The organism is Micromonospora sp. C28ISP2-4, assembly GCF_030519385.1.
GTDB lineage: Bacteria > Actinomycetota > Actinomycetes > Mycobacteriales > Micromonosporaceae > Micromonospora > Micromonospora tulbaghiae.
This window is the reverse complement of record NZ_JAUMKG010000001.1, coordinates 56,971-114,641: the sequence shown is the minus strand read 5'-3', so window position 1 is coordinate 114,641 and position 57,671 is coordinate 56,971. Positions and strand designations below refer to the sequence as shown.

The window sequence follows — 57,671 nt, the reverse complement described above, 5'->3', positions numbered from 1 at the left end:
CCGGGTCGTCCGGCGCAGCATGGGACGGCCGCGCCGGGCGAGTCGTTGATGACCCCCGTGTCCCGGGCCGTCCGGTCGCTGGCGGTCCGTGGCGCGTGGGCAGGGTGAATTGTAACGCCGTCTGCGGCGATCATCCCGCGCCGCACGGCGGACCTGCGGTCCGGGACCGCAGATTCGGCGCAGATGTGGACTTTGTAAGGATGATACCCGCGCGCGCGACGGCCGGTCCCGATCGTGCGGGAAGGGGAGAAACATGATCACCTCGACGCCCACGGCGCGGGAGTTGCTCACGATCGCTGTCGACGTGGCCCGGGAGGCCGCCGCCACCGCGTACCGGATGCGGGTCGAGGGCGTCTCGGTGGCCGCGACCAAGAGCACTGTGACCGACGTGGTCACCGCCGCCGACCGGGCGGTGGAGCGGCAGGTGGTCGCCGCCCTGCGCGAGCGCCGGCCCGGCGACGCGGTGCTGGGCGAGGAGTACGGGGCGGGCGAGAGCGGCCCCGCCGACCCTGGCGGTGTGCGCTGGATCCTCGACCCGATCGACGGAACCGTGAACTACCTGTACGGGCTGCCGTACTGCGCCGTCTCGCTGGCCGCCGAGGTGGCCGGTGAGGTGGTCGCCGGCGTGGTCCGCAACGTCGTCACCGGCGAGGAGTGGACCGCGACGCTGGGCGGCGGCGCCTGGCGCGACGGGCAGCGGCTGCACGGCTCCACCGCCACCGACCTCGGGCAGGCGCTCGTCGCCACCGGGTTCGGCTACGACGCCGGCCGCCGGGCCCACCAGGCGCGGGTGGTGACCGAGCTGATCCCGCACATCCGGGACATCCGCCGGATGGGCGCCGCCGCGCTCGACCTCTGCCTGGCCGCCGAGGGGCGGGTGGACGCGTACTACGAGAAGGGTCTGGCCGACTGGGACCTGGCCGCCGGCGGGCTGGTCGCCCGCGAGGCCGGGCTGCTGGTGACCGGCCTGTCCGGCCGGCCGCCCGGCCCGGACCTGGTGCTCGCCGCGCCGCCGGCGCTGCACGGGCCGCTGCACGACCGGCTGGTCGACCTGGACGCCGCCGGCGGGCCGTGACGGCGCCGGCAACGCGACAGGGCGGCCTCCCCGGAGGAGACCGCCCTGTCGCGTCGTCGTTGCGCCCGCCGCCTACTTCTCGATCGGCATCGGGCAGGTGCCGGTCGGCGCCTGCGGCGCGCCCAGGTCACCGAGCGACTGGTTGACCTCGGTGGTGGTGGCGAGCTGCTGGAACTGGTTGCCCAGGACCACGTCGACCACGTCGTCCTTGCGGTTCGCGTCGAAGGCCTGATTGGCCTCGTTGAGGAAGTACGCGCGCAGCAGGTGCGCCGAGCCCACGGCCTTGGGCCCGAACCGCAACTGGGCCACGCCGTCGAACGCCTTCTTCTCGTTGCCGACCTTCTTGACCTGGAACTTGCGGTTGCGGAAGTCGTCGGCGACGCTGCCGGCCCGGCCGGCCTCGTCGGTGGCGTTGTAGACGTTGATCTTGACGTCCTTCTGCTCCCGCAGCCGCAGGTCGACCAGCGGCCAGCCGTCCGGGCAGGCGGCCGCCGTACCGGCTGTGCCCTGACTGTCCTTCAGCACGGCGACGACCACGAAGACCAGGGCGACGACCGCCAGCAGTCCGACGACAACGAGTGCCCGCACTCGCGCAAAACTCATCCTGGGCGCTCCCCGGACAGTGATTGGGTGGTGGCGGGCGACGCGGTCGGGCCGCGACCTGTCGGCCGTCCAGTACGCCGCTGAGGTTAACGCTTGTCCGGCTCAGGCGTGGAAACAGTCCGACATACCGGCGCGCCACGCGGTGAACCGGTAGGACTACCCCTATCTTCGTGTCGCCTGAGTCACATTGGGAACAACTTCGGGCGCAGAGGCGTACATCTCTCCCGCAAGGGCGGTATACATGCCTCGCCCACAGGGGGGGTAAGGTTCCGCGCTCACCGGGGGCATTTCGCACCGGCGGGCCCGGCCCACCGCTCGTCGGGTCGGGTGCCCGACAGAGATGGTGGCCGGTCAGGGGAACCGAAACGGCGTCGTCCGGCGTTACAACCGGCAGCGACAATATCGATATTGGAGAGTGAAACCGATGGCCACCGACTACGACGCCCCGCGTCGCGACGAGGTCGACCTCGGCGAGGACAGCCTGGAAGAGCTCAAGGCCCGGCGGGTCGACTCACAGTCGGGCGCCGTGGACGTCGACGAAGCCGAGGTGGCCGAGAGCTTCGAGCTGCCCGGCGCCGATCTGGCCGACGAGGAGCTCACGGTCAAGGTCCTCCCGATGCAGCAGGACGAGTTCCGGTGCGCCCGCTGCTTCCTGGTCCACCACCGCAGCCAGCTGGCGGTCGAGCGCAACGGCGACCTGATCTGCCGCGAGTGCGTCTGATCCCGGCCGGCGACACCAGCGGCGGCCTCCTCGACGGGGCCGCCGCTGTTCGAGCCGCCGCCGTGCGCGCGCGGCCGATAGCTGCTTGACTCGTTACGGGCGGCTGCCACGCCGCGCGGAGCGGGAGGGCGGACGGGTGAGCGAGCGCAGCGAGGGAACCGGCGCCGACCGGACCCCGGCTCCGGCGGCGAGGCCGGCGCCGACCGGCCCGGACGTGACAGCGGCAGGACCCGACACGGGACAGTCCGGCGCGGACGCGACACCCGACCCGACCGGCCCCGACGCGTCCGGCCCGGACGCCGACGAGCTGGGTGCCACCGTCGCCGCCCTGACCGCTGACGACATCGCGCCGGCCCGCCGGCGGCAACTGCTGACCCGGCTGGTCGGGCAGGCCCGCGCCCGTGGGATCACCGACCTGTTCAAGCCCCGTGCCGCGGTGCGCTGGATGACCGACACGGTCGCCGAGGTAGCCCCGCACGTGCCGATCCGCGACCTCGCCACGCTGCGGCGGCATTTCCCCGGCCTGGACGACGACGCGCTCGCCGACCGGCTGGTCCGCAACGCGTCCCGCGCCACCGCCGGGGTCGGCGCGGCCGGCGGCGGGGTGGCCGCTGTCGAGTGGGCGGTGACCCCCACCCTGCTCTCCGCCCCCGTGCTGCTGGCCGCCGAGACGGTCGCAGTGGTGGCGATCGAGCTGAAGCTGATCGGCGAGCTGCACGAGGTCCACCGGGTGCCGCTGCCGCCCGGCGGTACCGGCCGTGCCGTGGCGCTCGTACAGTCCTGGGCCACCCAGCGGGGGGTCAACCCGATGATGCCGGGCGTCGGCGTGAGCGCGGTGCTCGGCACCGCCGCCCGCCGCGAACTGCGGGACAGCCTGATGCGCCGCTTCGGGCGCAACCTCACCACACTCGGGCCGTTCCTGACCGGCGCCGCCGTGGCCGGCTACCTCAACCGCCGGGCCACCCGCGCGCTCGGCGAGCAACTGCGCGAGGACCTGCGGCGCACCGCGCGTGCCCTGCGGGACAAGCCGTCCTGACCGGCCGCGCCGGGACCGGGCCGGGGCCGGGCCACGCCCGGTGTGCGGGTCAGGCCGGGGCTGGGCCACGCCGGGTGCGGGGTCAGGCCGGGACCGGGGCCGGGCCGGGTGTGCGGTCAGGCCGCGTCGCGGGCGGCCAGCAGGGCCGTCGCCAGTTGGACCGGGTGCCGCGTGCTGACCACCCAGAACGGCGTCGGGTCGGCCGGATCGTCCAGCACCACCTGCACGGCGCCGCCGATCCACGGGCGCTGCACCACGAAGGCGAGCGGGTCGGAACCGACACCGAGCACCTCGCGCCGGCCGGCCGCGTCCAGCGGCACCACGTCCGCGACGTACCGCACCGGCAGGTGGGCGTCGTCCACCCGCAGCTCGCCGTCGCGCACCTCGACCCGGATCCGGCCCAGCCACCACAGGGCGGCCACCGCGGCGGGGATCAGCAGCACGAACGGCAGCCAGGCGCGTACCCCGGTCGCGCCCATCCACAGCTCGACCGCGAGCAAACCGGCCGCGGCCAGCCCGAGCGGCCAGGCCCACCAGGGCAGCCCGAGGCGCTCCGCGTACGGCGCGGCGGTGGCCGTCGGGGCGGCCGGAGATGACGACTGACGCACACAGACGAGGGTACGGCGCGTGAGCGGCCCGGCAACCGGCAGGATGGCAGGGGCACCCCGCAGGACCGGACGGAAGAGGATGACCGTGACAGACGTCGTACCCGTGCCCGTACGGCTGCTCGACCCGGAGCTGCCACTGCCGGCGTACGCCCATCCCGGCGACGCCGGGGCGGACCTGGTGGCCGCCGCGGACGTCGAGCTGCCCCCCGGCGGCCGGGCCCTGGTGCCCACCGGCGTGGCGGTGGCGCTGCCGGACGGCTACGTCGGGCTGGTGCACCCGCGATCCGGACTGGCGGCCAGACTCGGCGTGACGGTGCTCAACGCGCCCGGTACGGTCGACGCCGGCTACCGGGGTGAGATCCTGGTCAACCTGATCAACCACGATCGGGACACGCCAGCGAAGATCAGCCGGGGCGACCGCATCGCGCAGCTCGTGGTCCAGCGGGTCGCCCGGGCCGAGTTCCGGCCGGTGGCCGAGCTGCCCGGGTCCCGGCGCGGCACGGGCGGGCACGGCTCCACCGGCGGGCACGCCGGGCTGGTCCCGGCGCCGTCCGGCGGGCAGAGCGAAGAGGTGGCAGGGTGAGTGTGAACAGCGGAGGGTGGGCGCAGTGATCTTCTCCCGGAAGCGGGCCGACGAGGCGCGTGACAATGGGGTCCTCGACGCCGAGGAGACCCCGTCGGCGCCGGACCGCGGCCCGTACGACGTCAGCGAGGCCCCCGACGCGCCTCGCCTCGACCTGGGCAGCCTGCGGATCCCGGCGGTGCCGGACGTCGAGGTGCGGGTCCAGGCCGACCCGCAGGGCGTGATCCAGCAGGTGGTGCTGGTGCACGGGCAGAACGCGCTCCAGCTCGGCGTCTTCGCCGCGCCCCGTTCCGAGGGCATCTGGGACGAGGTGCGCGAGGAGATCCGCCAGTCGCTGGTCGGCGACGGTGCGACCGCCCAGGAGGTCGAGGGCGAGTACGGGCTCGAGTTGCGTGCGCGGGTGCGTACCCCGGACGGGCCGACCGACCTGCGGTTCGTCGGCATCGACGGCCCGCGCTGGATGGTGCGCGGCGTCTTCCAGGGCGCGGCCGCCACCGACCCGGCCGCCGCCGGCCCGCTCGCCGCCTGCCTGGACGGCCTGGTCGTCGACCGCGGCCAGGAGGCCAAGCCGGTGCGCGAGCCGCTGCCGCTGCGGCTGCCCCGCGAGGTCGCCGAGCAGCAGGCCGCGGACGCGCAGGAGGTCTGATCCACAACGTGCACGGGCCCGGCGCGAGACGGCGCCGGGCCCGCGGCGTGTCCGGTCCCGGCGGCGGTACGCGCCGCGCCGCTCCCGTCGGCGGCCCACTGCGCGTACGCTGGCGGGACGGTTCCGCCGCCCGCGGGGCCCCGCTGTGGAGAGGGTGACGCGGAGGTCATGACGACCGACGAGAGCCGGGGGTCGCTGCGGCGGCTCCTGCACCGGCTCACCGCGAGCGAGGCCGAGATCGAGGCGCAGGAGCTGCGCCGGGAGAGCGCCGAGTCCGGCGGCACGCCCGCCCACCAGTGCAATCGGGGTCAGGTGGTGTCGGTGGCCGGGCGGCTGCGTACCGTCGTCTACACGCCCCGCACGAACCTGCCCACGCTGGAGGCCGACCTCTACGACGGCAACGACGTGGTGACCCTGGTCTGGCTGGGCCGCCGGCACATCGCCGGGATCGAGCCGGGCCGGCACCTGACCGCGCGCGGCCGGGTGGCGGTGCGCGACGACCGCAAGGTGATCTACAACCCGTACTACGAGCTGGAGTCGCCGAAGTGACGACCGGACAGCAGCACACCCCGTCGGGCCTCGGCCCGCAGGACGAGGAGCGGCTGCCCAGCCTCGCCGAGCAGATGGCCGACCAGCTCGGCGGCTGGCGCGGGCTGGTCGAGTCGAGCATCCCGGTGGTGGTCTTCGTGGTCGCCAACGTGATCGGCGAGCTGCGCCCCGCCGTGTACGCCTCGGTGGCGGTGGCGCTGCTGATCGCCGGGCTGCGGCTGGCCCAGCGCAAGCCGGTGCGGCACGCGGTCAACGGGCTGTTCGGCGTCGGCATCGGCGCGCTGCTGGCGCTGCGCACCGGCGACGAGCGCGACTTCTACCTGCCGGGGATCCTCTACGGCATCGGGTACGGCCTGGCGCTGCTGCTGTCGGCCGCGATCCGGCAGCCGCTGGTCGGCTGGATCTGGTCGGTGCTGGTGGCCAAGGGCCGCTCCGAGTGGCGCGACGACCCCAAGCTGGTGCGCACCTTCACCCAGCTCACCGTGCTGTGGGGCGTGGTGTGGCTGGCCAAGGTCGGCGTACAGGCCGGGCTCTACCTGGCCCATCAGGACACCGCGCTCGGCGTGGCCCGGCTCGCCCTGGGCTACCCGCCGTACGCGCTGCTGCTGCTGATCACCGTCTGGGTGGTGCGCCGGGTCACCCGGGAGACCGCACCCACCCCGCTGCCCGGTTCCTGACGCCGCTCAGGAGCGGCCCCGGTGCCGGTCCGCGCTGGCCGGCCCGAGGATCACCGCGCGGACGTCGTCCTCGACCGCCGCGGTGCAGACGAACACCAGCTCGTCACCGGCCTCGATCGGGTCGTCCGGGGTGGGCACCAGCACCCGCTTGCCGCGCACGATCGCCACCAGCGCCGCGTCCCGGGGGATCGGCACCGCGTGGATGGGCTGGCCCACGTAGGGCGCGGTCGGCGGCAGCGTGATCTCGACCAGGTTCGCCTCGCCCTGCCGGAACGTCATCAGCCGGACCAGGTCGCCGACGGTGACCGCCTCCTCGACCAGCGCCGCCATGACGCGCGGCTTGCTCACCGCGACGTCCACGCCCCACTGCTCGGTGAACAGCCACTCGTTCTCCGCCCGGTTGACCCGGGCCACCACGCGGGGCACCGCGAACTCGGTCTTGGCCAGCAGCGACACCACCAGGTTGACCTTGTCGTCGCCGGTGGCGGCCACCACCACGTCGCACCCGGCCACGTTTGCCTCCTCCAGGCTGGCCAGCTCGCAGGCGTCCGCGAGCACCCAGTCCGCGGCCGGCACCCGGTCGGGGCGCAGCATCTTCGGCTGCCGCTCGATCAGCATCACCTGGTGGCCGTTGTCGATCAGCTCCTGGGCGATCGAGCGGCCCACGTTGCCGGCGCCGGCGATGGCGATCCGCATGGCTCAGTGCCCCCCTTCCGGCGGCGCCGCCGCCACCGACGTGACCGAGCCGTTGATGTCGTCGGTCACCAGCATGAAGACCTGGTCGCCCTCCTGCACCACGGTGGAGGCGGTGGGCAGGGTGCCGATGCCGAACCGGTTCAGGTAGGCCACCCGGGCGCCGGCGGCCTGCTCCAGCTGCCGCAGCGGCCGGCCGATCCAGTCCTTGTGCACCGGCACTTCCATGATCGACACGGTGCTGGTGGGGTCGCGGAAGATCTCCACGTTGCCCTCGGGGACCAGGTGGCGCAGCATCCGGTCGGCCGTCCACCGGACGGTCGCCACGGTGGGGATGCCCAGCCGCTCGTAGACCTGCGCCCGGCGCTGGTCGTAGATGCGGGCCGCGACCCGGGACACGCCGAACGTCTCCCGCGCCAGCCGGGCCGAGATGATGTTGGAGTTGTCGCCGCTGGACACCGCCGCGAACGCGTCGGCCCGCTCGATGCCGGCCTGGCGCAGCACCTCGCCGTCGAAGCCCGCGCCGGTGACCGTGATGCCGGCGAAGTCCGGCCCGAGACGGCGGAACGCGTCCGCGTCCTGGTCGATCACCGCCACCGAGTGGCCACGCGACTCCAGGCTGTGGGCCAGGGTCGACCCGACCCGGCCGCAGCCCATGATCACCACATGCACGGTGTCCGCTCCTCCCACGGCGCCGCCCGCCGACCCGTCGTCTGCGAGCCTGCCACGTCCCCTCACCGGACGGGGGACCGAACCGTACCGCGCGGGCGCGCACGCCGGAGATCGACCACCCCCGCGCCCGGCACCAGGTGGTCGTACGCTTGGCGGTTGTGGCCCGACCCACCTCGCTGCTGAAGCGACTCCTCCTCGGTCGACCGTTCCGGTCCGACCGCCTCCAGCACACGCTGCTGCCGAAGCGCATCGCGCTGCCGGTCTTCGCCTCGGATGCGCTCTCCAGCGTCGCGTACGCGCCGGACGAGATCCTCCTGACGCTGTCCATCGCCGGAGCCTCGGCGTTCATCTTCTCGCCGTGGGTCGCGCTCGCGGTCGTCGTGGTCATGCTGACGGTGGTGGCGAGCTACCGGCAGAACGTGCACGCCTACCCCTCCGGCGGCGGCGACTACGAGGTGGCGACTGTCAACCTCGGTCCCAAGGCCGGCCTCGCGGTGGCGAGCGCCCTGCTCGTCGACTACGTGCTCACCGTCGCCGTCTCGGTCTCCTCCGGCGTGGCCAACCTCGGCTCGGTGGTGCCGTTCGTCGCCACCCACAAGGTGCTCATCGCGGTCAGCGCGGTGGTGCTGCTCACCGCGATCAACCTGCGCGGCCTGCGCGAGTCCGGCACCGCCTTCGCCATCCCCACGTACGGCTTCGTGATCGTGATCGGCGGCATGCTGCTGACCGGGCTGGTCCGCGTCTTCGTGCTCGGCGACGACCTGCGTGCGCCGAGCGCCGGCCTGGAGATCCAGGCCGAGCACAGCGTCACCGGGTTCGCGCTGGTCTTCCTGCTGCTGCGCACGTTCTCCTCCGGCTGCGCCGCGCTCACCGGCGTGGAGGCGATCTCCAACGGCGTACCGGCGTTCAAGAGCCCGAAGTCGAAGAACGCGGCGACCACGCTGCTGTTGCTCGGCGGCATCGCGGTGGCGATGCTCGTGGGCATCATCTGGCTGGCCCGCCTCACCGGCCTGCAGTTCGTCGAGGACCCGCGCACGCAGATCATCTCCGGCCCGGACGGGTACGTGCAGAAGACGGTCACCACCCAGCTCGGCGAGACCGTGTTCGGCGGCGGCTCGGTGCTGCTCTACGTGGTCGCCGGGATGACCGCGCTGATCCTGTTCCTGGCCGCGAACACCGCCTTCAACGGCTTCCCGGTGCTCGGCTCGATCCTCGCGCAGGACCGCTACCTGCCGCGCCAGCTGCACACCCGCGGCGACCGGCTGGCGTTCTCCAACGGCATCCTCTTCCTGGCCGTCTTCGCGGTGGTGCTGATCATCGGCTTCCAGGCCGAGGTGACAAAGCTCATCCAGCTCTACATCGTCGGGGTGTTCGTCTCGTTCACGCTCTCCCAGGCCGGCATGATCCGGCACTGGAACCGGCACCTGCGCCGCGAGCGCGACCCGGAGGCGCGCCGCCGGATGATCCGCTCCCGGGCGATCAACACGTTCGGCATGGCCATGACCGGCGTCGTGCTGATCATCGTGCTGGCCACCAAGTTCCTGCTCGGCGCCTGGATCGCGATCGTCGCGATGGCCGTGATGTACGTGGTGATGCTCGGCATCCGCCGCCACTACGACCGCATCGCCGAGGAGCTGGAGCCGACCGAGCAGCGGGCCGTCCTGCCCGCCCGCAACCACGCCATCGTGCTGGTCAGCAAGCTGCACAAGCCGACGCTGCGGGCTGTCGCGTACGCCCGGGCCACCCGGCCGGACACCCTCACCGCGGTCACCGTGAACGTGGACGAGCAGGACACCCGCGACCTCCAGGCCGACTGGGAGCGCCGCGAGCTGCCGGTGCCGCTGACCGTGATCGACTCGCCGTACCGGGAGATCACCCGCCCGATCCTCAACTTCGTCGCGTCGGTGCGCCGGGAGTCGCCGCGCGACGTGGTCACCGTCTTCATTCCCGAGTACGTGGTGGGGCGCTGGTGGGAGAACCTGCTGCACAACCAGAGCGCGCTGCGGCTCAAGGGGCGGCTGCTGTTCGAGCCGGGCGTGATGGTGACCAGCGTGCCGTGGCAGCTCGCCTCCACCGCCAGCAAGAACCTGGACCGGCTGGACGCCACGCTCAGCCGCGGCCCGGCGCGCGGCCCCCGGGTGGCGCCGCAGAGCACGCTGCCGCCGCCGGTGGCGTCCACGCCGTCCGCCGAGCGGGAGGAGCGGCCGTGAGCGCGGTGGAGCGGCCTGGGCCTGGGCCTGCGTCGGCGGACCGGCCCGGGCTGGAGGAGGCCGAGCGGGTCGAGCTGACTGTCGACGCGGTCGCGCCGGGCGGGCACTGCGTGGCCCGGGTCGGCGGCCAGGTGGTCTTCGTGCGGCACGCGCTGCCCGGCGAGCGGGTGATCGCCGAGGTGACCGAGCTGCACCGGGGCTTCGCCCGCGCCGACGCGGTGGAGATCCTGGACGCCTCACCGGACCGGGTCACCCCGCCGTGCCCGTACGCCCGGCCGGGCCGGTGCGGCGGCTGCGACCTCCAGCACGTCGCCCCGGCCGCCCAGCTCGACTGGAAGCTGGCAGTGGTACGCGAGCAACTCACCCGGCTGGGCGGCCTCACCGCCGAGCAGATCGACGCGCTCGGCGTACGCATCGAGGCGCTGCCCGGCGGGCCGCTGGGCTGGCGTTCCCGGGTCCGCTACGCGGTCGACGCGGCCGGCCGGGCCGGGCTGCTCAAGCACCGCTCGCACGAGGTGGTGCCGATCGAGCGGTGCCTGATCGCGCACCCGGCGATCCAGGAGCTGCCGGTGCTCCCGCCCACCGGCGCCCGCTGGCCGGACGCCGACGCGGTGGAGACGGTCGCCAGCACCGGCGGGGACGTCGCCGTGGTCGCGTACACCGACGGGGTTCCGGCGGCGGTGAGCGGGCCGGAGCGGGTCCGGGAGACGGCGGCCGGGCGGTCCTTCACGCTGCCCGCCTCCGGGTTCTGGCAGGTGCACCCGGCGGCGGCGGACGCGCTGACCGGCGCGGTCCTCGACCTGCTCGGCCCGCGGTCGGGCGAGACGGCCTGGGACCTGTACGGCGGGGCCGGCCTGTTCGCCGCCGCGCTCGCCGAACGGGTCGGCGGCGCCCGGGTGACGCTCGTCGAGTCGGCGCCGGACGGGGTGGCCGCCGCCCGGGCGAACCTGGCCGACCTGGCCGGCGTCGAGGTGGTGGCCGCGCGGGTGGAGGCGGCGTTGTCGCGGCGGCGGATCACCGGCCCGGTCGACCTGGTGGTGCTCGACCCGCCGCGTTCCGGCGCGGGCGCCCCGGTGGTCCGTGCGGTGGCGGCCGCCGGGCCGCGTGCGGTCGCGTACGTGGCGTGCGATCCGGCCGCGTTCGCGCGGGACGTGCGCACGTTCGCCGAGGCGGGGTGGCGGCTGGCCGCGCTGCGCGGCTTCGACCTGTTCCCGATGACCCAGCACGTGGAGCTGGTGGGCCTGTTCCTGCCCCCGCCGCGTTGATCTTGTCCCCGGCTCCGCGCGTGGATCGCGTCGATCGCGTCGATCGCGTTGATCGCGTTAGTAAGGGGCCCTTTTACTACCGGATCCGTTAAGAAGGGGCCCTTCCTTGCGCATCGTCGGGCTGATGTCGGGCACGTCGTACGACGGGGTGGACGTGGTCGCGGCCGAGTTCACCGCCGACGCCGACACGCTGCGGCTGAGGCCGCTCGGGCACCGCGAGCTGGCGTACCCGGACGACCTCCGGGCCGAGATCGGCGCGCTGCTGCCCCCGGCGGCCACCACCATCGAGGCGGTCTGCCGGCTGGACAACCGCCTCGGCGAGGTGTTCGCCGAGGCGGCGGCCGTCGGCGTCGAGCTGGCCGGAGGAGCGGCCGACGCGGTCGTGTCGCCCGGCCAGACGGTCTTCCACTGGGTCGAGGACGGCCGGGTGCGCGGCACGCTCCAGCTCGGCGCGCCGGCCCGGGTGGCCGCCCGGGTGGGCGTACCGGTGCTGCACGACCTGCGCTCGGCGGACGTGGCGGCCGGCGGTCAGGGCGCGCCGCTGGTTCCGGCGTTCGACGCGCTGCTGCTCGACCCGGCCGCCGGTCCACGGGGGGCGTTGAACCTCGGGGGGATCGCGAACCTCACCGTGGTCGCGCCCGGCGCGCCCGTCCTCGGGTACGACGTGGGCCCGGCCAACGCGCTGCTGGACGCCGCCGCCCGGCGCCTCCTGGACCGGCCCTGCGACGTCGACGGCGCGCGCGCCGCGGCCGGCCGGGTGCACGAGGCGCTGCTTGCCCGGCTGCTCGCCGAGCCGTACTACACCGCGCCGCCGCCCAAGTCGACCGGCAAGGAGCTGTTCCACGGCGGCTACCTGGACGCCGCGCTGGCCGCGCTCGGCGAGCCGGTGGACGCCGACGACGTGCTGGCCACGCTCACCGAGCTGACCGCCCGCACGGTGGCCGACGCCTGCGACCGGCACGGGGTCACCGAGGTGGTGGCCGCCGGCGGGGGAGTGCGCAATCCCACACTCCGGGCGCGGCTGGCGGCGCTCGGCGAGGGACGCTGGCGGCTGCGCACCACCGACGAGCTGGGCGTGCCGGCGCAGGCCAAGGAGGCGTACGCGTTCGCGCTGCTGGGCTGGCTGTCCTGGCACGGGCTGCCGGGCGCGGTGCCGTCGGTGACCGGGGCGTCCCGGGCCGCCGTGCTCGGCTCCTGGACCCCGGCCGGACCGTCCGCCGCCGCGCCGCGCCCACCCGCGCCCCGCCGGCTGGTGGTGGACGCCTGACCTGGGTCGATGCACGGCCGGGCTGCGGACTGTTCCGCGGCCGATAGACTCTCCGGTCATGAGTGTTGAAGAGGGCACGGCCAACCACGGTCGGCTGCTGGGCACCGTCCGCGGCCCGCAGGACGTGAAGCGGATGACCGCCGAGCAGCTGGACATCCTCGCCGCCGAGATCCGTGACTTCCTGATCGCCAAGGTCTCCCGCACCGGCGGCCACGTCGGCCCCAACCTCGGTGTGGTCGAGCTGACCCTGGCGATGCACCGGGTCTTCGACTCCCCGCGTGACCGGCTCCTCTTCGACACCGGCCACCAGGCGTACGTGCACAAGATCCTCACCGGCCGGCAGGAGGGCTTCGACAAGCTCCGCCAGCGCGGTGGCCTCTCCGGCTACCCGAGCCAGGCGGAGAGCGAGCACGACCTGATCGAGAACTCGCACGCCTCCACCGCCCTGTCGTACGCCGACGGCCTGGCCAAGGCGTACGCGCTGCGCGGCGAGAAGCGCTCGGTGGTCGCCGTGGTCGGCGACGGCGCGCTCACCGGCGGCATGTGCTGGGAGGCGCTGAACAACATCGCCACCGCCGGCAACCCGCTGGTGATCGTCGTAAACGACAACGGCCGGTCCTACTCGCCCACCATCGGCGGCCTCGCCGACCACCTGTCGTCGCTGCGGCTCAACCCCGGCTACGAGAAGGTGCTCGACACGGTCAAGGACGCGCTCGGCAACACCCCGTTCGTCGGCAAGCCGATGTACGAGGTGCTGCACGCGGTCAAGAAGGGCATCAAGGACGCGGTCGCCCCGCAGGCCATGTTCGAGGACCTGGGCATCAAGTACGTCGGCCCGGTCGACGGCCACGACGTGCCGGCGGTCGAGGCGGCGCTGCGCGCCGCGAAGAACTTCGGCGGCCCGGTGATCGTGCACGCGGTCACCCGCAAGGGCTACGGCTACCGTCCCGCCGAGGACGACGAGGCCGACTGCCTGCACGGCCCCGGCGCGTTCGACGCCGAGACCGGCAAGCTGCTCGCCGTGCCGTCGGTGAAGTGGACGAACGTCTTCGCCGACGAGCTGGTCGCGATCGCCGACGAGCGCCCCGACGTGGTCGGCATCACCGCCGCCATGGCCGAGCCCACCGGCATCGCCACGCTCGCCCGCAAGTACCCGGAGCGGGTCTACGACGTGGGCATCGCCGAGCAGCACGCCGCCACCTCGGCGGCCGGCCTCGCCATGGGTGGCCTGCACCCGGTCGTCGCGGTCTACGCCACGTTCCTCAACCGCGCGTTCGACCAGGTGCTGCTGGACGTGGCCATGCACAAGCTGCCCGTCACGTTCGTGCTCGACCGGGCCGGCATCACCGGCCCGGACGGGCCCAGCCACTACGGCATCTGGGACATGTCCGTCTTCGGCGTCGTGCCCGGCCTGCGGATCGCCGCGCCCCGCGACTCGGCCACGCTGCGCGAGGAACTGCGCGAGGCGGTCGCCGTCGACGACGGCCCGACCATCCTGCGCTTCCCGACCGGCACCGTCGCCGCAGACCTGCCGGCCGTACGCCGGGTCGGCCCGGTCGACGTGCTGGCCGAGTCGGCGCGTACCGACGTGCTGCTGGTCGCGGTCGGCTCGTTCGCCGGCCTCGGTGTCGAGGTCGCCGCCCGGGTCGCCGAGCAGGGGTACGGCGTCACAGTGGTCGACCCGCGCTGGGTGCGCCCGGTGCCGGCCGAACTGGTCGAGCTGGCCGCCGGGCACCGGCTCGTGGTCACGGTCGAGGACGGCGTGCGCATCGGCGGCGTCGGCTCGGCGCTGGCCCAGGCGATGCGCGACGCCGACGTCCGGGTGCCGGTCAAGGACATGGGCGTACCGGCGGACTGGCACCCGCACGGCACCCGCGCGCAGATCCTGGCCGACCTGCGGCTGACCGCGCAGGACGTGGCGCGCGACGTCACCGGCTGGCTCTCCGGCCTGGACGCCGCCCCGGTCGACCCGGCGACGAACGGAGCCCGGGCCCAGAGCTGACCCTTTCCCCGCCGGCCCCCTCGGGGTTCCCGCGTCGATCTTGCACTTGCGGCCCTCCTGATGTCGGCTTCGCCCGATCAGGGAGGGCCGCAACCGCAAGATCGCCGGATGTGAGATGCCGAGGGCGGGGTCGTGGAGGTGCGGGAGGCGGGGCTCGGGGATCTTTCGGGGATCGTCGCGCTGCACAGCCGGGCGCGGGTCGCCTACTACGGGGCCGGTGGACTGCCGGTCGGGGAGATCCTCACTCCGGAGCTGGCCCGGGAGCAGCGAGAGGGCTGGGCCGGGGCGATCACCTCGGCGCACAAGCAGGTGCGCTGCGCGATCGTGGACGGCGCCCTGGCCGGGGTGCTGGCCATGGGGCCGCCCGGTCCCCGGCCGCGCGGCCTGGTTCGCGCCCACACCCGCCCCGATCCCGTCGATCTTGCACTTCCGGCCCCCGGATTGCCGGTTCTGCCCCGATCACCGGGGCACCAACTGCAAGATCGCCGAGCCCTCACCAGCCCTGGCCTGGCCCCCTGTTGACTCCTTGATCAGCGAGCAGGTCGGGTGATCATGAGGTTGGCGGTGCTGGTTTGTCGCCGTCAGGTTCATGATCGACGGGGCAGGCCACCGCGCGAGGCAGGCCACCATGCGGGGAGGGGAGAGGACTTGCGGGTCAGGGGGTGGGGAGGGAGCGGTACCAGGTCTTCTCCGTGCCGGCCAGGCTGAACGTCTGCCTCTGGTCGGTGTGCTCGACCACCACCAGGCCGGGACGGTCGACCAGGCGGGTCGTGCCGGGCGGGGCGGAGAACGAGGCGTCCCGGGTACGCCAGGACAGCACGGCCAGCGGCCGGCCCGGCATCGGCAGGTGGTACGCCTGAAGCGTGGTGGACCGGTCGGCGGGGGAGACCACCGGCGTGCCGCCGTCGGCCGGCCGGTAGACCACAGCCGTCATCGTCCCGGCCGGCGTCTCCCAGCTGAGCTGCTCCAACTCGCCCGGTTCGCCCTCACCGAGGGCCACCGAACCGAGCGAACGCGTCGCGATCTTCGCCATCGGCCAGGACTCCGGCGCGGAGCGGGGCGCCTCACGGTCGCCGATGCGGCGCGGCACGCTGCCGAACGGGCCCCGCTCACCGCCGAGCACGCAGGTGTCCAGTCCGGTCAGTGCGCGCTTGCCGGCGCCCGTCTCGTCGCGTACCAGGGGGTAGCGGGGCGCTTCGGTGGCCGTACCCAGGTCGAGGACGCGGTCCGCGGCCCGGCCGCGCGGCAGCGACGGCGTGGACCGCAGCGTCGCGGTCAGTTCGACGGCCCGGCAGGCCGGTACGGCGACCGGGTCGGTGACGCCGTCGGTGTTGCCGAGCACCTTGCCGTCGGGCCCGGTCAGCCGCTCGACGCGGGCCGAGGTCAGGTAGCGGCGGCCGGTCGGCTCACGCACCGGCAGCACGTCGGAGTAGACCAGGTAACCGGGGTCGGTGTACTCGGTGGCGTGGACGACCCGCCAGCGCTGCCCGTCCCGGTCGAGTTGCAGCAGCCAGGACGCGGCCTCACCGGGCACGTCGGCGGCGACGAGTGCGAGCGCCGACCCGGCGACCTGGCCGGAGAAGAGGATGCCGGAGGTGGGCACGTGCACCCGGTCGTCCACCGGGGAGCGCCAGTCGCGTACGGCCGTGGTGATCGCGGCGGTCACCGCGTCGTCGCCGGCCAGGCTGCCGCGCGGCGGCCACACCGCGAGGGTGCCGTCCAGACTGTCGTAGCCGACCCGCAGGTCCGCCGGCTGCCGTTCGGCGACCGGTCCGCAACCGACCGTGACCAGCAGCAGAGCTGCCAGCGCGGTGCCCGTCGTAGCGCCTCGGCGGGCTGAAAGCACCCTGATCCCCTCGCCGGTCGTCGGTCGGAAGCCCACATGGTACGAGACGACCGGTCACCCGGCCGCGCCCGGCTCACCCTTTCGGCCGATCGGCCACTGCGGAACGTGACGGGCGATTCGGGTACCAATATCCGGCTCCGGTAGACTCCGCCGACTGTGACGCCTGCCGAGACCCGCGGCGCCTCGACGCCGGACGCCGCCGCCCCGACGGGCCACCGCGCCGTCACCCTGGACCCACCGCCGGCCACCGTCGCCGGCGAACCGGAGCGGGCGACCACGACCACGCCGGAAGCGCCGACCGAGCCGGGCGCGCGGCGCGCGCGCCGGTGGCGGTGGACGCGCCGCCGGATCGACCTCACCGTGTACGGCGGATTCCTGCTCGCCGCGATCTGGGTCACCAGCGGCATCTGGGTCGACCCGGCCGGGCGGGTCGCCGCGCTCTACAGCAGCGACCCGGCGCAGGTGCAGTTCTTCCTGGCCCACTCGGTGCGGGTGGTGCTGCACGGCGAGTTCCCGTTCTTCACCGAGCAGTTCAACTACCCCGACGGCGTCAACCTGATGGCGAACACCGCCATCCTGGCGCTGGGCATCCCGATGGTGCCGGTGACCCTCCTGTTCGGACCGGCGGTCTCCTTCGTCACGCTCGTCACGCTCGGCTTGGCCGGCACCGCCGCCGCCTGGTACCGGGTGCTGTCCCGGCACCTGATCCGGCACCGCCCGGCCGCCGCCGTCGCGGCCTGGTTCTGCGGGTTCTCACCGGCCATGCTGTCGCACGCCAACTGGCACCCGAACATCATCAGCCAGTTCCTGCTGCCGTTCATCGTGTGGCGGGTGCTGGTGCTGACCCGGTCGGCCCGGCCGGTCCGCGACGGCGTGCTGCTGGCGCTGCTGGTCACCGCGCAGGCGTTCATCAACGAGGAGATCCTCCTCTTCACCGCGCTGGCGCTGGGCGTGTTCCTGATCGCCGTGGTGGTGCAGCAGCGCGAGCGGTGGACGACCGCCTGGCGGCCGCTCGGCGCCGGGCTGGCAGTCTGCGCCGCGCTGGCCGGGGCGCTGCTGGCGTACCCGCTGTGGGTGCAGTTCGCCGGGCCGATGGCGTACCACGGGCTCAGCGACGCGGTGCGCGACTACGGCAACGACATCGCCGCGTTCTTCGCCCCCGGCTCGCCCACGTTCGGCGGGAACGAACGCGCCAACGTCAACCTCGCGCCGAACTACTCGGAGGAGAACGCGTTCTTCGGCTGGAGCCTGTCGCTGCTGGTCGTGGGCATCGTGGTGTGGCTGCGCCGCGACGTGATCGTCCGCGCGCTCGCCGCCACCGGGCTGTTCTTCGCCGTGCTCTCCCTCGGCGAGCGGATCTCCTGGTGGGACCGGGAGATCGCCACCGGCCCGTGGGAGCTGCTGGTGCGGCTGCCGCTGCTCGACGCCGTGGTGCCGACCCGCTTCGGCATGATCACCGGCGTGACGGTGGCGATCCTGCTCGCGTACGCGGTCCGGCGCGCCTGGGCGCTGCGCGGCGTGGACCGGCGTACCGCCCGCAGGCTCACCGCCGCGGGCCTGGTCCTCGCGCTGCTGCCGATCGCGCCGATGCCGCTGCGGGTCACCACGCGGGAGCCGGTGCCGGAGTTCATCACCGCCGACCGCTGGCGCAAGTACGTCGGGCCGGACCAGACGCTCGTCTCCGTGCCGGTGCCCGCGATGGGCAACACCGACCCGATGCGCTGGGCGGCCAGCACCAACCTCGACTTCAAGATCCCCGGCGGCTACTTCCTCGCGCCGCGCAACGGCGTCACCGGCGACCCCGGGCGCTTCGGCGGCCGGCCCAGCGGCATCGGCGAGATGTTGCGGGAGGTATCGTCCACCGGCCGCACGCCGAAGCTGGACGACCGGCAGCGCCGCCGCTACCTGGACGAGCTGCGGCACTGGAACGCGGCGGTGGTGGTGCTGCCGCGCGACGAGCAGAACGCCGAGCCGCTGCGCCGCACCGTGGAGCAGCTGGTCGGCCCCGGACGGCAGGAGCTGAACGTGTGGCTGTGGGACGTGCGGAAACTGACCAGCCGGTCCGCCTGACCGAACCGGCGGTCCCCGCCCCCGCGCCCCGCCGCCGGCCCCGCCCGGTCGACGTGCTGGTGGTGGCCGGCTACCTCGGTCTCGCCGTGCTGCTCACCACCGGCCAGTGGCGCCGGCCGGAACGGCTGTTCCACCAGGCCGGCGACCAGATGTTGTTCGAGTGGATGCTGGCCCGGGCCGCCCGTGCGGTCACCGGCGGCGAGAACCCGCTGTACAGCGGCGCGCTGAACGCCCCGGACGGGGTGAACCTGATGGCGAACACCTCGGTGCTCGGGCTGGGCGTGCCGCTCACCCCGGTCACAGTCGTCTTCGGCTCCCAGGCGGCCTTCCTCGTCGCCGTGACACTCAGCCTCGCCGGCACCGCCACCGCGTGGTACGCGCTGCTCGCCCGCCGGCTGGTCCGCTCCCGGGCCGCCGCCGCGGTGGGCGGCCTGTTCTGCGGCTTCGCCCCGGGCATGGTCGCGCAGGCCGGGGCGCACCTGCACATGGCCGCCCAGTTCCTCGTGCCGGTGATCCTCGCGCTGGTGTTCCGCCCGGCCACCGACCGGGTCCGGCGCGACGGCGTGCTGCTCGGGCTGGCCGTCGCGTACCAGGTGTTCCTCGGCGAGGAGGTGCTGGTCTTCCTGGCGCTGGCCGCCGGGGTGCTGGCCGGGGCGTACGCGCTCGCCGACCGGGCCGCCGCGCGTCGCCTGGCGCCCGTGGTGGCCCGCCGGCTCGGCATCGGCGCGCTGGTCGCGGGCGTGCTGCTGGCGTACCCGCTGTGGTTCCAGTTCGCCGGGCCGGGCCACTACCGCGGGATGCCGTTCCACACCGAGGGCTACCGGCTGGACGTGGTCTCGTTCGTCGCCATGGCCCGGCAGAGCGTCACCGGGGACGCCCACCGGGCCGGGCTGCTGTCACCGAACCCGACCGAGCAGAACTCCTTCTTCGGGCCGTTCCTGCCGCTGCTGGCCGTACTCGTGGTGGTGTGGCTGTGGCGGCGGCCGCTGGTGCGCGCGCTCGCCGCCTGCGGTCTGCTGTTCGCGTTGCTGTCGCTCGGTTCCCCGATGGTGGTGAACCGGGACGACACCGGGCTGCCCGGCCCGTACCGCCTGCTCGCCGGGGTGCCGCTGCTGGACCTGGTGGTGCCGGCGCGGTTCGCGCTGGTCTGCGTACCGGTGCTCGGGGTGCTGCTGGCGCTGGCAGTGGACCGGGTCCGGCGCGGCGGCGCGCGCACCTGGGCGCCGTGGGCCGGCGCGGTCGCCGCCGCGCTGCTGCCGCTGGCGCCGACGCCGATCCGCACGGTGCCGGTCCCGCCGGTCCCGGCCGTGGTGTCCGGCGGCGGCTGGCGGGAGTACGTGCCGGCGGGCCGGACACTGGTGCCGGTGCCGCCGGTGACCGGAGCGGCGGTCAGCCCCGCCATGTTCTGGTCGGCGCGCACCGGGCTGGCGTTCGACGCGCCGGGCGGCTACTTCATCGGTCCGCGCTCGGCGGACGACCCGGCCGCCCGCTGGGGCGCGCCGGACCGGCCCACGTCGCTGCTGCTGCGCCGGGCCGCCGAGACCGGCCGGGTGCCGCCGGTCGGCGAGACGGAACGCCGGCAGGCGGTCGACGACCTGCGGCACTGGCGGGCCGCGGCACTGGTGCAGGCCGACTCGTCACCCGGCGACCCGGTCCGCGCCACTGTGGACGCGCTGGTCGGCCCCGGCCGGGACGTGCCCGGCGGATACCTGTGGGACGTCCGACCGCTCGTCGGCTGACCGGCGGGCGTCACACCCGGTCGCGCACGTCCCAGATCCACACGTCGTCCACCCGCTGCGGCGGGCCCAGCAGCTCGGCCATCAGGTCGCGCAGCACCGCCTCGCGCGGTCCGGCTCCGAGCACCACCACCGAGGCCCGCCAGAAGCGCAGGTCCTCCACTGCCTGGCGGCGGTTCTCCTCGGTGATCTCCGGCACCTCGCCTGCGTCCATGGTGGAGTAGATCAGCGTGCTGGTGGGGCGGTTCGGGGCGCCGAATACGCCCTCGCCGCGCTCGTTCGGGCCGATGAAGTAGCCGCCCGGGATCGGGAACTCCTGCCCGGTCAGGGCGCTCCAGCGCAGCGTGTGCAGCCCGTGCACGTTGCTCGGGATCGGCACCGGCACGAGCGTGCGGCCCTCCGGCACGTACGGCCGCCAGCCACCCGCGGTGATGAAGTGCGGCGGCGGGTCGATCCGCTCGGCGGGCAGCGGACGCGGGATCAGCGGCACCAGGGCGGCGGCGACGGCGACCAGCCCGGCCAGGCGCAGCACCCGGCGCCGCGTGTCGCGCGCGGACGGCTCGCCGTCGGCGTCGTCCCCGCCGCCGTCGGCGCCGGAGCGGGGGGCGGGCACCGGCGGACGGCCGGCACCGGCCAGCTTGTCCCACGCCAGGGCGAGCAGCACGCCGACGGCGGCCACCACGACCAGGCTCAACCGGGTCGGCATCATCATCTCGACCAACGGCAGGTCGTCCGGCACGTACGCCCACGGTCCGTCGATGTCGGTCTCCGCGCCGTTGAACCGTACGACCGGGCCGATCGAGGCGATCGTGAACACGACCACCAGCACGGCCAGGATCCGGGCCGGCACCGAGCGGCGGACCAGCAGGACCAGCGCGGCCAGCGCCACCAGCACCAGCGGCCAGCCGAACCAGGTGTTCTGCTCGGTCAGGCCGATGGTCTTCTCCACCGCCTCGTCGCCGGCGATCGTGTCCCGGGCGAACGTGACGAAGGCGACCAGGTCCTCGCCCCAGTTGTGGAAGACGCCGCCCTGCAGGCCCCGGTAGGACTGCGGGCCGTTGAACTGGTACCAGATCGGGTACGCGGTCAGCAGCAGCGCCACGCCGCCGCCGAGACCGAGCGCGGCCACGAACGACCCGGCCCGCTCGCGGGCCGCCCGGGGCCGCTGCACCGCGTACGCCACCACGACGACCAGGCAGGCCAGCGCGGTCAGCAGCAGCATCTCCTCGTTGATGAAGATCTGGTACGCGACCAGCAGCCCGAGCGCCAGACCGTTGCGCCGCCAGCGGCCCGGCTCGCCCAGCCGCAGCACCCGGGCCACGATCAGCGGCAGCAGGAAGTTCGACACGAAGTTGGGCTGGCCGTTGGCGTGGTGCACGATGCCCGGCGCGAAACCGAGGAACGCGCCGCCGACGAACGCCGCGCCCCGGGAGCGGACCAGGTGCCGGGACAGCACCCAGTACGACGTGGCGGCGGTCGCGGACAGCGCGGCGCCCAGGTAGAGCGCGTACATCACCTGCGGGCCGAGCAGCAGCGTCAGCGGCGCCAGCGGCAACGTCACGCCGAGCAGCGAGGTGTTCGCCATCATGTTCACCCCGTCCGGCGCGTTCTGCCGGGTGGTGAACAGCGGGTTCTCCAGGTGCTGCACGGAGTACGCGCCGTGCGCGAACAGCCACTCGAACCAGCTGTGGTCGGTGGGCAGGTGCGAGGAGACCCGGTGCTCGACGTCGCCCCAGTAGTTGAGGCAGACGAGAACGCCGAGGAGCACATAGGCTCCGATGGCCAGCACGTCGGCGCGGGCCGGCCGGCGACGGGCGCGACGTGGCGGATCGGCCACGACGGCGTCCGCCTCGACGGACGAGGGGTTCAACGAGGGGTCCACCACGGGCACGGCCACGACGCGCCATCGTACAGGCGGTTCGTCACGCGGCCGGTCACGGTCGGGCGGCAGCCCGGCGCGCGGGAGAGGATGGTCGTGACCGTCATCGATCTGGGGGAGATGCGCGACGACGCCTCGCCCGGTCCGGCGCCCCGGCCCCCGCGCGCCGTCGGGCGCCCGTTCCGCAGCCTGGTGGTGCTGCTGGTGGCGCTGCTCACGCTCACCGCCGCGGCGCCGCCCCGAGGCCCGGTCGAGTGGACGCTGCCCGGTGGGCTGGGATCGGCCGTGTTCGTCTCCGGCGACGTGGTGTACGTCGTGCGGCCGGATCGCGGAGGCACCGGCGGCGGGCGGGAGATCCTCGCGTACCGGGGCGACCGGGAGCGGTGGCGCAGCCCGCTGCCCGGCGTGAGCACCGCCGTGTCGGTGTGGGAGCAGGACGGCCGGGTGATCGTGGCCGGCCGGAGCGTCGACAACACGGACTGGCAGACGGTGACGTACGACGCGGCCACCGGCGCGAACGTCTGGCGCCGGCCCGGAGTCGCGTTCGCTGTGGGCCGGGTGCTGCTGATGCACTCGGTCACCTCCGACACCACGACGTCGATCACGCAGGTGGACCCGGCCGACGGCCGCGCCCTGTGGACGGTGCCCATGTCGGGCTCGCTGGGGTTCGACTTCGAGCCGGTGGGGCCGGCGCGCATGGTGTTGTCCCCGGCGACCGGGGAGACGGTGGTCGTGGACGCGCGCACCGGCGCGCGGCTCGTGGCGCGGGACCTGCACCCGGTACAACCGCCCGCGCAGCGCCGGTTGCAGATCGCCCGCGGGCTGCTGCTGGAGTTCCGCGACGGCGACGGGGCCATCGAGGCGTACGACCTGGACACGCTCCGCCCGCGCTGGACCGTCGCGCGGAAGCTCGTCGGCCACGTCGAGAGTTGCGGCGCCCTGCTCTGCGCCGTCGGGCTGGCCGGCGGAACGACCGCGCTCGACCCGGCGACCGGCGCCGTGCGCTGGAGCGTGGACCGATGGGCCGGCGTGGCGGCGGAGCGTGGCGGCCGGCTGCTCGTCGGTGTCCCCGACACCGACATCGACGACGGCTTGGCGGTGCTGGACCAGGACGACGGGCGGCTGATCGCCGACCTCAGCGGCTGGACCCTGGTCCCGCAGCACGAGTCGGGCGGCCCGCTGCTGGCGACACGACCGCTGGGCGGCGGCCGCCGGCTCCTGGCCGAGGTGGCCCTGTCCGGCGACCCGCCCTCGGTCCGGGGCACGTACACCGGCACCGACTGCACCACGGGCGTGACGCTGCTGGTCTGCCGCCGGCCCGGCGGCGACTACATGGTGCGGCGGTTGACGTGAGCCCGGTGATCGAGCTGGGGGAGATGCGGCACGGCGAGTCCGCCGACGAGCCGGCCGACCGGCCGCCCCGCCGGCCGCCGGGCCGGACGGCACGGGTGGCGCTGCTCGGTGCTCTGGTGCTGCTCGTGGTCACCGCCGCCGCCGCGCCGCCGCGCCGGCCCGAGCCGATCCGGGTGCCCGCCCCGCAGGGTGCGGCGTTCGTGCTCCTGCCGGACCGGGTGGTGGTGGCCGACGGCCCCGGTGCGATCGGCCGGGGTGGGCGGGTGGTCGCCGCACACCGGCTGCCCGGCGGGCAACCGGTGTGGCGGTTCGCGCTGACCGCCGGTGACCACGTGCTCGACCTCACCGCCGTGGGCGGGGGACTGCTGGTGACGAGCAGCCCGGCCGGGGACGGCGACTCGGTCTCGGCGATGCTCGACGCGACCACCGGCGCGCTGCGCTGGCGGCACCCCGGCTACCCGGTCCGGACCGCCTCCGGCGGGTTGCTGCTGGAGAATCCCCGCCCGCCCGGTGCGGGCACCGTGCGGGCCGTGGACCCGGCCTCGGGCGCGGTGCGATGGACGCTGCCCGTGCCCGGTCAGGAGGTGGGATACCGTCACGACACCCACGGGGTGACGCAGCTCGTGCTGGTCACCCCGCAGGGCCGGGTGACCGTGTACGACGCGGACTCCGGCGTGGTCGCGCACACCGGCCAGGTGGCGCCCGCGGCCGATCGCGCCACCTACCGGTACGCGCAGGTGGTGGCCGATCTCCTGCTGGTCGAGGACGCCCGGGGCACGGTCACCGGGTACGGGCTGGACCGGCTCGACGAGCGGTGGAGCCTGCCGGTCGGCTCCCGCGCCGGGCTCTGGTTCGCCGACTGCGCCGGAATGGTGTGCCTGCGCGACCAGGTGGGCGGCGCGCAGGCCCTCGACCCGGCCACCGGCCGTCCGGCCTGGTCGGACGAGCGCTGGCTGGGCATGGGCCCGGTCGGCGACCGGCTCATCGCCGCCGAGCGCGGGGTCGGGGAGGAACTGGAACTGTCGGTGCTGGACCCGCCGACCGGCCGCGTGCTGGCCCGGCTCGGACGCTGGCGCGTCTCCGGCAACGGCCTGCAGTCCGGGCCGCTGATCGGACTGCGCACGCTCACCGAGGACCGGACGCTCGTCGGCGCGCTGGACGTGGCGGCCGGGCAGGTACGGATCCGGGGGATCCTGCCGGGTGCCTGGTCCGAGTGCGCGGACACGGGTACGGAACTGGTGTGCCTGCGCCCGACCGGGGGGATGGCGATCTGGCCGGTCGGCCGCTGATCACCAGTTGGCCTGCGCCGGTGGCGGCGGCAGCGGCGTCGACTCCGGCCGCAGCACGTACGCGATCCCGCCGCTGCCCGCCTGCCAGGCGCTCTCGAACGGTCCGCGCGGCACGGTGCGGCGGACCCGCTCGTCGTCCGGGGCGTACGGGTCGTTGAGCACCGGGTCGCCGTCGGCGGTGAAGCCGGCCAGCACCATGAGGTGCCCCCGGGTGTCGTAGTCCAGGCCGGGCACCTGACCGGCGGTGAACGCGGCCGAGACGATCAGCGGGATGCCGGCGGCCACGAACCGTTCCGCCTCGGCCAGCGAGCGCAGCCGGGTGACGAAGGCGTCCACCCCGTGCGTCGCCGCGTACGCCGTGTTGAACGGCCAGTTGCCCGGCCCGCCGAAGGCGTGGTCGTAGCAGTGCCGGGCGGCGTGCACCACCTGCGGGCGCGGGCCGGGCGGCGCCACCCACGCGTACCGGTCCGGGGTGGGCCCGGCGCCCCAGAAGTCGAGGACCATCGACACGCAGGTGGGGCTGCACCAGGAGTCGCCGCCGCCACCCCAGCGGTTCTCCCCGGCGGCGTGCAGCCGCTGCGCGTAGCGCGGCACGTCCAGCACCCGTCCCCATGCGGCCCCCGGCCGAAGCGCGGCGTCGGCGTCAGCGCCGGTGGCGGCGGGCTGCGTGCCGGCTGCGTCGGCGTCGGCGCCATCGTCGGTTGCGGTTGCGGTTGCGGTGGCGGGCGGATCGGTGGACGCGACCACGCCCACAGTGCGCAGCACCGGGCCGGCGGGCGCGTCGAGCCGGCGCAACAGCGTCACCCGGACCTGCCAGCCGGTCACCGTCGCGCCGGTCACCCGCAGCGTGTCGGCGGCGACCCGCGCCCGGTCGTCCTCCTGCCCGGGTACCGACGCGCGGTGCACGGCGCTGTCGTCGGCGGCCCAGTGGCCCAGCTCGTACCAGCCGGTGGTGGCCGTGTCATCGGCCCAGCCGCGCAGTTCGACCCGCAGCCAGCAGCCGGGCGGGGTGTGGGCGGTCCAGGATGGCACCAGTTCGGTGACGGCGAAGCCGACGGACGTCACGGGGGAGGTCCAGGCGCCGGCGGCGTACTCGGCCGTGGTCCCGGAGTGCGGGTCGGTGTGCGTGACCCGGCCGGCATCGCCGTCGGGCGTCAGCCCGTCCGGCCCGGCGCGCAGCCCGTCCGCACGACCCCGTTCCCGGTCCGCCGGGAAGCGGAACCGGCGGTACGCGATGTCGCGGCCGCTCATCGGGAGCCCGCCCGGCGTGGCCGTGGCCTGTGGCTGCTGCGGTTGTCGATCATCGCCGCCGAGCATCGCGTACCCGAAGGTTTTCTGCAACGGCGGCCCGTGCCACCGCACGGGCGATCGACCCGGTGTGCTGTCACCGACCGTAGCCGCAGCGTCCCCGCGGCATGGTCACCCCCGCGCCCCTTTGCTCTGCAGCCATCGGCGCATCGGTGACCCACGGCTATCGCTGCGCATGAGGCTGCAGAGCAAAGGGCGCGGAGGGGTGTCTCCTCCAGTAGAGGCGGGTTGAGGGTTTTACCAGGTCAAGGCGATTTGCCTTCCCGGTCGTCCGGTTCGGTCGAACGAGCGCTCATCACCGTCCGTGACGAAGCCGCCAACCCGTGTCAACGTCACGGAGAGTCACACCTTAGGGCTTCGGGCCGGGCGAGGTGGCCCGAGCGTTTGCCCCCGCCGCGCTCGCCGGCGCTCGTCGACGGTCGTCTCGCGGGTCGGCTCCTCCGGCGGCCGGTTTTGCCTGCCGCACTAGGTTGTCAGGGGTCACGAGGTGGGAGGCCGGGATGCGGGTACTGGTGGTCGAGGACGAGCGCAACCTCGCCGACGCGATCGGGCGCGGGCTGCGTAAGCGCGGAATGGCGGTCGACGTCGCCTACGACGGCGACGCCGGGCACGAGGCGGCGTTCGTCACCCGCTACGACGTGGTGATCCTGGACCGCGACCTGCCCGGCGTGCACGGCGACCGGATCTGCGCCGACCTGGCCGCATCCGGCGCGCTGACCCGGGTGCTGATGCTCACCGCCAGCGGCACCGTCGCCGACCGGGTCGAGGGGTTGCAGCTCGGCGCCGACGACTACCTGGCCAAGCCGTTCGCGTTCGACGAGCTGGTGGCCCGGGTGCAGGCGCTCGGCCGCCGCGCCACCCCGGCCGCGCCGCCCGTGCTGGAGGTGGCCGATCTGGTGCTCGACCCGGCCCGCCGGGTGGTGAGCCGGGGCGGCGTGCCGCTCGACCTCACCAACAAGGAGTTCGGCGTGCTCGCCGAGCTGCTCAAGGCGCGCGGCGCGGTGGTGTCCAGCGAGGAGCTGCTGGAGCGGGTCTGGGACGCCAACACCGACCCGTTCACCACGATCGTCCGGGTCACCGTGATGACGCTGCGCAAGAAGCTCGGCGACCCGCCGCTCATCGACACCGTCGTGGGTGCGGGCTACCGCATCGGCGGGGTACGGCAGTGAGCGCGCCGGCCACGCGCCGGGTACGGCCGACGCTGCGGCTGCGGCTGACCCTGCTCAACGGCGTGCTGCTGGTCGGCGCCGGGGCGATCCTGGTGCTGCTGGCCTGGCTGCTGGTCCGCGACGCGCTGCGCCCCACCGACGAGCTGCTACCCGGCACCACTGTGGTGCTCAGCGACGGGCGCACGCTCGACGCCGGGCAGTGGCAGCGGCAACTGGTGGACGCCGCGTCACAGGAACTGCTGGTCAAGGGCCTGCTCGCGCTGGTGGCGATCAGCGTGGTCGGGGTGGCCGGGGCGTACCTGGTGGCCGGCCGGGCGCTGCGCCCGCTGCACCAGGTCACCGCCACCGCCCGCCGGCTCGGCGAGGCCACGCTCGACGAGCGCATCGGCTGGTCCGGCGCCGACGACGAGGTGGCCGAGCTGGCCGAGACGTTCGACGCCATGCTCGACCGGATCAGCGGCGCGTTCGAGACGCAGAAACGGTTCGTCGCGAACGCCTCGCACGAGCTGCGAACCCCGCTGGCGGTGATGCGTACCGAAATCGACGTGACGCTCAGCGACGACGACGCCGACCTCGCCGAGTACCGCCGCATGGCCGGCGTGGTGCGCGACGCCTCCGAACGCGCCAACGGCCTCGTCGACGCGCTGCTGGTGCTGGCGCGCAGCGAGGCGCAGACCGGACGGCGGCTCGCCCGGCGCGCCGAGTCGGACCTCGCCATCGGCACCGCGAACGCGCTCTCAGCGGTCTCCCGGGAGGTGGAGCGCATCGGCCTGAAGGTGCACACCTCGCTGCGCCCGGCGCCGGTGGTCGGCGACCCCGGCCTGCTCGACCGGCTCGCCGGCAACCTGGTGGAGAACGCGGTCCGCTACAACCACCTGCACGGGCGGATCTGGGTACGTACCGGCACCGACGGGGAACGGTCCTGGCTGGTCGTGGGGAACACCGGCTTCGAGGTCGCACCGGCCGACGTACCCGGGCTGTTCGAGCCGTTCCGGCGCGGCGGCCAGGAACGCACCGGCGCGCGCGGCTCCGGTCTCGGCCTGTCGATCGTGCGGGCCGTCAGCGACGCGCACGGCGGCACGGTCAAGGCGGTCGCCCAGCCCGGCGGCGGCCTGGAGGTGACAGTCACGCTTCCGTCGGCCGACCCGCCGGCATCCACCTGACCGCCCACCTCAGCCCGACCAGGCGGTGAGACGACCTCACCTTTTCGTGCGGACGGTCTCGGCTGTCCTGGCCGGACCCGACGGTGGTCGGCCCCGGCGACCCGGTGGTCGGGCAGAATGCGCCACTCCCGCTGGACGCGGAGGTGTGGATCAACGGAGAGTGAGCGCAGCGACGCCTCACTCACCCACCGGAGCTGCCCGTGACCCACGCCTCGGCCCCGCGCCGCCGCCGTCTTCTCGCGGTTCTCACCGCCGGCGCCCTCACCGTCGCCGGCCTCTCGCCGGCCACGCCCGCGTCGGCCAACGCCGCGCCCGGCCACGACAAAGTGGTCCACACCGTCCCCTCCACCGCCTCGCCCGACGTCCAGGACGGCTCGGTCGACGCGATCCACGACGCCGGTACGAAGATCATCGCGGGCGGCTCGTTCACCCGGGTGCAGAACCGCAACTCCGACGTCGACATCGCCCGCAGCTACCTGCTCGCCTTCGACAAGGCCACCGGGCAGGTGGACACCGCGTTCGCGCCCACGCTCGACAACGAGGTGACGGCCGTCGTCGGCGGTCCCACGGCGGGCACCGTCTTCGTCGCCGGCAAGTTCAACACCGTCAACGGCGTGACCCGGCGCAAGGTGGCCCTGCTCGACGTCGCCACCGGTGCGGTCGTCACCAGCTTCGCGCCGCCGGCGTTCAACGGGCTGATCAAGGACATCGCGCTGGTCGGCAACCGGCTGCTCGTCGGCGGCATCTTCACCACCGCCGGCAACCCCAACCCGCGCGGCGGGCTCGCCTCGCTCAACGCCACCACCGGCGCTGTCGACGGCTACCTCACCACGACGCTGACCGAGAACCACAACTGGGACGGCGTCAGCGGCGCCAAGGCCGGCGTGGGCGCGGAAAAGCTGGCGGTATCCCCGGACGGCACGCAGCTCGTCGTCATCGGCAACTTCAAGAAGGCCGACGGGGTGCTGCACGACCAGATCGTCAAGTTCGACCTGGGTGCCACCGCCGCCACCGTCGCGGACTGGAACACCGCCCGGTACACGCCGCGCTGCAAGTGGCAGTCGTTCGACTCGTACGTCCGCGACGTCGCGTTCTCCCCGGACAACAGCTACTTCGTGGTGGTCACCACCGGCGCCCCGTACAGCGGCACGCTCTGCGACACCGCGGCCCGCTGGGAGGCCGGCGCGACCGGCTCCGCTCTCCAGCCGACCTGGGTCGACTACAGCGGCGGCGACACGTTCCTGTCCGTCGGCATCAGCGAGCAGGCGGTCTACGTCGGCGGTCACCTCCGCTGGCTGAACAACACCACGGGCACCGACAACGCCCGGGCCGGCGCGGTCGGCCGGGCCAGCATCGCCGCGCTCGACCCGGTAAACGGCCTGCCGCTGTCCTGGAACCCGGGCCGGCACCCGCGCGGCATCGGCGCGTCCGAGATGCTCGTCACCGAATCCGGGCTCTGGATCGGCGGCGACACGCTCTGGATCGGCAACTTCCAGTACCGGCGGGAGCGGATCGCGTTCTTCCCGCTCGCCGGCGGCAAGGCCCCGCACCCGGCCACCACGGCGACGCTGCCCGGCAACGTGTACCAGGCCGGCCTGCCGCAGCCGACGAACGTGCTGCACCGGGTGAACGCGGGCGGCTCGTCCGTCGCCGCCACCGACGGCGGGCCGGACTGGGCGGCCGACACCAGCTCCAGCCCCAGCCCGTACCGCAACACCGGCAGCAGCACCTCCAGCTACACCACCGCCCCCACCGTGGACTCGACGGTGCCGGCCGGCACCCCGGCCGTGCTCTACAACGACGAACGGTACGACCCGTCCGGCGGGACGGAGATGACCTGGCAGTTCCCGGTGGCCACCGGCACCGAGGTGCACGTGCGGCTCTACCTGGCCAACCGGTACGCGGGCACCGCCAACGCCGGCACGCGGATCTTCGACGTCGCGTTGGAGGGCGCCGTCGTCCTCGACGACCTCGACCTGTCCGCCACCGCCGGGCACAACGTGGGCACCATGCGCGAGTTCACCGTGGTCAGCGACGGCTCGATCGACATCGAGTTCCGCCACGTGCGGGAGAACCCGCTGGTGAACGCCATCGAGATCGTCAAGACCGGGCCACCGCCCAGCGGCGCCGGCTCGCCCGTGCAGGTGCGCTCGTACGACGGGCAGAACGCCGTCGGCGCGCCGGCCCCGGTGGCCGACCCGGACGGGACCGTCTGGGCGGGCGCGCGTGGCGCGTTCTGGGTCGGCGGGACGCTGTTCTACGGCGCGGACGGCGCGCTGTACCGGCGTACGTTCAACGGCACCACGTTCGGCACGCCCGAGCTGGTCGACCCGTACCACGACCCCTACTGGGACAACGTGGTGACCAACTCCGGCCCGGCCGGGCAGACGTACGTCGGCGCGACCACCGGCTTCTACGCCGAGATCCCGAACGTGGCCGGCATGTTCTACACCGGCGGGCGGCTCTACTACACCCTGACCGGGCAGAACGGCCTGTTCTGGCGCTGGTTCACGCCGGACAGCGGCGTGGTCGGCGCCGACCGGTTCTCGGTGTCCGGGGCGAGCGGGTTCTCCGACGCGGGCGCCGTTTTCGTGGCCGGCTCCACGCTCTACAAGGTGAACCGGAGCACCGGTGACCTGTCCGCCGTCGACTGGGTGAACGGCGCCCCGGCGGGGACGTTCACGGTGCTCAGCGGCCCGGCGGTCGACGGCGTCGACTGGCGCGCGAAGGCGGTCTTCGTCGGCCCGTAAGGAAGGGCACCTTCTTAACGCCTCCGGTAGAGGAAGGGCCCCTTGTTAACACCTCGCTGTTAACAAGGGGCCCTTCCTTGCACAGGGCGGGGTTGTGGACGCCGGGGGGCGGTGGAATGATCAACCGGGTCAGCCCGAGAGGTGGAAGGGGGTGTGGTCGATGTCCGTCGTGAACCGTCCCGCGCCCCGCGTTCCCCGCTGACGTTCCCACTGTGCCGGGGCGCGCTCCCCACAGGAGGAAGCACCATGAGTGCACAGATCCACTGCGTGACCGTCGAGTCCGACGACCCGTACACCCTGGCCGGCTGGTGGGCCCGCGTGCTCGACCGCCGGCTCGCCGACGACGACCACCCGGGCGACCCGGAGGCGGTCCTGGCCGCACCCGGCGGGCACGGCCCCGACCTGCTGTTCGTCGAGGTGGGTGAGCGGCACGGCAAGGGCGCCTTCCATCTCGACCTGCACGCCGCCGAGGGCACCCGGGACGAGGAGGTGGCGCGGCTGCGTGAGCTGGGCGCCACGATGGTGGCCGACCGGCGCCGGCCGGACGGGACCGGCTGGGTGGTGCTGGCCGACCCCGAGGGCAACGAGTTCTGTGTCTGCCGGAGCCCCGCCGAACGGGCCGCGTCCGCCTGATCCGGAAACGACACCGGGCCCCCGCCGTCACGGCGGGGGCCCGGTGCGTGACGGGCGTCAGTCCTGCTTCTCGACCTCGCCGCGCATCGTCACGAACTCCGACTGGAGCTCGGCCGCGGACTTGAAGTAGACCACCACCATGCCGAGGCTGCCCCGGTCGACCCAGATGCAGACGGCCACCGGAACGTCCGACGCCTTGCCGTCGGAGCACTTGGCGTCGCCGCCGAGCGGGCCCGCGTCGACCGTCTTGAAGTCCTTGGTGGCCAGGTCCGGGGCGACCGCCGCGGTGGCGTCGGCCAGCTCCTTCTTCGGGTCCGCGATGACGCCGGACACCGCGGCGATCATGACCAGGTCCTTCTTGGCCGGGTTGCCGTAGAACGCGCCGACGGTGCTGGTCGCGTCCGGCACGTCCTTGCTGAGCTGGGCCTTCATCTGCGCCGCGGCGGACTGCAGCTGCGGGTCGGTGACCTTCGCCCGGCCGCCGAGCGTCTGCGGCTCCACCACCCGGGTCTTGGTGGCGGTGACCACCTCGTCGACGGTGTCCTTCGTGGCGAAGTAGGCGGCGACACCGCCGCCGACGCAGAGCACCAGGACCACCGCGAGGACGATCAGCAGGACCTTGCCCACGCCGGACTTCTTCTTCGGCGGGACCGGCGCGCCGAGCTGGCTGCCGTACTGCGGCTGCTGCGGCGGGTAGTCGCCGCCGTACTGCTGCTGCGGAGCCTGCGGGTAGTCGCCGCCGTACTGCGGCTGCTGCGGCGGCTGGTAGCCACCGGGCTGTTGCGGGGACGAGGGGTAGTTGCCGGAATAGGGACTGGACGGCGGCTGGGACATGTAGGCAGCTCCTGTGAGAAAACTGGACGCGTGATCGTAGCCAGGACCACCGCCGGCCCGCTGTCCCGCCCAAGGGCGGCGACGGAAAACCGCGACCTACCCGTGACCTGGGCCGCAGACGCCGATCGCGGTGGGCGGACCGTCCGGAACGGACAGCCCGACCACCGCGATCGATGCGGTGCGGTCGGTCAGCGCAGGCTTGCCACGCCGCGCGGCAGGAACCGCTTGCCGGTCACCCGCTCGGAGGTGCCGGTCCGGTCCAGGTACGGCGTGACGCCGCCCAGGTGGAACGGCCAGCCGGCGCCGAGGATCATGCACAGGTCGATGTCCTGCGCCTCGGCGACGACGCCCTCGTCGAGCATGAGCCGGATCTCCTGCGCCAGCGCGTCCAGCGCGTTCTGCCGGACCTGCTCGGCGGTGAGCGGCTCGTCGCCGACCACGAGCAGCTTCGCGACCTCGTCGTTGATCTGGTCGTCGACCACGATCGGCTGGCCCGAGTCGGCGATCCGCTTGAGGTTCTCGCTGACCCCGAACCGGTCCGGGAACGCCTCGTGCAGGGTGCCGCCGACGTGGTACGCCACGGCCGGCCCGACGAGCTGCAGCAGCGCCAGCGGACGCATCGGCAGGCCCAGCGGGTCCAGCGCGCTGTTCGCCACGTCCAGCGGAGTGCCCTGGTCGACGGCGGCGAACACGGTGCCGAGGAAGCGGGTCAGCAGCCGGTTCACCACGAACGCCGGGGCGTCCTTCACCAGCACCGACGACTTCTTGAGCTGCTTGCCGACCGCGAACGCGGTGGCCAGCGTGGCGTCGTCGGTCCGCTCGCCGCGGACGATCTCCAGCAGCGGCAGCACCGCGACCGGGTTGAAGAAGTGGAAGCCGACTACCCGCTCCGGGTGCTCCAGCTCGGCGGCCATCTCCGTGATGGACAGTGAGCTGGTGTTCGTGGCGAGCACCGCCTCCGGCTTGACGATCTTCTCCAGCTCGGCCCAGACCTGCTTCTTGACGCCCAGGTCCTCGAACACGGCCTCGATGACGAAGTCGGCGTCGGCGAACACGGACTTGTCGACCGAGCCGGACACCAGGCCGTACAGCTTGGCCGCGGTGCCCTTGTCCATCCGGCCCTTGCTGACGGCCTTCTCGATCTGGGTGTGCACGTAGCCGACACCCTTGTCCACCCGGGACTGATCCAGGTCGGTCATCACGACCGGGACCTGGAGCCGCCGGGCGAACAGCAGCGCGAGCTGGCTGGCCATCAGGCCGGCGCCGACGATGCCCACCTTGGTGACCGGACGGGCCAGGCCCTTGTCCGGCGCGCCGGCCGGCCGCTTGGCCCGCCGCTGCACCAGGTCGAAGGCGTACAGGCCGCTGCGCAGCTCCTCGGAGAAGACCAGGTCCGCCAGGGCCTCGTCCTCCGCCGCGGTGCCGGTGGCGAAGTCGGCGTCCTTCGCCGTCTCCAGCAGGTCCAGCGCCTTGTACGCGGACGGGACCGCGCCGTGCAGCCGCTGGTCGAGGGTCTGCCGGGCGAAGTAGAGCACGCCCGCCCACATGTCCTTGTCGACCTCGGGACGGGTCACGGTGACCTCGCCCCGGACCACGCCGGCGGCCCACTCCAGCGACCGCTCCAGGAAGTCGGCCGGCTCCAGCAGCACGTCCGCGATGCCCATCTCGGCCGCCTGCTTCGGCTTGAGCATCTTGTTCTGCATCAGCGGGTTCTGGATGATCACCTGCGTGGCGGCCGGGATGCCGATCAGGTTCGGCAGCAGCTGCGTACCGCCCCAGCCGGGGATCAGGCCGAGCGAGACCTCGGGCAGCGCCAGGGCCGCCGCGCCCGCCGACAGCGTCCGGTAGTGGCAGTGCAGCGCCAGCTCCAGGCCGCCGCCCATCGCCGCGCCGTTCACGAACGCGAAGGTGGGGACACCGCTGTCCTTGAGGCGGGCGAAGACCCGGTGGCCCAGCCGGCCGATCTCCAGCGCCTGCTCGCGGTTCTCCAGCGCGGGCAGGCTGGTGATGTCCGCGCCCACGCAGAAGATGTACGGCTTGCCGGTGACCGCGATGAACGCCGGCTCGGCCGCCAGCGCTGCGGTGATCGCCTCGTCCAGGCTGGTCAGACCGGCCGGGCCGAAGGTGTTCGGCTTGGTGTGGTCGAAGCCGTTGTCCAGGGTGATGAGGGCGGCGGGCCGGTCCAGCCCGGGTACGGCCACCTGGCGCAGCAGCGCCTTGGTGACGACCTCGTTCGGTGCGGCGAGGCTCACTTGTCTCCACCCTCCCAGTGCGGGTTCTCCCAGATCACGGTGCCGCCCATGCCGATGCCGATGCACATGGCGGTGAGGCCGTAGCGGACCTCGGGGTGCTCGGCGAACTGGCGGGCGAGCTGGGTCATCAGCCGGACGCCGGAGGACGCGAGCGGGTGACCGATGGCGATCGCGCCGCCCCACGGGTTGACCCGCGGGTCGTCGTCGGCGATGCCGAAGTGGTCGAGGAAGGCGAGCACCTGCACCGCGAACGCCTCGTTCAGCTCGAACAGGCCGATGTCGTCGATGCTCAGGCCGGCGATGCGCAGCGCCTTCTCGGTCGACGGGATCGGGCCGACGCCCATCACCTCGGGCTCGACGCCGACGAAACCGAACGACACCAGGCGCATGCCGACCGGCAGGCCCAGCTCGCGGGCGGTCTCCTCGGCGACCAGCAGCGCGGCGGTGGCGCCGTCGTTCAGGCCGGCCGCGTTACCGGCGGTGACCTTGCCGTGCGGCCGGAACGGGGTCTTCAGCCCGGCCAGCTTCTCCATCGAGGTGTCCCGGGGCGCCTCGTCCACGGTGGCCAGGCCCCAGCCCGCCTCCGGGTCGCGGACCGCCACCGGCACCAGGTCGCCCTGGAGCTTGCCGTTGGCGTACGCCTTCGCGGTCTTCTGCTGCGACGCCAGCGCGAACGCGTCGGTGCGCTCCTTGGTGATGTGCGGGACGCGGTCGTGCAGGTTCTCCGCTGTGGAGCCCATCACCAGGGCGGACGGGTCGACCAGCTTCTCCGCGACGATGCGCGGGTTGGGGTCGACGCCCTCGCCCATCGGGTGGCGGCCCATGTGCTCGACGCCGCCGGCGATGGCCACGTCGTACGCGCCCACGGCGATGCCGCTGGCCACAGTGGTGACGGCGGTCATCGCGCCGGCGCACATCCGGTCGATGGCGAAGCCGGGCACGGTCTTGGGCAGGCCGGCCAGCAGGGCGGCGGTGCGGCCGATGGTCAGGCCCTGGTCACCGATCTGGGTGGTGGCGGCGATGGCCACCTCCTCCACCTTCTCCGGCGGCAGTTGCGGGTTGCGGCGCATCAGCTCGCGGATGCAGCGGATCACCAGATCGTCGGCGCGGGTGTTGGCGTACATCCCACCCGCCTTGCCGAACGGGGTACGGACGCCGTCGACGAAGACGACATCCCGGACTTCACGGGGCACTTGGAGCCTCCCTCGGCACGGGCATTTCCCCGGATGCTACTCGCCAGTAACCAAACGTGGCACCACCCCCCGCGTGGCCCACCTCACACCTGCCACCGACGTTACTGCTGCGGGGTGCGCAGCGCCTCGGTAAGAGCGGGCAGCAGCAGACCGATCTGCCACTCGCGGGCGCCGAACCCGCGCAGCGTCTCCGCGACCGTCTCGTCGGTGATCTCCGCGGGCGGCTGCCACGCCAGCCGGCGGATCGAGTCCGGCGCGATCAGGTTCTCCGCCGGCAGCCGGTGGGCACCGGCGGTGCCGACCACCACCTCCCGGGCGCGGGCCAGCCGCCCGGCCGCCACCGGGTCGCGTTCGGCCCACCGGTGCGGCGGAGGCGGGCCCTCCACAGCCGGGCTCACCGGCAGCGCGTCGTCCGGCAGCCGGCGCGCGTCGTCCAGCGCCGCCAGCCAGGTACGCGCCAGCCGGCGCACCGACCGCCCACCGAACCCGGGGAGCGTGAGCAGCGTCTTCTCGTCCTTCGGGTCCAGCTCGGCGGCGGCGACGATGGCCGAGTCGGGCAGCACCCGGCCCGGGGCGGCGTCCCGGCGGGCGGCGATCTGGTCCCGCGCGTACCAGAGGGAACGCACCCGGGCCTGGGCGCGCGCGCCGCGTACCCGGTGGATGCCGGACGTGCGCCGCCACGGCTCCGCACGGACGCGCGGCGGGCGGGCGCCGTTGCGCACGAGCGCGTCGAACTCCTCCGCCGCCCAGCCCGACTTGCCCTGCCGCTGCAACTCCTCGTCCAGCGCGTCGCGCAGGTCCACGAGCAGTTCCACGTCGAGCGCCGCGTACGTCAGCCAGGACTCCGGCAGCGGCCGGCTGGACCAGTCGGCGGCGGAGTGGTGCTTCTCCAGGCTGAACCCGAGCAGCTGTTCGGTCAGCGCGGCCAGGCCGACCCGCTCGAACCCGGCCAGCCGGGCGGCCAGTTCGGTGTCGAACAACCGGCGCGGGCGCAGCCCCACCTCGGCCAGGCAGGCGAGGTCCTGGCTGGCCGCGTGCAGCACCCACTCGGTCCCGGCGATCGCCGCGTCCAGGGCGGACAGGTCGGGCAGCGGCAGCGGGTCGATGAGCGCGGTGCCGGCGCCGCCGCGGCGCAGCTGCACCAGATAGGCGCGCTGGCTGTAGCGGTAGCCGGAGGCGCGTTCGGCGTCGAGGGCCACCGGGCCGGTGCCGGCCGCGAAGCGGGCCACGACCTCGTCCAGCTCGGCAGGTGTGGCCACCGGGGCGGGCGTGCCGTCGCGCGGCGCGGTCAGGGGGACGGCCGCGTCCGGGTCGGTCTCGATCCCCGCGTCCGCCGGCTCCGGCAGGGCCGACGTCGGATCGGCGGACGCCTCTCCGGTACGGCTTTCGGCGGCCCGACGGCGCAGGGGTGGTTCGTCGGTCACCTGACAACCCTAGTAGGCCGGACGATCCGGTGTGCGCAGCCGGTCGGGTGCGTGTCGGCGCGACGGCCGCCAGGTGACCGAAAGGTGCGGGTTGCGAGGCCGTGAGAGGGTCGGACAACGGGGAAGACAAAGCCCGTTCCCGCCGGTACGGTCCATCGAGCCGCGAACGGCGTACGGGCCGTGCCACAGCGGTCGGGGGGCGTCGGCGAAGCCGACGGGGAGGACGGTCGAGCATGACAGGCGGGTACGGAACCGGCGACGACGTGCCGGGGCAGGTCGGCGGCGACACGGCGGCCGACCGGCCGGGGCCGCTGCCGCCGCGCTTCGCCCCGCCCGCCGGGTCGGCCCCGGTGCCGTTCGCCGGTGGATCCGAATGGGGCGGCACCGGCTATCCGGCGCCCTCGGCCCGGGCCACCGTCCAGCCGCCCGCCGGCCACCCGGGTCGCCCGGACGCGGCCGGCGCGCCGCAGCCCACGCCCTACGCGGCCTCGTCCGGCGTCGCGACCCCGCCCGCCCCGGCCCAGCCGTCGTCCTACGGCACCACGGCCGCCCAGCCGGGCCAGTCGTCCTACGGCACCACGCCCACCCAGCCGGGCCAGTCGTCCTACAGCGCCGCGCCGGCCCAGCCGTCCTACAGCGCCGCGCCGGCCCAGCCGTCGTCCCACGGGGCCGTACCGGCTCAGACCTCCCGGACCTCCGCTCCGGCGTACCCGGGCCAGCCGGCCGCGTCGCCGTCGTATCCGGGCGGGCCGGGGTCGTCGTCGTACCCCGACCGGCAGCCCGCCGCACCGTCGCATCCGGGCCCGTCCGGCAGCGGCCCGTCGTACCCGGGCCAGTCCACGCCCGCGCCCGCCTACCCGGGGCAGCCCGTGTCTGCGCCCGCGTACCCGGGCCAGTCCGTGTCCGGGCCGTCGCAGCAGGTCTCCGCGTACCCGGGTCAGCCCGGCCCCCTGGGCGGCCCGGCCGGCCCGGCGTCCCGGCGCAGCCGGGTGGCGGTGGTGGCGCTGGCCCTGGCCGCCGTGCTGACCGTGGTCACCGGCGTGCAGGCGTACCAGATCTACCGGCTCGACGACCGGCTCGCCGCCGCCGACAAGCGAATGGCCGAGGGGCAGGGCGCGGACGCCAGCCGGCTCGACGGCCTGGAGCAGCGCGCCGGCAGCCTGGAGAAGCAGGCCGACGCGGCCTTCAACCCGGAGGCGGTGGCCAGCGCGGTGCTGCCGAGCGTGTTCCGGGTGCGGGCCGGGCAGTTCACCGGTACGGCGTTCGCCGTCGGCAAGGCGCCGTCGGGCGGCGGCACCACGCTGCTGACGAACTTCCACGTGGTCGAGTCGGTCTTCACCGCGGGTGAGCGCAAGGTGTTCCTGGAGCGCAAGGACCAGCGGTTCGAGGCGACCATCATCGCCACCGACAAGGACAAGGACCTGGCGCAGCTCCAGACCACCGCCAAGTTCACCGGGCTGGTCGCGGCCAGCGCCCCGGTGCGGTCCGGCCAGCAGATCATCGTGGTCGGCGCGCCGCTCGGGTTGCAGGACAGCGTCACCACGGGCGTGGTCAGCGCGTTCCGCGAGGACGAGCGCGGCGGCGGCCCGGTGATCCAGTTCGACGCGCCGATCAACCCGGGCAACTCCGGCGGCCCGGTGATCAACGGTTCGAAGGAGGTCGTCGGCATCGCCACGGCCAAGGCCCGTAACGCCGAGGGCATCGGGCTCGCGGTGCCGATCAAGACCGCCTGCGACCGGTTCCGGCTCTGCTGACCGGTGGCCACACCGGCCCGGCCGCACCGCATCGACCCCGGCCCATCGGGCCACCCCGCGGGGGACCAGCACATCTGGAGGAACGACATGTCCTACCCACCGGCCGGGGGCGACAACCCGCCCCCGGCGCCGGGGGGCACGGTCTACGGCAACCCGTACGGCAGCCGGCCCGCGCCCCAGCAGTACGACCCGAACCAGCCCGCGCCGACAATGCACCAGCCCACCGTGTCCGACGGCGCTTCCGGGTACGGCGGATACCAGCCCACCGCGCCGGGACAGCCGGGATACGCACCCGGCGCCGCCCCGGTGCCCCCGCCGGCGCAGCCGATGTCGGCGCCGCCGGTCTCCGTCCCGCCGGTCTCCGCCCCCGGCTACGCGCAGCCGATGTCGGTCCCGCCGGCGTCCGCTCCGCCGGTCTCCGGCCCCGGCTTCGCGCCGCCGCCGATGTCCGGGCCGCCCGGCCCGTACGGCCCGCCGGCCGCCGCGCCGGCGACCGGCGGCGGCAGGAAGTGGGCCGCGCTGGTGCTCGGCCTCGTCGCCGCGTTGCTGTTCGTCTTCGGCGGCGTGATGACGTTCCTGTACGTCTCGACCAGCGGCGAGCTGGACAAGTCCCGGCAGACGGTCAGCCAGCGGGACGGCACGATCTCGGCGAACCAGCAGGAGATCGAGAAGCTCAAGGGTGAGCTGAAGACGGTCCAGGAGCGGCTGTCGGACACCCAGCAGGACCTGACCGGCACCAAGAACGACCGGGACGAGCAGGCCCGGCAGAAGAAGGTCATCGCGAGCTGCCTGGACAAGCTGACCACCGCCATCGCGGCGGCGTCGCGTGGCGACCGGGCCGCCTTCGATGCGGCCAACAAGGGCCTGGACAAGGTCTGCGACGAGGCCGAGAACTACCTCTGACCGGCGTCCGTCGGAAGGCCGTCCCGGCTCGCCGGGGCGGCCTTCGTCGCATCGGGCGTCCGCGCCGGTCAGCAGCCGAGCCGGCCGGGCCGCGCGGAGAGTACGACGGTCAGGCGGCGCCGGCGGCGGGGCGGGTGGGCAGCGCGGAGAGTACGACGGTCAGGCGGCGCCGGCGGCGCGGCGGGTGGGCAGCGCGGTGACGCCGGGCGGCGGCAGGCCGGCCGTGGAGGCCAGCAGCGTGCACCAGCCCAGCAGGTGCGGGCCGAGGTCGGCGCGCAGCGGCGTCCAGGAGGCGCGGATCTCGATGTCACCGGCGGCGGGCGGCCCGGCCAGCTCGCCGAAACGGGTGGAGAGCGTCTGGGTGACGGTGCCGCCGATCGCCCGGTGCCCGGCGCCCTGCGCGTCGAGCGCGTCGGTCAGCCAGGTCCATCCGACGCCGGGCAGCAGCGGGTCGCTGGCGAGGTCGACCTCCAGTTCGGCGGTGACGTACGTGACCAGCCGCAGCGTGCCCTGCCACGCCTCGTGCCCGGCCGGGTCGTGCAGCAGGATCAGCCGGCCGGTGGCCACCTCGTCGTCGTCGCGCATCACGGCGGCGGACAGCGCGAACGCGAACGGGGCCAGCCGCTGCGGCGCGCCGACCTCCTCCAGGATGATCTCCGGGCGGGGTGTCACCGACCGCAGCCCCGCGACCGCGCGAGCGAACGTTTCCGGGAGCGCGATCGGGGGGGCCATGCGGGCAGCCTATGCGCGCTCACCGCGCGGCGCGCGACGGCGCGCCGGGTGATCGACGGTTAAGAAGGGCCCCTTCCTCTACCGGAGGCGTTAAGCGGGGGCCCTTCCTTCTACGTCACAAATGCGGACGGTGAGCGCGGGCGCGCGCGGGGGGCGTGGCACGATGGCCGCGATGACCACCGACACCACGGGCACTGCCGCCCGAGACGGAGAACCCCGCCGCGGCGGGCCGGCCGACTCGCCCTTCGTCCGCGCCTGCCGGCGCGAGCCGGGCCCGCACACCCCGGTCTGGTTCATGCGCCAGGCCGGCCGGTCGCTGCCGGAGTACCGGGAGATCCGGGCCAACGTGCCGATGCTGGAGTCCTGCCGCCGGCCCGAGCTGGTCACCGAGATCACGCTCCAGCCGGTGCGCCGGCACGGCGTGGACGCGGCGATCCTGTTCAGCGACATCGTGGTGCCGGTCGCCGCGGCCGGCGTCGACCTGGACATCGTGCCCGGCACCGGCCCGGTGGTGGCCGAGCCGGTCCGTACCGCCGCCGACGTGGAGCGGATCAGCCCGATCGGCCGCGACGACGTGTCGTACGTGGACGAGGCGGTCCGCCGGCTCGTCGTCGAGCTGGGCGACACCCCGCTGATCGGCTTCGCCGGCGCGCCGTTCACGCTCGCCAGCTACCTGGTCGAGGGCGGCCCGTCGCGGACGCACGCCAAGACCAAGGCGCTGATGTACGGCGACCCGGACCTGTGGCACGCGCTGTGCGCGCGGCTGGCCGAGGTGACGCTGGCGTTCCTCCAGGTGCAGGTCGACGCCGGGGTCTCCGCGGTGCAGCTGTTCGACTCGTGGGCGGGTGCGCTCTCCGAGGCCGACTACCGCCGTTTCGTGCTGCCGCACTCGGCGTACGTGCTGGGCGGGCTCGCCGACGCCGGCGTGCCCCGGATCCACTTCGGGGTGGGCACCGGCGAGCTGCTCGGCGCGATGGGCGAGGCCGGCGCCGACGTGGTGGGCGTGGACTGGCGGACGCCGCTGGACGTCGCCACCGGCCGGATCGGGCCGGACAAGGCGGTGCAGGGCAACCTCGACCCGACGGTGCTGCTCGCCCCCTGGCCGGCCGTGGAGACCGAGGTGCGGCGCATCGTCGAGCAGGGCCGGGCCGCTCCCGGCCACGTGTTCAACCTCGGCCACGGCGTACTGCCGGAGACCGACCCCGACGTGCTGACCCGGGTGGTCGCGCTGGTGCACGAGCTGACCGCGCGACCGGAGCGCTAGGAGGCGACAGTGGTGCGACCGTGGCGGGTGGCGATCGTCGGTGGCGGGATCACCGGGCTGGCCGCCGCCGTCCGGTTGCGCGACCGGGCTCCCGAGGGCACCGAGATCACCGTGTACGAGCAGTCGGGCCGCCTCGGCGGCAAGCTGTTCACCGGTGAGCTGGCCGGCGGCCCGGTCGAGTTCGGCGCGGAGTCGTTCCTGATGCGCGACCCGGCCGGCGGCGAGTCGGCGGCGGTGACGCTGGCCCGCCGCCTCGGCCTGGACGAGGAGATCGTGCACCCCACGGTCGGGCAGGCCGCACTGCTGGTCGACGGCACGTTGCGCCAGGTGCCGGGCGGCACGCTCGTCGGCGTACCGGGGGATCTGGAGAAGGTGGCGGCGGTGGCGCCACCGGCCGCGGACGCCGACCGCGACGAGGGCCGGCCACTGCTGGCCGACGGCGAGGACACCTCCGTCGGTGAGCTGGTCCGCAAGCGCCTCGGTGACGCCGTGGTGGAGCGGCTGGTCGACCCGATGCTCGGCGGCGTGTACGCCGGGCGGGCCGACGACCTGTCGCTGGTCACCACGATGCCGGCGCTGGCCCGCGCGGCCCGCGCCGAGCACACGCTGGTCGGTGCGGTACGCGCCGCGCAGGCCGCAGCGCCGCGCGCGCCGGGCGCCCCCGTCTTCGGCACCCTGGCCGGTGGGCTGAGCACGCTGGTCGAGGCGGCGGCGACGGCGAGCGGTGCGACGATCCGCCGGGGCACCGCGGTACGCGAGCTGCGCCGCACCCCGGGCGGCTGGCGGCTCACAGTCGGGCCGACTCGCGACGCCGAGCACGTCGAGGCCGACGCGGTGCTGCTCGCGGTGCCGGCCCGCCCGGCGGCCCGGCTGCTCGCCGCCGCCGCGCCCGAGGTGGCCGACACGGTGGGCGTGCTCGACTACGCCAGCGTCGCCCTGATCACGCTGGCGCTGCCCGGCCCGGCCCTGCCGGAGCTGTCCGGCTTCCTGGTGCCGGCCGGTGAGGGGCTGACGATCAAGGCGTCCACGTTCTTCACCACCAAGTGGGGGCACCTGCGGCGGCCGGACGGGCTGGCGCTGGTGCGCGCCTCGGTGGGCCGGTACGGCGACGAGGCGTCGCTGCAGCTCACCGACGACGACCTGGCCGACGCGGTGCACCGGGAGCTGTCGGCGGTGCTCGGCACGCCGCTGCCGGTCCCGGTGGCCTGGCACGTGCAGCGGTGGGGTGGCGCGCTGCCGCAGTACACGCCCGGGCACACCGCCCGGGTGGCGGCGGCGCGGACGACGCTGCGCGCCGCCTGCCCGACGCTTGCGGTGGCCGGGGCCGGCTACGACGGCGTCGGCATTCCGGTCTGCGTCCGCTCCGGCGAGACGGCGGCCGAAGAGATCATCACGGCACTGGGAGGATCGGCAGCATGACCGAGCAGACCAACGCGGCGCGGCTGCGGGAGCTCAACGAGACCATCCGCTACACGATGTGGTCGGTGTACCGGGCCACCAGCCCGCTGCCGTCGCTGCGGGAGAACGTCGTCGACGAGGTCGAGTCGCTCTTCACCGAGCTGGCCGGCAAGGACGTCACGATCCGGGGCACGTACGACGTGGCCGGGCTGCGCGCCGACGCCGACCTGATGATCTGGTGGCACTCGTCGTCCAGCGACGCGCTGCAGGACGCGTACCTGCGGTTCCGCCGCACCACGCTGGGCCGGGCGCTCACCCCGGTCTGGTCGCAGATGGCGCTGCACCGCCCGGCCGAGTTCAACAAGAGCCACATCCCGGCGTTCCTGGCCGACGAGGAGCCCCGCGCCTACCTGTGCGTCTACCCGTTCGTGCGCTCGTACGAGTGGTATCTGCTGCCCGACGCCGAGCGGCGTGAGCTGCTGTCCGAGCACGGCAAGATGGCCCGCGGCTACCCGGACGTGCGGGCCAACACGGTCGCCTCGTTCGCGCTCGGCGACTACGAGTGGATGCTGGCGTTCGAGGCCGACGAGCTGCACCGGATCGTGGACCTGATGCGCGACCTGCGCGCCTCCGGCGCCCGGCGGCACGTGCGGGAGGAGATCCCGTTCTACACCGGCCGCCGCCGCCCGGTCGCCGACATCGTCAACTGCCTGGTGTGAAAGGAAGGGCCCCTTCTTAACGCCTGCGGTAGAGGAAGGGGCCCCGCTTAACACCACGACGGTGTCGAGCAGGGCCCCGACCGGGACGGCAGCCGTCAGGCGGTCGTCGTGCAGGACAGGATGCTCGGCACCGGGTTCGTCGCACCGGCCGAGCCGGTGAAGCCGAACGAGGTGCTGGCACCAGGCGCGAGCGAGCCGTTGTAGGCCACGTTTCGCGCCGTGACGAGGGTTCCGCTCGTGGTGACGGTGGCGTTCCACGCCGAGTTGACCTGCTGGCCGTTCTGGTAGTTCCAGCTCACCGACCAGCCGCGGATCGGTGAACCGCCGCCGTTCGTCACCTTCACCTCGGCCTGGAAGCCGCCGCCCCACGAACCGGTGATCGCGTACGTCGCGGTGCAGCCACCGGCCGGGTTCGGCGTGGTCGGCGGCGTGCTGGTGGGCGGGGTGCTGGTCGGCGGGGTGCTGGTGGGCGGCGTGCTCGTCGGCGGGGTGGTCGGGCCGGCCCCGCCGAAGTCCACGTCGCTGCACAGGTAGTAGGACTGGTCCAGGTGGCTGGCCTGCCAGATGGTGTAGACGACGTGCCGTCCGGTGCGGCCCGGCGCGTTCGCAGGGATCTGGATGGACACGCCGTCCACCTCGCGCGTCCACTGGCTGGCCGGGGTGTTGCCGATCTGGCCGACCAGTTCCAGGTCGCTCCAGCGCAGTGGCGAGGTGAGCGCGTTGTAGCCCTGCTTGCTCACGTACACGCGGATGTAGTCGGCGCCGTGGCTGGCCTGGTCGAACAGCTTGACCCGGAAGCTGTTGGAGACGGACGTGGTCTTCCAGGCGCCGACCGTGTCGAGGGCGTTGTAGCGGCCGCTCTGGGTGCGTCCGCCGCTGCACAGCTGCCCGTCGGGGATGGCGCCCTGGTGGTTGCCGGCCACGCCCTCACGGAACAGGCCGTTCCAGTTCCACATGGCGTTCGGGTCGGCCTGCCACGCCTGCCAGCACATCGGGTCCTGGGTGGCCATCGCCGGGTTCTGGAAGTCGCCGCCCCAGCGCTGCCAGCAGCCGTAGTTGCGCGACGCCGGGTCGACCACGGCCCCGTGCGCCGCGGCCGGGCCGGAGAACGCGGTGGTGAGCAGCGCCGCGACGACCGCGCAGACGCCGAGGATCGCCGCCGCGAGCGGTAACGGGCGGCGGTACGGAGTGGACATGGAAAGCCTCCGGGAAGAGTGTCGGTGTACGACGCCCGGACTGTCGGGAGTTGCCCTCTCCCGCGTGGCGGCTCCGCCCGCACGCTGCCACAAAAAGCGACAAACGTCAATGAGTCGGGTCGCGGCGCATCGGGGTGTGCGGGATGCCGTCCTCGACGTAGCCGGGGCCGTCGACGGTGAAGCCGAACCCGGCGTAGAAGCCGACCAGATGCGTCTGCGCGTCGAGCACGCACGGCCCGTCACCGACCACCGCGAGGGCCTCGGTCATCAGCGCGCCGGCCAGGCCCGCGCCGCGGGCCGCCGGCGCCACCACGACCCGCCCGATCCGCGCCACGCCGCCGGGGTCGGCCAGGATCCGCAGGTACGCGACCACGGCGCCGTCGCGGCTCAGCCACAGGTGGCGGGTGCCGGGCTCGACGTCCCGGCCGTCCAGTTCCGGGTACGGGCAGGACTGCTCGACCACGAACACGTCGATGCGCAGCCGGAGCAGGTCGTGGAAGGTGCGGGTGTCCAGGTCGGCGAAGCCGGCCAGGTGGGACTCGACGGGCATCGGCCCAGGTTAGGCGGCGCGTCTCCGGCCGGCGGTGGGCACCCTGGGCGCGCGGCGGTCCGGCGTGCTGGTCCGGCGTGGTCTGGCGTGCCGCGCGGGCGCGTCGGTCCGGCGTGCCGACTCAGCGCGCCGGTCGGGCCTGCCGGTCCGGCGTGCCGACTCAGCCCTTCGACGTGCGCAGGCCGGTGGCGGTGGCGGTGAGGGCGCGTTCGAACCAGGTGCCGGTGTCGGCCGCCGAGCGGGTCCAGACCGCGACGCACTGGGCCACGCGACCGTGGTGCAGGCAGCCGTAGCGGTGCGGGAAGCGCGTGCCGTCGGACACGGTCATGGTCGCCGACATCGCCCGGCCCGGCACGCCCAGCCCGGCGGGCAGGTCCGCGGCGGTGTGGCCGGCGGCCACCTGGCCGTCCTCCTCGTCGCGCTCGCACGCCTCCAGCACGCCGAAGATCTGCCGTACCGCGTCCGCGGCGGCCGCCTCGTCCGGGTAGACCACGGTCTCCTGGGCGATCTCGACGAACTCGCCGGCCGGGGTGCCGTCCGGCGTGACGAAGACCCGGGTGGACGCGACGAGCCGCCGGTCGAGCAGGGGCAGCGGGCGACCACAGGCCACACCGTCGGAGTCGAGCTGCTCACTGGCGTACCCGGGCTTCTCGGCCAGGCCGGCCAGGCTGCCGGTCGCGGCGTACCGGTCGCGCAGCGCCGCGGCGGCGCCGCCGTCGGTGGGTGAGGGCGCGACGAGGGCCGGATCGGGGGCGGTCGCGGCGCCGGGCGCGGTGGCGGAACCGCAGCCGGTGAGGGTGGCGGCCAGGGCCGCCGCGATGATCAACCGTCGGGACACCGGAGGGATGGTAGACGGAGATCGACGTTTGTGGCGCCCGGGAGCGGCCCGCGTCAGGCGGGGCGGGCGCCGACCGCGTCGCGTACCTCGGCGCCCTGGTCGCCCTCGACGGCGCGGGCGCAGTGGGCGCAGCAGAAGAAACGGCCGGAGACCTCGACGCCGTGCCCGACGATCTTGATCTGGCAGTGCTCGCAGATCGGCGCCATCTTGTGTACCGCGCACTCGAAGCAGTCGAACGTGTGCCGTGACCCGTCGACCGTACGGACCTCGAACGCCATCCAGTAGTCGTTGCCGCAAACCTCGCAGGCAGCCATGCGAAACCCCCCGAAAACGGACCTGTCATCCGAGAGTCGCGCAGAGGACACCTTCGAGCAACCGGAACCGGGGAACCTGATCCGGCCCCTCGGCGAGTCGCTCCCGGCGTGTCACGCGTTGACTCCTGTGACCGCCGAAAATCCCCGGAGGATTCGTGATCAAGCGCAACAAGCTCTTCGGCAACCAGACCCGGGTGACGTTCTCGCTGCCCCGGGACACCCCGGCCGGCACCGTGAGCGTGGTCGGCTGCTTCAACGGGTGGGAGCCCGGCCGGCACGAGCTGGTGCCGCGCCGCGACGGCACCCGTACCGTGACGGTCCGGCTCGCGCCGGGGGAGTACCGCTTCCGCTACCTCGCCACCGGCGGGGTGTGGCTGGACGACGAGGCCGCCGACCAGGTGGACGAGGCCGGCGGCCTGCTGCGGCTGTGAGGCCGCCGTCAGCCGGCGCTGGGCTCCAGCCGCACCGAGATCGAGTTGACGCAGTGCCGGGTGTCCTTCGGGGTGAAGCCCTCACCCTCGAAGACGTGCCCGAGGTGGCTGTCGCAACGCGCGCAGCGGATCTCCACGCGCCGCATGCCGAGCGTGTTGTCCGGGATCTCCTTGACCGCACCCGGGATGGCGTCGTCGAAGCTCGGCCAGCCGCAGTGCGAGTCGAACTTGTCCTGGCTGCGGAACAGTTCCAGCCCGCAGGCCCGGCAGTGGTAGACGCCGGGGGTCTTGGTGTCGACGTACTCGCCGGTCCAGGGCGCCTCGGTGCCGGCCTCGCGGAGCACCCGGAACTCCTCGGGGCTCAGCCGGACGCGCCATTCGTCCTCGGTACGGGGCAGTTCGTTGTCGGAAAGACTCACCGTTCCACGGTACGTCGGGTGTCGGTGGCATCGCATATGGTCGCGTGATGGCGGGCAGGAGTGCGGTCGAGGAGATCGAGGTAGCGGGGCACACCGTGCGGCTGAGCAGCCCTGATCGGGTGATCTTCCCGCAGCGCGGCTTCACCAAGGCTGACGTCTTCCGCTACTACCTCGCCGTGGGCGACGGGATCATGCGCGCCCTGCGCGACCGGCCCACCACGCTCCAGCGCTTCCCCGAGGGCATCGAGGGGGAGATGTTCTTCTCCAAGCGGGTGCCGCAGCGGGGCGTGCCCCCGTGGGTGCGCACCGCGCGGATCGCCTTCCCCAGCGGCCGCCCGGCCGACGAGCTGTGCCCGGCCGATTTGGCGCACGTGGCCTGGGCGGCGCAGATGGGCACAGTGGTGTTCCACCCGTGGCCGGTGCGCGCCGCCGACACCGACCGCCCCGACGAGCTGCGCGTCGACCTCGATCCGCAGCCCGGCACCGACTTCGCCGACGCGGTGACCGCCGCCGGTGAGCTGCGCGGGCTGCTCGACGAGCTGGGCGTGCCCGGCTGGCCGAAGACGTCCGGCGGCCGGGGCGTGCATGTCTACCTGCGCATCCAGCCGCGCTGGACGTTCGTGGAGGTCCGCCGCGCCACCATCGCGCTGGCCCGGGAGCTGGAACGCCGCCGCCCCGAGCTGGTCACCACCGCCTGGTGGAAGGAGGAGCGCGGCGAGCGGGTCTTCGTCGACTTCAACCAGATGGCGCGGGACCGCACCATCGCCTGCGCGTACTCACTGCGCGCCAACGGCCGCGCCACCGTCTCCACCCCTGTCGACTGGGACGAACTGCCCGAGGTCGACCCGGACGACTTCCACCTGGGCACGGTGCCGGCCCGGTTCGCCGAGCGCGGCGACCCGCACGCCGGCATCGACGACTCCGCGTGGGACATCACGCCGCTGCTGGAGTGGGCCGAGCGGGACGCCGCGGACGGGCTGGGCGACATGCCGTACCCGCCGGAGTACCCGAAGATGCCCGGCGAGCCGAAGCGGGTCCAGCCGTCGAAGGACCGCGACCGTCCGCGCCCCTGACGCCCGCCGCGTAGCGGTCAGGCCGACGGCGGGCACTCCAACAGCCCCGGGTGCGACGTCCCGCGCCGTGATGCTGCCGACGGTCCCCTTTTCGGCCCGGCTCAGTGAGCAGCGTCAACCCAGGCGTTGCCGGCGGACCGATAACGATCATGTAACGGGCGCGAACCTTTTGGCGGGTGTCACTGCTCTCTCTCGGCATCGGCCCGCCGGGGCCAGGAGAGGACGTCGGATGAAGCTGGTGTGGAGGCGGGCGACAGAGGCCCGTGGGCTGCTGCTCGCCGCCGCTGTCGCGGCACTCGTCGCGGTCGCGCTTGTCACCGGGCTCTCCGACTACAACCGCCGGGCGGTCTCCGCTGGCGCGCGGGCGGTGCTCGACGCCGCACCGGCCGAGGAGCGCAGCCTGCTGATCAGCGGCTCCGGCGGTGCCGACGCCGCCGCGTTCGCCGAACGGGACCGGGCGGTACGGGAACAGTTCGCGAACGGCCTCGGCGGCGCCCCGGTCACCGTGGCCGCGACCCGCTCCGGCACCGGGCGGGAACTGACCGGTGACGTGGGCGCCGCCCGTACCGACGACGACCCGATGTTCGCCAACCTGGCCACGCTCGACGACCTGCCCGCGCACGCCGAGCTGGCCGCCGGGGCGTGGCCGGTGCCCGGCAGCAACCCGTTGCAGGTGACGTTGCCGGAGAAGGTGGCCGCGCAACTGAGCCTGGAGGTCGGGGAGCGGGTGCCGCTGTACGACAGGGGCGCGGAGCGTGCCGGCACTGTGGTGGTCGTCGGCACGTGGCGGCCCCGGGACGCCACCGAGGCGTACTGGCGTCTCGCCCCTGGGGTGGGGGAGAGCCAGGGCGACGCGGAGATCACCTCGTACGGGCCGTTCGCGCTCGACCCGGCCGACTTCGCCAGTACCTTCACCGGCTCCACCTCGGCGGCCTGGGTGGTCGACCCCGACCTGGTGGCGGTCGAGCCGGCCCGGCTGCCCGCCGTGACCACAGCGCTGGACGAGATCACCGGGAAGCTGCCCGAGGCCACCGGCCTGGGCTCCTCGACACAGCAGGTCAGCCACCTGGACCGGCTCGTCGACCGGCTCAGCCGGGCCGACCTGGTGGGCCGGTCCGCGCTGCTCACCCCGCTGCTGCTGATCGTGGTGCTCGGCGGGTACGCGCTGGTGCTGGTGGCCGCGCTGCTCAACGAGGACCGGCGGGCGCAGACCGCGCTGCTGCGGGCCCGGGGCGCCGCGCGGGGGCAGATCGCCGGGCTGGCCGTACGCGAGGCGACGCTCGTGGTGGCGCCGGCGCTGCTGCTGGCCCCGGCGCTGACCGGGCAGGCGATCCACTACCTGGGCGCGGACCTGGGGCTGGCCGACGGCGACCTGGCCCGGGTGTGGGTGGTGGCGGTCGGTGCGGCGGTGGGCTGCCTGCTCGCCATGGTGCTGCCGGCGATGCGCCGGGCCGGCACGTACGTCGCCGACATGGCGGCCCGGTCCCGCCCCTCCCGGGGAGCGGCGGTGCAGCGGGCGAGCGTGGACATCGCGCTGGTGGCGCTCGCCGTGCTCGCCTGGACCCAGCTGCGGCAGTACTCCTCGCCGCTGGCCGGCGCGAACGGCAGCCTCGGCATCGACCCGCTGCTGGCCGCCGCGCCCACCATCGGCGTGCTGGCCGGCGCGGTGATCGCGCTGCGGCTGCTGCCCCCGACCACCCGGATCGCGGAACGCTTCGTCGACCGGCGGACCTGGAACGCCACCATGTTCGGCATGTGGCAGGCGGGCCGCCGCCCGCACGCCGGTCCGGTGCTGCTGCTCGCGCTCGCCGTCGGCGGCAGCACGCTCGCCTGGTCGCTTGTCGCCTCCTGGGAACGCTCGCAGCGCGACCAGGCGCAGCACACGGTCGGCGCGGACCTGCGGCTGACCGAACGGGACGGCACCGCCCCCGCGGACCGGGCCGCCCAGCTGGCCGCCGTGCCCGGCGTGGAGCGGGTGCTGCCCGCCTGGCGCGACGACGTACGCCTGGGTCGCGAGGCCCGGCCGGCGACAGTGGTGGCGTTCGACGCCGCCGCCGCGAAGGGGATGATCCGGCTCGACGACGCGGGCGGTGACGCGTCCACCGGCGCCCTGCTGGACCGGCTCGCGAAGGGCCGGACCGCGCCGGCCGGCGGCGTCCTGCCCGAGGGGGCGAAGACGCTGTCCGGCACCGTACGCACGCCTGTCGAGAGCATGTTCGACCCGCCCCGGGTGGCAGTGACCGCGTTGTTCGTCACCGATGCCGGGGCCACCTGGCGGGTCCGGCTGGCCGAGGCCGGCGGTGACGGAAAGCCGGTGCGCTTCTCGATGCCGCTGCCCGACAGCGGCGGCGCCCCGCTGCGCCTGGCCGGCTTCGAGGCCGACGGCGGCGACGCCACCGGCAGCTCCTATCGGCTGCTCCTGGACGGGCTGCGGCTCACCGACGCCGCCGGAGCGGTCCTGCCGGTGCCGGTGGAGGGGCCGTGGCGGGTGATCGACCCGGGCTCCGGGCCGCGCGGCACCGCCAAGGCGAGCCCGACCCGGATCGACGGGACGCAGGGCTTCGACGTGCCGGCCGGGCTGTTGCAGTTCGCCCGGGTGCCCTCGTCCCGGTTCGCGCTGGTGCCGCAGGCGCCGGACCGTCCGGTGCCGGTGCTCGTCACCCCCGGCGTCGCCGCCGCCATGAGCCTCAAGACCGGCGACACCGTCAAGCTGTCGGTCGCCGAGGTGACGGTCGAGGTCACAGTGGTCGGCCAGGTCGCCGCGGTGCCCGGCACCGGGGGCGACGGGGTGCTGCTGGACCTGCCCACCGCCACCACGCAGCTCCTCGAACGCAGCGGCGGCGTCCGGCCGGTGGCCGAGTGGTGGCTGGGCACCACTCCCGGCGGGCACACCGCCGCCGTTGACGCGCTCGCCGCGACCGGCGGCACGGTGCTGCTGGACCGGCGGGCGGTGGCTGCGGAGGCGGCCGAGGATCCGTACTGGCAGGGCGCGCGCACCGGGCTGCTGGCCGCCGCGCTCGGCTCGGTGCTGCTCGCCCTGGTCGGCCTGGCGGTCGACGTCTGGGCCACCACCCGGCGCCGGCTCACCGAGTTCGCCGTGTTCAACACGCTCGGCGCGAACACCCGGCTGCTGGCACGCGCGTACCTCGCGGAACAGACGTTCCTGGCCGCGATCGGCGTCGGCGTCGGCATGCTCGTCGGCGCCCTCGTCGCGGCGACCATGGTGCCGCTGGTGATCCTCACCCCGGCCGCCGGCCGGCCGGTGCCCGAGGCGGCCTTCACAGTGCCCTGGGTGCCGATCGGGACGACAGCCGCCGGGCTGCTGCTCGCCGCGCTCGCCTTCGCCGCCCTCATCACCACAGGCATCCGCCAGCGGGTCGCCGCCGCGCAGCTCCGGATCGGAGGAGAACGATGAGCCTTCCTGGTGCCGCGCGCCGGGTTCGCGCGTACGGGGGGCAGTTCCTGCTGCTCGCCGTCCTGACCCTGGTGACCGCCCTGCTGATCACCGGCGTGCCCCGGGTCGCCGACCGGCTGACCGGGCAGGGGCTCACCGAGTACGTGGCCGGGCAGCCGGTGGCCCGCCGTGACCTCACGTACAGCACCGCGCCGACCGCGTTCCCGCCGTCGGCCCGGACCGCCGTGTCAGGTAACGCGGCCGAGCTGGCCGGGATCGAGGAGGCGATGCCCGCCGAGGTCCGGGGCGCCATCGGTCAGCGCTGGTACGTCGCCCAGACCGTCCCCGGACGGCTGCGCGGCCCGACGCTCGCCCCCGGGAAGGGCCTCATCGACCTGCACCTGCGCGCCGGTACCGGCATCAAGGAGGCGGCCACCCTGGTCGGCGGGCGGTGGCCGGAACGTCCCGTCGCCCCGGCCCGCACGGTCGAGGTGACGCTCGCCGAGACGATCGCCGGCACGCTCGGCGTGCAGAGCGGCGACCGGTTCCTGCTCCTGATCCTCGACCCGGACGACAACGTGCTCAAGTCCCTCCCGGTCCAACTGGTCGGCGTGTGGCGGCCGAACGACCCGGCCGACGGCGTCTGGGACACGCTGCCGTCGATGCTCAAGCTCACCCCGCCCGAGGGCGACGGCGACCCGTTCGTGGGCGTCGCCTACACCGCCGACGGCGGCGTCGACGAGGCCGTCGCTACCGGCTGGCCGGTCAGCTTCGGCTGGCGGTACCGGATCGCCCCGGACCGGCTCGAAGCGGGCCGCCTCGACGCGCTGATCGCCGGTGTCGACGGGCTGGAGCGGAGCCGTCCCGCCGTGGCGACCCTCAGCCAGGGCGTGGACATCCCGCTGCGGCGCTTCGCCGACTCGCTCGCCGCCGCCCGCACCCTGCTCGCGGTCATCGCGGCCGGGCTGCTCGCCACGCTGGCCGGGCTGACGCTGCTGGCCGCCCGGCTGGCCGCGCGCCGCCGCCGCGCCGAGTTCCACCTGATCCGGGCACGCGGCGGCTCGACCGGGGCGGTGCTACGTCGCGGCCTGGCCGAGTCGCTGCTGGTGCTGCCGGCCGCGGCCGGGATCGGCTGGCTGCTCGGCGGGCTGCTGCCCGGCACCGGGGCGTCGTGGCGCTGGGTGGTGATCGCCGGGCTCCTGGCCACGCTGCTGCCACCGCTGGCCGCGCTCGCGGTCGGCCGCCGGGCCGGTGGCCGCTCGGACCTGGGCGGCCGGTCGCCCGCCGTCCGGCTCACCGTCGAGGTGGCGGTGCTCGGGCTCGCCGTGCTCGGCGCGTTCCTGCTGCGCCGGCGCGGGCTCACCGCCGGTTCGGTGGACCCGCTGCTCGTCTCGGTGCCGGTGCTGCTGGCGATCGCGGCGGCGCTGCTGGCGCTGCGCGCGTACCCCTGGCCGTTGCGGCTGGTCAGCCGCGTCGCCGCACGGGCGCGCGGCAGCGTCGCGTTCCTCGGCACCGCCCGCGCGGGCCGGGCCGCGACCACCGGGCCGCTGGTCGTGGTGGTGCTGGCCGTCGCCACCGCCGCGTTCTGCGGCGTGGTGGCGACCGGCATCGAGACCGGCCGGGACACCGCCGCCGCCCGGGCCGTGCCGGGTGACCTGCTGGTACGCGGGGAGCGCTTCACGCCGGACACCGCCGAGAAGCTGGCCGAACTGCCCGGGGTACGCGCTGTCGCGCCGCTGCTCACGGTGCCGGCCGAACGTCCCTACGCCGACCGCGCCGGACGTCCCGCCCCGGTCACCGAGATGCGCGTGGTGCTCGTGGACGGGGAGCGGTTCGCCGAGGTGGCACGGCAGGCCGGCGTACCGGTGGACGTGCCCGACCCGGTGCGGGCCCGCACCGACGCGAGCACGCCGCTGCCGGCGCTGGTGTCCCCCGCGGTGGCCGAGGACCTGGCCGACGCCGGGCTCGCCGACGCCCGGGGTGAGCGGCCCGCCTGGCTGGACGTGCAGGGCAACCGGCTGCCGGTGCGGACCGCCGCCACAGTGGACGAGTTCACGCTCGTGGGAGAGGGCGTAGGCCGGTTCGTGGTGCTGCCGTGGCCGGCGTTGCCGGCCGGCGCGCCGCACCAGCTCGCCCCCACCGGGTTCGTGCTGGCCGGCGCGGGCGTGGACACGGCCGAGGTGGACCGGGTCGCGCGTGAGGGGCAGAACCGCTACCTGCGCATCGGCGGGGTCGGTACCGGGGACAAGGCCCGCGCGCCGGAGGTGACGGCCCGTTCGGCAGTGCGCGCCGACCTGGGCGGCAGCGGCGTGAACGGCCTGCTGGTGTTCGGGTTCGTGCTCGGTGCCGGGGGCGGCGCCGCACTGGGGTTGCTCGGGCTCGCGCTCGCCGTGCTCGCCGGGGCCCGCTCGCGCGGGCAGGTCCTGTCCCGGCTGCGCACCATGGGCCTGTCCCGCAGGCAGTGGCGCGGACTGCTGATGGTGGAGCTGACGCCGCTGGTGCTGGTGTCGGTGCTCACCGGAGCGGTGGTCGGCGCGTTGCTGCCGCTGCTGCTCACACCGGTGCTCGGACTGCCCGCCTTCACCGGGGGCGTGGACGTGCGCCCGAGTTTCGAACCCGGCCTGGTGGCCGGGGTGTCGGTCCTGGCCATGCTGGCCCTCGGCTTCGCGATCACAGTGGAAGCCGTGAACAACCGCCGGTTGCGCCTCGGTGAGGTGCTGCGGCTCGGAGAGGAGAGCTGACATGACCGCGACCGCTTCCGGCCATCCGGGCCCGGCGCGTCTCACGCCGCGCGACGAGCCGTCGTCCGCCGTACCGGACCTGGCGGCACTGCAACAGCGGGCCGCGCAGCGCGCCGCCGAACGGGCCGGCGGGCGCGACCGGCTGCGCGGGCACATCGTCTGCGACGGCCTGGTGCGCATCTTCAAGACGGAGGGCGTCGAGGTCGTCGCCCTCCAGGGCCTCGACCTGGTCATCGACCGGGGTGAGCTGGTCGCGATCGTCGGCGCCTCCGGCTCCGGCAAGTCGACGCTGCTGAACATCCTGTCCGGACTGGACACCCCCACCGCCGGGATCGCCCGGGTCGCCGACTACGACCTGCTGTCGCTGTCGAACAAGCGGCGGCTGGCGTACCGGCGGGACGTGGTCGGGTTCATCTGGCAGCAGACCGGCCGCAACCTGCTGCCGTACCTGACCGCGCTGGAGAACGTGGAGCTGCCGATGAAGCTGGCCGGACGGGCCGGCGGCGGGCGCAAGCGGCGGGAACGGGCCCGTGAGCTGCTGGACATGGTGGGCGTCGGCTACTGCGCGGACCGCCGGCCGGGCCAGATGAGCGGCGGCGAGCAGCAGCGCTGCGCGGTCGCCGTGGCGGTGGCGAACGATCCGGAGATCCTCTTCGCCGACGAGCCGACGGGCGAGCTGGACGAGGCCACAGGCGCCGAGGTCTTCGCCGCGCTGCGCACCATCAACGCCGAACTGGGGGTCACCATCGTGGTGGTCACCCACGACCACGCCGTGGCCGGCCAGGTCCGCCGTACCGTCGCGATCCGCGACGGCCGGACCGCCTCCGAGGTACGCCGGACCGCGCGCGTGACGGCCGACGGCGGCACCGAGATGGTCAGCGAGGAGTACGCGGTGCTGGACCGCACCGGCCGGATGCAGCTGCCGGCGCAGTTCGTGGAGGCGCTGTCCCTGCGCGACCGGGTCCGGCTCAACCTGGAACCCGACCACGTCGAGGTGCGCCCCGGCGGCCGGGCGCACGGCGAGGAGAGTGAGTGATGACCGACCAGACAGTGGTGCTGCCGGCGGTGCCGGCGTCGGCCGTCGAGGACGTGGTCCGGGTGGAGGGGGTGAGCCGCACCTTCGGCAGGGGCGAGCACGCCGTGCACGCCGTGCGGGACGTCTCGTTCACGGCGGGACGCGGCGAGCTGGTCGCCGTCCGGGGCCGCTCCGGCGCCGGCAAGACCACGCTGCTGAACCTGGTCGGCGGCCTGGACCGCCCGGACTCCGGCCTGATCCGGGTGGCCGGGCACGACGTCACAGCGGCCGGTGAGCGGGAGCTGCTGTCGTTGCGCCGGGGCACGATCGGATTCGTGTTCCAGACGTTCGGCCTGGTCCCGATCCTGTCCGCGGCGGAGAACGTCGGGGTGCCGCTGCGGCTGGCCAAGGTGCCGGCGGCCGAGCGGGAGCAGCGGGTGGCGGTGCTGCTGGAGCTGGTCGGGCTGGGCGGGCACGCCGCGCAGCGCCCGTACGAGCTGTCCGGCGGCCAGCAGCAGCGCGTGGCGGTGGCCCGGGCGCTGGCGAACGAACCGGACCTGCTGATCGCCGACGAGCCGACCGGCCAGCTCGACTCCGAGACCGGACGGTCGATCATGGATCTGCTCCGGGCGGTGGTGCATGCCCGGGGCATGACCGCGCTCGTGGCCACGCACGACCCGGCGCTGATCGAGCTGGCCGACCGGACGCTCACGCTGCGCGACGGCCGGCTCGTCGCGGAGGACTGATCCGGGCGCCGGGCCGCCCGCCGTCGGGTGGCGGCCCGGTGCCGGATCGCGCGCCGTCGGGTGGCGGTCCGGTGCCGGGTCGCGGCCCGGTCAGAGTGCCAGCTTCATGCCCTCGTGGCTGGCGACGAAGCCCAGGTCGCGGTAGAACCGGTGCGCGTCGGCGCGTTGCTTGTCGGTGGTGAGCTGCACCAGCGCGCAGCCGCGCTCGCGGGCCTGGTCGATCGCCCAGCGCATCATCGTCCCGCCCAGCCCGCGACCGCGCCGGTCGGAACGGACCCGCACCGACTCGATCAGGCACCGTTCGGCACCGTGCCGGCCCAGCCCCGGGATGTACGTGAGCTGGAAGCAGCCGACCAGCTCCCCGCCGTCGTCGGCGACGATCAGCTGGTTGCGCGGGTCGGCATCCAGGTCGGCGAAGGCCCGCTCGTACGCCTCGTCCACCTCGGGCAGGTCGCGGGTGCGGCCCAGCACGTCGTCGGCGAGCAGCGCGAGCACGGCGGGCAGGTCGGCGCGGACCGCCTCGCGGAAGGTCACCTCGGTCACCCGGCCAGCCTGGCACAGCGCCTCGTGCCGGTGTGGCCCGGGCGCCCGGCTGGTCTGACGCCGAGGTAGGTGGCGTCATCAGCCGCCGTCCAGCCAGCTCCGCAGCGCCCACCACCAGTGGACGGTCTCCGGCAC

At 74.3% G+C, this 57,671-nt stretch carries 50 protein-coding genes (1 of these 50 running past the window's edge); 31 read left to right on the top strand and 19 right to left on the bottom strand.

What is annotated here, in order from left to right; all coding sequences use genetic code 11:
• The first annotated feature begins 253 nt into the window (after nt 1–253).
• Nucleotides 254–1,075 (top strand): inositol monophosphatase family protein, encoded by an 822-nt coding sequence (locus Q3W68_RS00520; RefSeq protein ID WP_302903595.1) that lies wholly within the window; start codon nt 254–256, stop codon nt 1,073–1,075.
• 72 nt (nt 1,076–1,147) lie between these two features.
• Here the strand turns inward: Q3W68_RS00520 and Q3W68_RS00515 are convergent, their stop codons facing one another.
• The gene (locus tag Q3W68_RS00515; protein ID WP_302904917.1) at nt 1,148–1,663 is read right to left on the bottom strand and encodes a LytR C-terminal domain-containing protein; all 516 of its coding nucleotides are present in this window, start codon (nt 1,661–1,663) and stop codon (nt 1,148–1,150) included.
• A gap of 439 nt (nt 1,664–2,102) precedes the next feature.
• Between Q3W68_RS00515 and Q3W68_RS00510 the strand changes: the two genes are divergently transcribed.
• Nucleotides 2,103–2,399: a DUF4193 domain-containing protein gene (locus tag Q3W68_RS00510; RefSeq protein WP_013284790.1), complete on the top strand. Its 297-nt coding sequence runs from the start codon at nt 2,103–2,105 to the stop codon at nt 2,397–2,399.
• A 307-nt stretch (nt 2,400–2,706) separates the two neighbouring features.
• Nucleotides 2,707–3,435: a hypothetical protein gene (locus Q3W68_RS00505; protein ID WP_302904916.1), complete on the top strand. Its 729-nt coding sequence runs from the start codon at nt 2,707–2,709 to the stop codon at nt 3,433–3,435.
• A gap of 116 nt (nt 3,436–3,551) precedes the next feature.
• Here Q3W68_RS00505 and Q3W68_RS00500 read toward each other — a convergent pair whose 3' ends face one another.
• A complete protein-coding gene (locus Q3W68_RS00500; RefSeq protein ID WP_121684285.1) occupies nt 3,552–4,043 on the bottom strand; it encodes a DUF3093 domain-containing protein in 492 nt (163 codons plus the stop codon).
• A gap of 85 nt (nt 4,044–4,128) precedes the next feature.
• Between Q3W68_RS00500 and dut the strand changes: the two genes are divergently transcribed.
• From dut to Q3W68_RS00480, 4 genes are all read left to right on the top strand, one after another.
• Nucleotides 4,129–4,626, top strand: coding sequence for a dUTP diphosphatase (dut, locus tag Q3W68_RS00495; RefSeq protein WP_199733147.1), 498 nt, complete (start codon nt 4,129–4,131; stop codon nt 4,624–4,626).
• A 25-nt stretch (nt 4,627–4,651) separates the two neighbouring features.
• Nucleotides 4,652–5,272, top strand: coding sequence for a DUF3710 domain-containing protein (locus Q3W68_RS00490; RefSeq protein WP_302903594.1), 621 nt, complete (start codon nt 4,652–4,654; stop codon nt 5,270–5,272).
• Between the two features lie 168 nt (nt 5,273–5,440).
• Entirely contained in the window at nt 5,441–5,821 is a 381-nt protein-coding gene (locus Q3W68_RS00485; protein ID WP_013284795.1) for an OB-fold nucleic acid binding domain-containing protein, read from the top strand.
• On the top strand, nt 5,818–6,498 hold the full coding sequence (locus Q3W68_RS00480; RefSeq protein ID WP_091419970.1) for a DUF3159 domain-containing protein: 681 nt from the start codon (nt 5,818–5,820) through the stop codon (nt 6,496–6,498). Before Q3W68_RS00485 ends, Q3W68_RS00480 begins: the two co-directional genes overlap by 4 nt.
• Nucleotides 6,499–6,504: 6 nt before the next feature.
• Here Q3W68_RS00480 and Q3W68_RS00475 read toward each other — a convergent pair whose 3' ends face one another.
• Nucleotides 6,505–7,194 (bottom strand): TrkA family potassium uptake protein, encoded by a 690-nt coding sequence (locus tag Q3W68_RS00475; protein ID WP_302903593.1) that lies wholly within the window; start codon nt 7,192–7,194, stop codon nt 6,505–6,507.
• Nucleotides 7,195–7,197: 3 nt separating this feature from the next.
• On the bottom strand, nt 7,198–7,863 hold the full coding sequence (locus Q3W68_RS00470) for a TrkA family potassium uptake protein (protein ID WP_174536106.1): 666 nt from the start codon (nt 7,861–7,863) through the stop codon (nt 7,198–7,200).
• A 158-nt stretch (nt 7,864–8,021) separates the two neighbouring features.
• Here Q3W68_RS00470 and Q3W68_RS00465 point away from each other — a divergent pair, with 158 nt between their 5' ends.
• The 5 genes from Q3W68_RS00465 to Q3W68_RS00445 all read left to right on the top strand — a co-directional run bounded on the left by Q3W68_RS00465 (nt 8,022) and on the right by Q3W68_RS00445 (nt 15,129).
• Nucleotides 8,022–10,073, top strand: a complete 2,052-nt coding sequence (locus Q3W68_RS00465; RefSeq protein WP_302903592.1) for an APC family permease — start codon at nt 8,022–8,024, stop codon at nt 10,071–10,073.
• Nucleotides 10,070–11,338, top strand: coding sequence for a class I SAM-dependent RNA methyltransferase (locus tag Q3W68_RS00460; protein WP_302903591.1), 1,269 nt, complete (start codon nt 10,070–10,072; stop codon nt 11,336–11,338). The genes Q3W68_RS00465 and Q3W68_RS00460 overlap by 4 nt, the downstream gene beginning before the upstream one ends.
• 106 nt (nt 11,339–11,444) lie before the next feature.
• Nucleotides 11,445–12,605 (top strand): anhydro-N-acetylmuramic acid kinase, encoded by a 1,161-nt coding sequence (locus Q3W68_RS00455; RefSeq protein WP_302903590.1) that lies wholly within the window; start codon nt 11,445–11,447, stop codon nt 12,603–12,605.
• A gap of 58 nt (nt 12,606–12,663) precedes the next feature.
• Nucleotides 12,664–14,607, top strand: a complete 1,944-nt coding sequence (dxs, locus tag Q3W68_RS00450) for a 1-deoxy-D-xylulose-5-phosphate synthase (protein ID WP_302903589.1) — start codon at nt 12,664–12,666, stop codon at nt 14,605–14,607.
• 132 nt (nt 14,608–14,739) lie between these two features.
• Nucleotides 14,740–15,129 (top strand): hypothetical protein, encoded by a 390-nt coding sequence (locus Q3W68_RS00445; RefSeq protein ID WP_302903588.1) that lies wholly within the window; start codon nt 14,740–14,742, stop codon nt 15,127–15,129.
• 133 nt (nt 15,130–15,262) lie between these two features.
• On the opposite strand, the gene Q3W68_RS00440 is transcribed toward Q3W68_RS00445, so the two are convergent.
• Entirely contained in the window at nt 15,263–16,453 is a 1,191-nt protein-coding gene (locus Q3W68_RS00440; RefSeq protein ID WP_302903587.1) for a hypothetical protein, read from the bottom strand.
• Between the two features lie 156 nt (nt 16,454–16,609).
• Here Q3W68_RS00440 and Q3W68_RS00435 point away from each other — a divergent pair, with 156 nt between their 5' ends.
• Entirely contained in the window at nt 16,610–18,523 is a 1,914-nt protein-coding gene (locus Q3W68_RS00435; RefSeq protein WP_302903586.1) for a hypothetical protein, read from the top strand.
• A complete protein-coding gene (locus tag Q3W68_RS00430) occupies nt 18,481–20,262 on the top strand; it encodes a hypothetical protein (RefSeq protein ID WP_368045713.1) in 1,782 nt (593 codons plus the stop codon). The genes Q3W68_RS00435 and Q3W68_RS00430 overlap by 43 nt, the downstream gene beginning before the upstream one ends.
• A 10-nt stretch (nt 20,263–20,272) precedes the next feature.
• Here Q3W68_RS00430 and Q3W68_RS00425 read toward each other — a convergent pair whose 3' ends face one another.
• Complete coding sequence (locus Q3W68_RS00425; RefSeq protein ID WP_302904915.1) at nt 20,273–22,129, bottom strand: hypothetical protein; 1,857 nt, start codon at nt 22,127–22,129, stop codon at nt 20,273–20,275.
• A gap of 105 nt (nt 22,130–22,234) precedes the next feature.
• Between Q3W68_RS00425 and Q3W68_RS00420 the strand changes: the two genes are divergently transcribed.
• Both Q3W68_RS00420 and Q3W68_RS00415 read left to right on the top strand, forming a co-directional pair.
• A complete protein-coding gene (locus Q3W68_RS00420; protein WP_302903584.1) occupies nt 22,235–23,491 on the top strand; it encodes a PQQ-binding-like beta-propeller repeat protein in 1,257 nt (418 codons plus the stop codon).
• Nucleotides 23,488–24,780, top strand: coding sequence for a PQQ-binding-like beta-propeller repeat protein (locus Q3W68_RS00415; protein WP_302903583.1), 1,293 nt, complete (start codon nt 23,488–23,490; stop codon nt 24,778–24,780). The genes Q3W68_RS00420 and Q3W68_RS00415 overlap by 4 nt, the downstream gene beginning before the upstream one ends.
• On the opposite strand, the gene Q3W68_RS00410 is transcribed toward Q3W68_RS00415, so the two are convergent.
• The gene (locus Q3W68_RS00410; protein WP_302903582.1) at nt 24,781–26,031 is read right to left on the bottom strand and encodes a peptidase C39 family protein; all 1,251 of its coding nucleotides are present in this window, start codon (nt 26,029–26,031) and stop codon (nt 24,781–24,783) included.
• 557 nt (nt 26,032–26,588) lie between these two features.
• Here Q3W68_RS00410 and Q3W68_RS00405 point away from each other — a divergent pair.
• The 4 genes from Q3W68_RS00405 to Q3W68_RS00390 all read left to right on the top strand — a co-directional run bounded on the left by Q3W68_RS00405 (nt 26,589) and on the right by Q3W68_RS00390 (nt 31,803).
• The gene (locus Q3W68_RS00405) at nt 26,589–27,257 is read left to right on the top strand and encodes a response regulator transcription factor (RefSeq protein ID WP_302903581.1); all 669 of its coding nucleotides are present in this window, start codon (nt 26,589–26,591) and stop codon (nt 27,255–27,257) included.
• Nucleotides 27,254–28,420, top strand: coding sequence for a cell wall metabolism sensor histidine kinase WalK (locus tag Q3W68_RS00400; protein WP_302903580.1), 1,167 nt, complete (start codon nt 27,254–27,256; stop codon nt 28,418–28,420). Before Q3W68_RS00405 ends, Q3W68_RS00400 begins: the two co-directional genes overlap by 4 nt.
• 200 nt (nt 28,421–28,620) lie before the next feature.
• Nucleotides 28,621–31,170, top strand: coding sequence for a malectin domain-containing carbohydrate-binding protein (locus Q3W68_RS00395; RefSeq protein ID WP_302903579.1), 2,550 nt, complete (start codon nt 28,621–28,623; stop codon nt 31,168–31,170).
• Between the two features lie 246 nt (nt 31,171–31,416).
• Nucleotides 31,417–31,803, top strand: a complete 387-nt coding sequence (locus tag Q3W68_RS00390) for a VOC family protein (RefSeq protein WP_302903578.1) — start codon at nt 31,417–31,419, stop codon at nt 31,801–31,803.
• A gap of 57 nt (nt 31,804–31,860) precedes the next feature.
• On the opposite strand, the gene Q3W68_RS00385 is transcribed toward Q3W68_RS00390, so the two are convergent.
• The 4 genes from Q3W68_RS00385 to Q3W68_RS00370 form a co-directional block, all read right to left on the bottom strand.
• On the bottom strand, nt 31,861–32,637 hold the full coding sequence (locus tag Q3W68_RS00385) for a hypothetical protein (protein WP_302903577.1): 777 nt from the start codon (nt 32,635–32,637) through the stop codon (nt 31,861–31,863).
• Nucleotides 32,638–32,825: 188 nt separating this feature from the next.
• Nucleotides 32,826–34,889, bottom strand: coding sequence for a 3-hydroxyacyl-CoA dehydrogenase NAD-binding domain-containing protein (locus Q3W68_RS00380; RefSeq protein ID WP_030274533.1), 2,064 nt, complete (start codon nt 34,887–34,889; stop codon nt 32,826–32,828).
• Nucleotides 34,886–36,082 (bottom strand): thiolase family protein, encoded by a 1,197-nt coding sequence (locus Q3W68_RS00375; RefSeq protein WP_120571005.1) that lies wholly within the window; start codon nt 36,080–36,082, stop codon nt 34,886–34,888. Before Q3W68_RS00375 ends, Q3W68_RS00380 begins: the two co-directional genes overlap by 4 nt.
• A gap of 101 nt (nt 36,083–36,183) precedes the next feature.
• On the bottom strand, nt 36,184–37,506 hold the full coding sequence (locus tag Q3W68_RS00370) for a ribonuclease D (protein WP_302903576.1): 1,323 nt from the start codon (nt 37,504–37,506) through the stop codon (nt 36,184–36,186).
• Nucleotides 37,507–37,739: 233 nt separating this feature from the next.
• Here Q3W68_RS00370 and Q3W68_RS00365 point away from each other — a divergent pair, with 233 nt between their 5' ends.
• On the top strand, nt 37,740–39,260 hold the full coding sequence (locus Q3W68_RS00365) for a trypsin-like peptidase domain-containing protein (RefSeq protein ID WP_302903575.1): 1,521 nt from the start codon (nt 37,740–37,742) through the stop codon (nt 39,258–39,260).
• Between the two features lie 87 nt (nt 39,261–39,347).
• Nucleotides 39,348–40,163: a hypothetical protein gene (locus tag Q3W68_RS00360; protein WP_302903574.1), complete on the top strand. Its 816-nt coding sequence runs from the start codon at nt 39,348–39,350 to the stop codon at nt 40,161–40,163.
• Between the two features lie 159 nt (nt 40,164–40,322).
• Here Q3W68_RS00360 and Q3W68_RS00355 read toward each other — a convergent pair whose 3' ends face one another.
• A complete protein-coding gene (locus Q3W68_RS00355; protein WP_302903573.1) occupies nt 40,323–40,895 on the bottom strand; it encodes a DUF3000 domain-containing protein in 573 nt (190 codons plus the stop codon).
• 172 nt (nt 40,896–41,067) lie between these two features.
• On the opposite strand from Q3W68_RS00355, the gene hemE reads away from it, so the two are divergent.
• Genes hemE through hemQ form a run of 3 tightly spaced genes read left to right on the top strand, consistent with a single transcriptional unit; the run spans nt 41,068 to nt 44,276 of the window.
• On the top strand, nt 41,068–42,159 hold the full coding sequence (hemE, locus tag Q3W68_RS00350; protein ID WP_302903572.1) for a uroporphyrinogen decarboxylase: 1,092 nt from the start codon (nt 41,068–41,070) through the stop codon (nt 42,157–42,159).
• 9 nt (nt 42,160–42,168) lie between these two features.
• Nucleotides 42,169–43,578, top strand: a complete 1,410-nt coding sequence (hemG, locus tag Q3W68_RS00345) for a protoporphyrinogen oxidase (protein WP_302903571.1) — start codon at nt 42,169–42,171, stop codon at nt 43,576–43,578.
• Nucleotides 43,575–44,276 carry a hydrogen peroxide-dependent heme synthase gene (gene hemQ, locus Q3W68_RS00340; protein ID WP_302903570.1) on the top strand — a complete coding sequence of 234 codons (702 nt, stop codon included), beginning with the start codon at nt 43,575–43,577 and terminating at the stop codon, nt 44,274–44,276. The genes hemG and hemQ overlap by 4 nt, the downstream gene beginning before the upstream one ends.
• A gap of 95 nt (nt 44,277–44,371) precedes the next feature.
• Here the strand turns inward: hemQ and Q3W68_RS00335 are convergent, their stop codons facing one another.
• From Q3W68_RS00335 to Q3W68_RS00320, 4 genes are all read right to left on the bottom strand, one after another.
• Nucleotides 44,372–45,472, bottom strand: coding sequence for a lytic polysaccharide monooxygenase (locus Q3W68_RS00335; RefSeq protein WP_302903569.1), 1,101 nt, complete (start codon nt 45,470–45,472; stop codon nt 44,372–44,374).
• A gap of 106 nt (nt 45,473–45,578) precedes the next feature.
• Entirely contained in the window at nt 45,579–46,022 is a 444-nt protein-coding gene (locus tag Q3W68_RS00330) for a GNAT family N-acetyltransferase (RefSeq protein WP_302903568.1), read from the bottom strand.
• A gap of 160 nt (nt 46,023–46,182) precedes the next feature.
• On the bottom strand, nt 46,183–46,860 hold the full coding sequence (locus Q3W68_RS00325; RefSeq protein WP_302903567.1) for a hypothetical protein: 678 nt from the start codon (nt 46,858–46,860) through the stop codon (nt 46,183–46,185).
• A gap of 53 nt (nt 46,861–46,913) precedes the next feature.
• Complete coding sequence (locus tag Q3W68_RS00320) at nt 46,914–47,174, bottom strand: Prokaryotic metallothionein (protein ID WP_208578018.1); 261 nt, start codon at nt 47,172–47,174, stop codon at nt 46,914–46,916.
• Nucleotides 47,175–47,329: 155 nt separating this feature from the next.
• On the opposite strand from Q3W68_RS00320, the gene Q3W68_RS00315 reads away from it, so the two are divergent.
• Nucleotides 47,330–47,605: an isoamylase early set domain-containing protein gene (locus Q3W68_RS00315; protein WP_151500414.1), complete on the top strand. Its 276-nt coding sequence runs from the start codon at nt 47,330–47,332 to the stop codon at nt 47,603–47,605.
• Nucleotides 47,606–47,613: 8 nt separating this feature from the next.
• On the opposite strand, the gene msrB is transcribed toward Q3W68_RS00315, so the two are convergent.
• On the bottom strand, nt 47,614–48,024 hold the full coding sequence (gene msrB, locus Q3W68_RS00310) for a peptide-methionine (R)-S-oxide reductase MsrB (RefSeq protein WP_013284828.1): 411 nt from the start codon (nt 48,022–48,024) through the stop codon (nt 47,614–47,616).
• Between the two features lie 47 nt (nt 48,025–48,071).
• On the opposite strand from msrB, the gene ligD reads away from it, so the two are divergent.
• From ligD to Q3W68_RS00285, 5 genes are all read left to right on the top strand, one after another.
• Nucleotides 48,072–49,097 (top strand): non-homologous end-joining DNA ligase, encoded by a 1,026-nt coding sequence (gene ligD, locus Q3W68_RS00305; RefSeq protein ID WP_302903566.1) that lies wholly within the window; start codon nt 48,072–48,074, stop codon nt 49,095–49,097.
• 229 nt (nt 49,098–49,326) lie between these two features.
• Nucleotides 49,327–52,512, top strand: a complete 3,186-nt coding sequence (locus Q3W68_RS00300) for an FtsX-like permease family protein (protein WP_302903565.1) — start codon at nt 49,327–49,329, stop codon at nt 52,510–52,512.
• Entirely contained in the window at nt 52,509–55,232 is a 2,724-nt protein-coding gene (locus Q3W68_RS00295; RefSeq protein ID WP_302903564.1) for an FtsX-like permease family protein, read from the top strand. The genes Q3W68_RS00300 and Q3W68_RS00295 overlap by 4 nt, the downstream gene beginning before the upstream one ends.
• A 1-nt stretch (nt 55,233) precedes the next feature.
• Nucleotides 55,234–56,268 (top strand): ABC transporter ATP-binding protein, encoded by a 1,035-nt coding sequence (locus Q3W68_RS00290; protein ID WP_302903563.1) that lies wholly within the window; start codon nt 55,234–55,236, stop codon nt 56,266–56,268.
• Nucleotides 56,268–56,993 (top strand): ABC transporter ATP-binding protein, encoded by a 726-nt coding sequence (locus Q3W68_RS00285; RefSeq protein ID WP_302903562.1) that lies wholly within the window; start codon nt 56,268–56,270, stop codon nt 56,991–56,993. The genes Q3W68_RS00290 and Q3W68_RS00285 overlap by 1 nt, the downstream gene beginning before the upstream one ends.
• A 90-nt stretch (nt 56,994–57,083) precedes the next feature.
• On the opposite strand, the gene Q3W68_RS00280 is transcribed toward Q3W68_RS00285, so the two are convergent.
• Nucleotides 57,084–57,536: a GNAT family N-acetyltransferase gene (locus Q3W68_RS00280; RefSeq protein WP_302903561.1), complete on the bottom strand. Its 453-nt coding sequence runs from the start codon at nt 57,534–57,536 to the stop codon at nt 57,084–57,086.
• A gap of 78 nt (nt 57,537–57,614) precedes the next feature.
• Nucleotides 57,615–57,671, bottom strand: the 3' portion of a protein-coding gene (locus Q3W68_RS00275; RefSeq protein WP_302903560.1) for a helix-turn-helix domain-containing protein. It continues 1,092 nt past the right edge of the window; only the last 57 of its 1,149 coding nucleotides appear in the window; its start codon lies beyond the right edge, outside the window — the gene reads right to left on this strand; its stop codon occupies nt 57,615–57,617.

What these genes read in the sequence shown, in the direction of transcription:
- hemE (WP_302903572.1), top strand. Translation starts at nt 41,068, where the DNA reads ATGACCACCGACACCACGGGCACTGCCGCCCGAGACGGAGAACCCCGC.
- Q3W68_RS00410 (WP_302903582.1), bottom strand. Translation starts at nt 26,031, where the DNA reads ATGAGCGGCCGCGACATCGCGTACCGCCGGTTCCGCTTCCCGGCGGAC.
- hemQ (WP_302903570.1), top strand. Translation starts at nt 43,575, where the DNA reads ATGACCGAGCAGACCAACGCGGCGCGGCTGCGGGAGCTCAACGAGACC.
- Q3W68_RS00510 (WP_013284790.1), top strand. Translation starts at nt 2,103, where the DNA reads ATGGCCACCGACTACGACGCCCCGCGTCGCGACGAGGTCGACCTCGGC.
- Q3W68_RS00385 (WP_302903577.1), bottom strand. Translation starts at nt 32,637, where the DNA reads ATGTCCCAGCCGCCGTCCAGTCCCTATTCCGGCAACTACCCCTCGTCC.
- Q3W68_RS00295 (WP_302903564.1), top strand. Translation starts at nt 52,509, where the DNA reads ATGAGCCTTCCTGGTGCCGCGCGCCGGGTTCGCGCGTACGGGGGGCAG.
- Q3W68_RS00290 (WP_302903563.1), top strand. Translation starts at nt 55,234, where the DNA reads ATGACCGCGACCGCTTCCGGCCATCCGGGCCCGGCGCGTCTCACGCCG.
- Q3W68_RS00365 (WP_302903575.1), top strand. Translation starts at nt 37,740, where the DNA reads ATGACAGGCGGGTACGGAACCGGCGACGACGTGCCGGGGCAGGTCGGC.
- Q3W68_RS00520 (WP_302903595.1), top strand. Translation starts at nt 254, where the DNA reads ATGATCACCTCGACGCCCACGGCGCGGGAGTTGCTCACGATCGCTGTC.
- ligD (WP_302903566.1), top strand. Translation starts at nt 48,072, where the DNA reads ATGGCGGGCAGGAGTGCGGTCGAGGAGATCGAGGTAGCGGGGCACACC.
- Q3W68_RS00405 (WP_302903581.1), top strand. Translation starts at nt 26,589, where the DNA reads ATGCGGGTACTGGTGGTCGAGGACGAGCGCAACCTCGCCGACGCGATC.
- Q3W68_RS00355 (WP_302903573.1), bottom strand. Translation starts at nt 40,895, where the DNA reads ATGGCCCCCCCGATCGCGCTCCCGGAAACGTTCGCTCGCGCGGTCGCG.
- Q3W68_RS00475 (WP_302903593.1), bottom strand. Translation starts at nt 7,194, where the DNA reads ATGCGGATCGCCATCGCCGGCGCCGGCAACGTGGGCCGCTCGATCGCC.
- Q3W68_RS00390 (WP_302903578.1), top strand. Translation starts at nt 31,417, where the DNA reads ATGAGTGCACAGATCCACTGCGTGACCGTCGAGTCCGACGACCCGTAC.
- Q3W68_RS00300 (WP_302903565.1), top strand. Translation starts at nt 49,327, where the DNA reads ATGAAGCTGGTGTGGAGGCGGGCGACAGAGGCCCGTGGGCTGCTGCTC.
- Q3W68_RS00335 (WP_302903569.1), bottom strand. Translation starts at nt 45,472, where the DNA reads ATGTCCACTCCGTACCGCCGCCCGTTACCGCTCGCGGCGGCGATCCTC.
- Q3W68_RS00360 (WP_302903574.1), top strand. Translation starts at nt 39,348, where the DNA reads ATGTCCTACCCACCGGCCGGGGGCGACAACCCGCCCCCGGCGCCGGGG.
- Q3W68_RS00320 (WP_208578018.1), bottom strand. Translation starts at nt 47,174, where the DNA reads ATGGCTGCCTGCGAGGTTTGCGGCAACGACTACTGGATGGCGTTCGAG.
- Q3W68_RS00330 (WP_302903568.1), bottom strand. Translation starts at nt 46,022, where the DNA reads ATGCCCGTCGAGTCCCACCTGGCCGGCTTCGCCGACCTGGACACCCGC.
- Q3W68_RS00285 (WP_302903562.1), top strand. Translation starts at nt 56,268, where the DNA reads ATGACCGACCAGACAGTGGTGCTGCCGGCGGTGCCGGCGTCGGCCGTC.
- dxs (WP_302903589.1), top strand. Translation starts at nt 12,664, where the DNA reads ATGAGTGTTGAAGAGGGCACGGCCAACCACGGTCGGCTGCTGGGCACC.
- Q3W68_RS00485 (WP_013284795.1), top strand. Translation starts at nt 5,441, where the DNA reads ATGACGACCGACGAGAGCCGGGGGTCGCTGCGGCGGCTCCTGCACCGG.